53 protein-coding genes, 6 tRNA genes, 1 rRNA gene and 1 pseudogene (1 of these 61 cut by a window edge) are annotated in these 55,837 nt (G+C 58.7%); 16 read left to right on the top strand and 45 right to left on the bottom strand.

All coding sequences use genetic code 11. From position 1 onward, the window contains the following. A protein-coding gene (locus ABE528_RS17610) for a cystathionine gamma-synthase family protein (RefSeq protein WP_346653648.1) crosses the window boundary here: on the bottom strand, positions 1-753 show its 5' portion. It extends 510 nt beyond the left edge of the window; 753 of the gene's 1,263 nt are visible here — the first part of the coding sequence; its start codon is at positions 751-753; its stop codon lies beyond the left edge, outside the window. 206 nt (positions 754-959) lie between these two features. Then, entirely contained in the window at positions 960-1,889 is a 930-nt protein-coding gene (locus ABE528_RS17605; protein WP_346653647.1) for a malate dehydrogenase, read from the bottom strand. Between the two features lie 379 nt (positions 1,890-2,268). Here ABE528_RS17605 and ABE528_RS17600 point away from each other — a divergent pair, with 379 nt between their 5' ends. Continuing rightward, a complete protein-coding gene (locus tag ABE528_RS17600; RefSeq protein ID WP_346653646.1) occupies positions 2,269-3,654 on the top strand; it encodes a gluconate:H+ symporter in 1,386 nt (461 codons plus the stop codon). A 32-nt stretch (positions 3,655-3,686) separates the two neighbouring features. Here ABE528_RS17600 and ABE528_RS17595 read toward each other — a convergent pair whose 3' ends face one another. After that, positions 3,687-4,487 (bottom strand): class I SAM-dependent methyltransferase, encoded by an 801-nt coding sequence (locus tag ABE528_RS17595; protein ID WP_346653645.1) that lies wholly within the window; start codon positions 4,485-4,487, stop codon positions 3,687-3,689. 392 nt (positions 4,488-4,879) lie between these two features. Between ABE528_RS17595 and ABE528_RS17590 the strand changes: the two genes are divergently transcribed. After that, a complete protein-coding gene (locus tag ABE528_RS17590) occupies positions 4,880-5,119 on the top strand; it encodes a hypothetical protein (RefSeq protein WP_346653644.1) in 240 nt (79 codons plus the stop codon). 166 nt (positions 5,120-5,285) lie between these two features. Then, positions 5,286-5,552: a DUF3077 domain-containing protein gene (locus tag ABE528_RS17585; RefSeq protein WP_346653643.1), complete on the top strand. Its 267-nt coding sequence runs from the start codon at positions 5,286-5,288 to the stop codon at positions 5,550-5,552. Positions 5,553-5,705: 153 nt separating this feature from the next. On the opposite strand, the gene ABE528_RS17580 is transcribed toward ABE528_RS17585, so the two are convergent. After that, positions 5,706-6,149: a GFA family protein gene (locus tag ABE528_RS17580; RefSeq protein ID WP_152959259.1), complete on the bottom strand. Its 444-nt coding sequence runs from the start codon at positions 6,147-6,149 to the stop codon at positions 5,706-5,708. A gap of 102 nt (positions 6,150-6,251) precedes the next feature. Continuing rightward, a complete protein-coding gene (locus ABE528_RS17575; RefSeq protein ID WP_346653642.1) occupies positions 6,252-7,094 on the bottom strand; it encodes a LysR family transcriptional regulator in 843 nt (280 codons plus the stop codon). A 103-nt stretch (positions 7,095-7,197) separates the two neighbouring features. On the opposite strand from ABE528_RS17575, the gene ABE528_RS17570 reads away from it, so the two are divergent. Further along, a complete protein-coding gene (locus ABE528_RS17570; protein ID WP_346653641.1) occupies positions 7,198-7,587 on the top strand; it encodes a 4-oxalocrotonate tautomerase in 390 nt (129 codons plus the stop codon). A 21-nt stretch (positions 7,588-7,608) separates the two neighbouring features. Here the strand turns inward: ABE528_RS17570 and ABE528_RS17565 are convergent, their stop codons facing one another. The 10 genes and pseudogenes from ABE528_RS17565 to ABE528_RS17520 form a co-directional block, all read right to left on the bottom strand. Further along, positions 7,609-8,226 carry a LysE family transporter gene (locus tag ABE528_RS17565; protein WP_346653640.1) on the bottom strand — a complete coding sequence of 206 codons (618 nt, stop codon included), beginning with the start codon at positions 8,224-8,226 and terminating at the stop codon, positions 7,609-7,611. Positions 8,227-8,251: 25 nt separating this feature from the next. Further along, positions 8,252-8,884, bottom strand: coding sequence for an alanyl-tRNA editing protein (locus ABE528_RS17560; RefSeq protein WP_346653639.1), 633 nt, complete (start codon positions 8,882-8,884; stop codon positions 8,252-8,254). A gap of 103 nt (positions 8,885-8,987) precedes the next feature. Further along, a complete protein-coding gene (locus ABE528_RS17555; protein ID WP_346653638.1) occupies positions 8,988-9,797 on the bottom strand; it encodes an AraC family transcriptional regulator in 810 nt (269 codons plus the stop codon). Between the two features lie 685 nt (positions 9,798-10,482). Further along, on the bottom strand, positions 10,483-10,806 hold the full coding sequence (locus ABE528_RS17550; protein WP_346653637.1) for an SEC-C metal-binding domain-containing protein: 324 nt from the start codon (positions 10,804-10,806) through the stop codon (positions 10,483-10,485). 2 nt (positions 10,807-10,808) lie between these two features. Further along, entirely contained in the window at positions 10,809-11,654 is an 846-nt protein-coding gene (locus tag ABE528_RS17545; protein WP_346653636.1) for a DUF6602 domain-containing protein, read from the bottom strand. Between the two features lie 345 nt (positions 11,655-11,999). Continuing rightward, positions 12,000-13,313, bottom strand: a complete 1,314-nt coding sequence (locus ABE528_RS17540) for a hypothetical protein (protein ID WP_346653635.1) — start codon at positions 13,311-13,313, stop codon at positions 12,000-12,002. 475 nt (positions 13,314-13,788) lie between these two features. Next, positions 13,789-17,604, bottom strand: a complete 3,816-nt coding sequence (locus tag ABE528_RS17535) for a hypothetical protein (protein ID WP_346653634.1) — start codon at positions 17,602-17,604, stop codon at positions 13,789-13,791. Positions 17,605-17,790: 186 nt separating this feature from the next. Beyond that, positions 17,791-18,585 (bottom strand): DUF4435 domain-containing protein, encoded by a 795-nt coding sequence (locus ABE528_RS17530; RefSeq protein WP_346653633.1) that lies wholly within the window; start codon positions 18,583-18,585, stop codon positions 17,791-17,793. Between the two features lie 47 nt (positions 18,586-18,632). Further along, complete coding sequence (locus tag ABE528_RS17525; protein WP_346653632.1) at positions 18,633-19,931, bottom strand: AAA family ATPase; 1,299 nt, start codon at positions 19,929-19,931, stop codon at positions 18,633-18,635. Positions 19,932-20,022: 91 nt separating this feature from the next. Next, positions 20,023-20,346 (bottom strand): annotated as a pseudogene (locus ABE528_RS17520) (transposase); the annotation flags it as partial. 498 nt (positions 20,347-20,844) lie between these two features. Here ABE528_RS17520 and ABE528_RS17515 point away from each other — a divergent pair. Beyond that, on the top strand, positions 20,845-21,522 hold the full coding sequence (locus tag ABE528_RS17515; RefSeq protein ID WP_346653631.1) for a hypothetical protein: 678 nt from the start codon (positions 20,845-20,847) through the stop codon (positions 21,520-21,522). A 686-nt stretch (positions 21,523-22,208) separates the two neighbouring features. Here the strand turns inward: ABE528_RS17515 and ABE528_RS17510 are convergent. The 4 genes from ABE528_RS17510 to ABE528_RS17495 all read right to left on the bottom strand — a co-directional run bounded on the left by ABE528_RS17510 (position 22,209) and on the right by ABE528_RS17495 (position 26,657). Beyond that, complete coding sequence (locus ABE528_RS17510; RefSeq protein WP_346653630.1) at positions 22,209-23,144, bottom strand: hypothetical protein; 936 nt, start codon at positions 23,142-23,144, stop codon at positions 22,209-22,211. A gap of 1,472 nt (positions 23,145-24,616) precedes the next feature. After that, positions 24,617-25,939, bottom strand: coding sequence for an integrase arm-type DNA-binding domain-containing protein (locus ABE528_RS17505; protein ID WP_346653629.1), 1,323 nt, complete (start codon positions 25,937-25,939; stop codon positions 24,617-24,619). Positions 25,940-26,100: 161 nt separating this feature from the next. After that, positions 26,101-26,176 (bottom strand) — tRNA-Thr (locus tag ABE528_RS17500). 70 nt (positions 26,177-26,246) lie between these two features. Continuing rightward, a complete protein-coding gene (locus tag ABE528_RS17495; RefSeq protein ID WP_346653628.1) occupies positions 26,247-26,657 on the bottom strand; it encodes a pilin in 411 nt (136 codons plus the stop codon). A gap of 215 nt (positions 26,658-26,872) precedes the next feature. Between ABE528_RS17495 and ABE528_RS17490 the strand changes: the two genes are divergently transcribed. Genes ABE528_RS17490 through yacG form a run of 4 tightly spaced genes read left to right on the top strand, consistent with a single transcriptional unit; the run spans position 26,873 to position 29,770 of the window. Next, positions 26,873-28,081 carry a type II secretion system F family protein gene (locus tag ABE528_RS17490; RefSeq protein ID WP_346653627.1) on the top strand — a complete coding sequence of 403 codons (1,209 nt, stop codon included), beginning with the start codon at positions 26,873-26,875 and terminating at the stop codon, positions 28,079-28,081. A gap of 2 nt (positions 28,082-28,083) precedes the next feature. Then, a complete protein-coding gene (locus ABE528_RS17485) occupies positions 28,084-28,950 on the top strand; it encodes an A24 family peptidase (protein WP_346653626.1) in 867 nt (288 codons plus the stop codon). Next, on the top strand, positions 28,950-29,573 hold the full coding sequence (gene coaE, locus ABE528_RS17480) for a dephospho-CoA kinase (protein WP_346653625.1): 624 nt from the start codon (positions 28,950-28,952) through the stop codon (positions 29,571-29,573). Before ABE528_RS17485 ends, coaE begins: the two co-directional genes overlap by 1 nt. After that, positions 29,570-29,770 carry a DNA gyrase inhibitor YacG gene (gene yacG / locus ABE528_RS17475; protein WP_085674056.1) on the top strand — a complete coding sequence of 67 codons (201 nt, stop codon included), beginning with the start codon at positions 29,570-29,572 and terminating at the stop codon, positions 29,768-29,770. Before coaE ends, yacG begins: the two co-directional genes overlap by 4 nt. Positions 29,771-29,845: 75 nt before the next feature. Here yacG and ABE528_RS17470 read toward each other — a convergent pair whose 3' ends face one another. After that, positions 29,846-30,553, bottom strand: coding sequence for an energy-coupling factor ABC transporter permease (locus ABE528_RS17470; protein WP_346653624.1), 708 nt, complete (start codon positions 30,551-30,553; stop codon positions 29,846-29,848). 86 nt (positions 30,554-30,639) lie between these two features. On the opposite strand from ABE528_RS17470, the gene ABE528_RS17465 reads away from it, so the two are divergent. The 3 genes from ABE528_RS17465 to ABE528_RS17455 all read left to right on the top strand — a co-directional run bounded on the left by ABE528_RS17465 (position 30,640) and on the right by ABE528_RS17455 (position 32,955). After that, positions 30,640-31,269 (top strand): DUF1780 domain-containing protein, encoded by a 630-nt coding sequence (locus ABE528_RS17465; protein WP_152959241.1) that lies wholly within the window; start codon positions 30,640-30,642, stop codon positions 31,267-31,269. A gap of 132 nt (positions 31,270-31,401) precedes the next feature. Continuing rightward, positions 31,402-31,575, top strand: coding sequence for a DUF3094 domain-containing protein (locus ABE528_RS17460; protein WP_060512989.1), 174 nt, complete (start codon positions 31,402-31,404; stop codon positions 31,573-31,575). A gap of 84 nt (positions 31,576-31,659) precedes the next feature. Then, positions 31,660-32,955 carry an NAD(P)/FAD-dependent oxidoreductase gene (locus ABE528_RS17455; RefSeq protein ID WP_346653623.1) on the top strand — a complete coding sequence of 432 codons (1,296 nt, stop codon included), beginning with the start codon at positions 31,660-31,662 and terminating at the stop codon, positions 32,953-32,955. Positions 32,956-33,079: 124 nt separating this feature from the next. On the opposite strand, the gene ABE528_RS17450 is transcribed toward ABE528_RS17455, so the two are convergent. The 8 genes from ABE528_RS17450 to rluD all read right to left on the bottom strand — a co-directional run bounded on the left by ABE528_RS17450 (position 33,080) and on the right by rluD (position 38,395). After that, a tRNA-Lys gene (locus tag ABE528_RS17450) sits at positions 33,080-33,155 on the bottom strand. Positions 33,156-33,160: 5 nt separating this feature from the next. After that, positions 33,161-33,237, bottom strand: a tRNA-Pro gene (locus tag ABE528_RS17445). Between the two features lie 49 nt (positions 33,238-33,286). Beyond that, positions 33,287-33,362, bottom strand: a tRNA-Lys gene (locus ABE528_RS17440). 6 nt (positions 33,363-33,368) lie between these two features. Next, a tRNA-Pro gene (locus ABE528_RS17435) sits at positions 33,369-33,445 on the bottom strand. Between the two features lie 4 nt (positions 33,446-33,449). Then, positions 33,450-33,525 (bottom strand) — tRNA-Asn (locus tag ABE528_RS17430). 378 nt (positions 33,526-33,903) lie between these two features. Next, complete coding sequence (gene clpB, locus ABE528_RS17425) at positions 33,904-36,468, bottom strand: ATP-dependent chaperone ClpB (protein ID WP_152957655.1); 2,565 nt, start codon at positions 36,466-36,468, stop codon at positions 33,904-33,906. A 227-nt stretch (positions 36,469-36,695) separates the two neighbouring features. Further along, positions 36,696-37,436 carry a peptidoglycan editing factor PgeF gene (pgeF, locus tag ABE528_RS17420; protein WP_346653622.1) on the bottom strand — a complete coding sequence of 247 codons (741 nt, stop codon included), beginning with the start codon at positions 37,434-37,436 and terminating at the stop codon, positions 36,696-36,698. Further along, positions 37,433-38,395, bottom strand: coding sequence for a 23S rRNA pseudouridine(1911/1915/1917) synthase RluD (rluD, locus tag ABE528_RS17415; protein WP_346653621.1), 963 nt, complete (start codon positions 38,393-38,395; stop codon positions 37,433-37,435). Before rluD ends, pgeF begins: the two co-directional genes overlap by 4 nt. 147 nt (positions 38,396-38,542) lie before the next feature. Between rluD and ABE528_RS17410 the strand changes: the two genes are divergently transcribed. Together ABE528_RS17410 and ABE528_RS17405 are read left to right on the top strand one after the other, a co-directional pair. Continuing rightward, the gene (locus ABE528_RS17410; protein ID WP_152957652.1) at positions 38,543-39,562 is read left to right on the top strand and encodes an outer membrane protein assembly factor BamD; all 1,020 of its coding nucleotides are present in this window, start codon (positions 38,543-38,545) and stop codon (positions 39,560-39,562) included. Positions 39,563-39,655: 93 nt separating this feature from the next. Then, complete coding sequence (locus ABE528_RS17405; RefSeq protein WP_152957651.1) at positions 39,656-39,886, top strand: PP0621 family protein; 231 nt, start codon at positions 39,656-39,658, stop codon at positions 39,884-39,886. A gap of 33 nt (positions 39,887-39,919) precedes the next feature. Here ABE528_RS17405 and ABE528_RS17400 read toward each other — a convergent pair whose 3' ends face one another. The 7 genes from ABE528_RS17400 to ABE528_RS17370 form a co-directional block, all read right to left on the bottom strand. Beyond that, positions 39,920-40,072, bottom strand: a complete 153-nt coding sequence (locus ABE528_RS17400; protein WP_346653671.1) for a type II toxin-antitoxin system YoeB family toxin — start codon at positions 40,070-40,072, stop codon at positions 39,920-39,922. Continuing rightward, positions 40,044-40,328 (bottom strand): type II toxin-antitoxin system prevent-host-death family antitoxin, encoded by a 285-nt coding sequence (locus tag ABE528_RS17395; RefSeq protein WP_346653620.1) that lies wholly within the window; start codon positions 40,326-40,328, stop codon positions 40,044-40,046. The genes ABE528_RS17400 and ABE528_RS17395 overlap by 29 nt, the downstream gene beginning before the upstream one ends. A 227-nt stretch (positions 40,329-40,555) precedes the next feature. Further along, positions 40,556-41,653, bottom strand: a complete 1,098-nt coding sequence (gene thiO / locus ABE528_RS17390) for a glycine oxidase ThiO (protein ID WP_346653619.1) — start codon at positions 41,651-41,653, stop codon at positions 40,556-40,558. A 53-nt stretch (positions 41,654-41,706) separates the two neighbouring features. Next, positions 41,707-42,096 (bottom strand): type IV pilin protein, encoded by a 390-nt coding sequence (locus ABE528_RS17385; RefSeq protein ID WP_346653618.1) that lies wholly within the window; start codon positions 42,094-42,096, stop codon positions 41,707-41,709. A 1-nt stretch (position 42,097) separates the two neighbouring features. Further along, positions 42,098-42,571 (bottom strand): hypothetical protein, encoded by a 474-nt coding sequence (locus tag ABE528_RS17380; RefSeq protein ID WP_152957646.1) that lies wholly within the window; start codon positions 42,569-42,571, stop codon positions 42,098-42,100. Next, the gene (locus tag ABE528_RS17375; RefSeq protein WP_346653617.1) at positions 42,568-43,215 is read right to left on the bottom strand and encodes a pilus assembly protein PilW; all 648 of its coding nucleotides are present in this window, start codon (positions 43,213-43,215) and stop codon (positions 42,568-42,570) included. Before ABE528_RS17375 ends, ABE528_RS17380 begins: the two co-directional genes overlap by 4 nt. Then, on the bottom strand, positions 43,212-43,394 hold the full coding sequence (locus ABE528_RS17370; protein ID WP_346653616.1) for a prepilin-type N-terminal cleavage/methylation domain-containing protein: 183 nt from the start codon (positions 43,392-43,394) through the stop codon (positions 43,212-43,214). The genes ABE528_RS17375 and ABE528_RS17370 overlap by 4 nt, the downstream gene beginning before the upstream one ends. A gap of 108 nt (positions 43,395-43,502) precedes the next feature. Between ABE528_RS17370 and ABE528_RS17365 the strand changes: the two genes are divergently transcribed. Then, the gene (locus tag ABE528_RS17365) at positions 43,503-43,982 is read left to right on the top strand and encodes a GspH/FimT family pseudopilin (RefSeq protein WP_346653614.1); all 480 of its coding nucleotides are present in this window, start codon (positions 43,503-43,505) and stop codon (positions 43,980-43,982) included. A 1-nt stretch (position 43,983) separates the two neighbouring features. Here the strand turns inward: ABE528_RS17365 and ispH are convergent, their stop codons facing one another. The 6 genes from ispH to murJ all read right to left on the bottom strand — a co-directional run bounded on the left by ispH (position 43,984) and on the right by murJ (position 51,319). After that, the gene (gene ispH, locus ABE528_RS17360; RefSeq protein WP_346653612.1) at positions 43,984-44,931 is read right to left on the bottom strand and encodes a 4-hydroxy-3-methylbut-2-enyl diphosphate reductase; all 948 of its coding nucleotides are present in this window, start codon (positions 44,929-44,931) and stop codon (positions 43,984-43,986) included. A 14-nt stretch (positions 44,932-44,945) separates the two neighbouring features. After that, positions 44,946-45,383, bottom strand: coding sequence for an FKBP-type peptidyl-prolyl cis-trans isomerase (gene fkpB, locus ABE528_RS17355; protein ID WP_103445784.1), 438 nt, complete (start codon positions 45,381-45,383; stop codon positions 44,946-44,948). Next, entirely contained in the window at positions 45,376-45,891 is a 516-nt protein-coding gene (gene lspA, locus ABE528_RS17350; RefSeq protein ID WP_054886101.1) for a signal peptidase II, read from the bottom strand. The genes fkpB and lspA overlap by 8 nt, the downstream gene beginning before the upstream one ends. Continuing rightward, the gene (gene ileS / locus ABE528_RS17345; RefSeq protein WP_346653611.1) at positions 45,884-48,715 is read right to left on the bottom strand and encodes an isoleucine--tRNA ligase; all 2,832 of its coding nucleotides are present in this window, start codon (positions 48,713-48,715) and stop codon (positions 45,884-45,886) included. The genes lspA and ileS overlap by 8 nt, the downstream gene beginning before the upstream one ends. After that, positions 48,712-49,662 carry a bifunctional riboflavin kinase/FAD synthetase gene (gene ribF, locus ABE528_RS17340; RefSeq protein ID WP_346653610.1) on the bottom strand — a complete coding sequence of 317 codons (951 nt, stop codon included), beginning with the start codon at positions 49,660-49,662 and terminating at the stop codon, positions 48,712-48,714. The genes ileS and ribF overlap by 4 nt, the downstream gene beginning before the upstream one ends. Positions 49,663-49,780: 118 nt before the next feature. Next, positions 49,781-51,319 carry a murein biosynthesis integral membrane protein MurJ gene (murJ, locus tag ABE528_RS17335; RefSeq protein WP_346653609.1) on the bottom strand — a complete coding sequence of 513 codons (1,539 nt, stop codon included), beginning with the start codon at positions 51,317-51,319 and terminating at the stop codon, positions 49,781-49,783. A 250-nt stretch (positions 51,320-51,569) separates the two neighbouring features. Here murJ and rpsT point away from each other — a divergent pair, with 250 nt between their 5' ends. Next, positions 51,570-51,848 (top strand): 30S ribosomal protein S20, encoded by a 279-nt coding sequence (rpsT, locus tag ABE528_RS17330; RefSeq protein ID WP_003247625.1) that lies wholly within the window; start codon positions 51,570-51,572, stop codon positions 51,846-51,848. Between the two features lie 111 nt (positions 51,849-51,959). On the opposite strand, the gene ABE528_RS17325 is transcribed toward rpsT, so the two are convergent. The 4 genes from ABE528_RS17325 to rrf all read right to left on the bottom strand — a co-directional run bounded on the left by ABE528_RS17325 (position 51,960) and on the right by rrf (position 55,775). Next, positions 51,960-54,260 carry an MlaD family protein gene (locus tag ABE528_RS17325; protein WP_346653608.1) on the bottom strand — a complete coding sequence of 767 codons (2,301 nt, stop codon included), beginning with the start codon at positions 54,258-54,260 and terminating at the stop codon, positions 51,960-51,962. After that, a complete protein-coding gene (locus ABE528_RS17320; RefSeq protein ID WP_152957638.1) occupies positions 54,253-54,876 on the bottom strand; it encodes a paraquat-inducible protein A in 624 nt (207 codons plus the stop codon). The genes ABE528_RS17325 and ABE528_RS17320 overlap by 8 nt, the downstream gene beginning before the upstream one ends. Then, entirely contained in the window at positions 54,863-55,522 is a 660-nt protein-coding gene (locus ABE528_RS17315) for a paraquat-inducible protein A (RefSeq protein WP_152957637.1), read from the bottom strand. Before ABE528_RS17315 ends, ABE528_RS17320 begins: the two co-directional genes overlap by 14 nt. 137 nt (positions 55,523-55,659) lie before the next feature. Beyond that, positions 55,660-55,775 (bottom strand): 5S ribosomal RNA (gene rrf, locus ABE528_RS17310). Positions 55,776-55,837: the final 62 nt, after the last annotated feature.

Genomic DNA, 55,837 nt, shown 5'->3' with positions numbered 1-55,837 from the left:
GTCCAGGGCTGCACCGTTGATCTCGCGGTAGTGGCGTACCTTCGCCATCAACGGCTCGGCCCCGCACACCACCCCGCCCAGTACATCGCCATGCCCGGACAGGAACTTGGTAGCACTGTGCACCACCATATCCACGCCCAGGGCCAGCGGGTTCTGGTTCAGGGGGGTAGCGAACGTGTTGTCGGCCACCACCAGGGCGCCGGCTTGTCGGGCGGCAGCGCTCAGGCGTTGAATGTCCAGTACCTTCAGGGTGGGGTTGGTAGGGGTTTCCAGGTACAGGAGGTCGCAGCCTGCAGCAATCTCTCGCTCTAGCGCCTCGCTATCGAGGGTGTCGCACAGACAGACCTGCACACCCATGCGCGGCAGGAACTCTTCGAAGATCTTGTTGGTGCCGCCGTAACTGTCGCGGGTCGACACCACCCGTTTGCCGCTGGACAGGAAGGTGTGCAGCACGGCACTGATGGCGGCCATGCCGCTACTGAATGCCACGGCCGACTCGGACTGCTCCAGCTCGCACAGTTTCGCTTCCAGCGTGGCGACGGTCGGGTTGCTCATGCGGCTGTAGATGTAACCCGGCAATTTGCCCTGGGCCACGTCATACCAGGCATCGATGTCGTTGTAGCCGTAGGCGGCGCTGACCACGATGGGAGTCTGGGTGGCGTTGTACGGGTGCTGGATCTGTTCCCCGCCCCACACCACCCGCGTACCGACACCGGCCGCTGCAAGGCCCTGGTTTTTTTCGTTGTTGTTCATATACGGTTCCCGCACGGCTGAGTTGTATACGCCGATTGAGCATCGGCTGTCAGCGGACTATAGGGGCATGCCGGGGGGACTGAAAAACGATGGAATCCGGGTCTGAGTGGCGCTTTTTTTAATGGCTGGGGACCGGGCGGGCGCAACAGCCGCCCAGCCCCTCTCGGACCTCGGTCAAGGCCTGCCGAACTAGAGGCTGGCCAAACTTATAGCGCTTTCATTTCGGCGATATCCCGCACCACCTGGTCTGCCGACTGGTCGAACATCGCCTGCTCCTGGGCATCCAGCGGCAACTCGATCACCCTGGTAATCCCCCCCTCGGCCAGCACGCAGGGGACCCCCATGGCAATATCGGTACGCCCATACTCACCGTCGAGTATCGCAACCGCTGGCAAAATGCGATGGCGCCCGTTACCGATCGCATCCACCATCTGCGCAATGGCCACGCCCGGCGCATCGCAGGCGCTGCCGAGCTTCTTCAAGCCCAGAATCTCGCCGCCACCTTTGCGTGTGCGCTGCACAATCTGCTCGATCTGCTCACTGGACAGGAAGTGCGACAGCGGCACCGAGCCGATCTGGCAGTAACGCATCAGCGGCACCATGCTGTCGCCATGCCCGCCCAGCACCAGCGCCGTGATATCCCGGGCCGAAAACCCCGTCTGCTCGGCAATGAAGCACTTCATGCGCGCGGTATCCAGCACACCGGCCTGGCCGAATACCCTGCTGCGCCCCAGCTTGCTGAGCGAGCAGGCGCGATAGGTCAGCACATCGACCGGGTTCGACACCACCAGCACCGTCGCTGTCGGCGCATGACGGTTGATGTCGTGCATGATGCCGTCAAGGATCGGCAGGTTGATGCTCAGCACATCCTGACGCGACTGGCCAGGCTTGCGCGGCACACCCGCGGTAATCACCACCAGGTCAGAACCCTGCAGCATTTCGGCCTTGGACCCGCCGACAACCCGGGTATCAGAACCTGATTCGACCGCCGCCTGCCAGACGTCCAGCGCCTTGCCCTGCGCCAGCTCACCCTGCACATCCATCAACACCAGCTCACGGCACAACTCATCCCGAGCGATGATCTGCGCCGCCGCCTCGCCGACCAGGCCGGCACCCACGATTGTCAGTTTGTTCACCAGACACCTCCCAGCGGCGCGCGCCACCAGGAGCACGCCTGCGTATACAGAGAAGTATTGCCCGCCAAGGCGAAAAGACCATGTGATGCGACCGCATGCTATTGACAGCATCCCACCGCCCCGGAAATACTTTGTAAAGATTCATATAGATGACCAAATAACAAGGTGAATCGCTCCATGACCGCACTGCCCAGCTCTACGCGTTTGCCCGGCGCCACACCGCCGTGCGCCAACCCCATTCCTCCGAAGTTCGAAGTTTGCGCATCCAGTCGGCCATCTGCCCGCGACCGATAACGGCTCGCTACTGCCCGCAGAACCCCCTGTCATGCCTGCAATGCCTGAGTGCCGCTAGCGCGCCAGCCCAACCGAGATTCCCTGAATGACTCCCTTAGATCTACAGCTGTTGCTGACCGCACTGGTCAGTGTCCTGGTGCTGGTAGCGCTGATCGTGTCCCGTCTCAAGATGCACCCGCTGCTGGCCTTGCTGGTGGTGTCCATTGGCGTGGGCGTTGCCACGCGCATGGAGCCCGGCAGCATCGTCGCCCACCTGCTCACTGGCGCCGGCAAGACGCTGGGTGCGGTCGGGGTGGTGATCGCGCTTGGCGCGATGCTGGGCAAAATCCTGGCTGACGCTGGCGTCACTGAACAGGTCGCGGATGTGATCCTCAAGCGCACCTCGGACCGGATGATCCCTTGGGCAATGATGCTGGTCGCCTTTGTCATTGGCATCCCGATGTTCTTTGAAGTGGGCCTGGTGATCATGCTGCCGTTGATCTTCAGCGTGGCGCGAAAGCTGGAAGGCCAGGCCCGCTTCAAGGGCTCGGCGTATGTGTATGTCGGTGTACCGGTGATTGCCGCGCTGGCCGCCATGCACGGCATGGTGCCGCCGCACCCTGGCCCGTTGACCGCCATCGCGGTGCTCAAGGCCTCGGTCGGGCCCACCATGCTCTATGGCTTCCTGGCCGCTATCCCGGCCATGATCCTTGGCGGCCCACTGTATGGCCTGTTCATTGCGCCGCGCATGAGCACCCGGCCCGATCAGGCATTGCTGGACCAGTTCACACTGGCTGAAAAAGCCGACGGCCAACCCCGCCCCGGCGTTGCGGTCGGCATGCTGGCGGCGTTGCTGCCGGCGATCCTGATGCTGGTGCATGCCGTGGCAGAAATGCTGCTGCCCAAAGGCAATGCGCTGCTGGAACTGGCCAGCTTCCTGGGCAACCCGTTGATCGCCATGCTGCTGGGCGTGCTGCTCGCCGGCGCGAGCCTGGTACTGGCGCGCGGCGGCGACGCCGAACAGCTGCGCGATGCGCTGGGCAAAAGCCTCAAGCCGATTGCCTCGATCATCATGATCATTGCCGGGGGCGGGGCCTTCCAGGAGATGCTGACCAGCGCCAAGGTCGGTGATGCCATCGTGCACCTGACCCAGCAATCTGCCTTCCCGCCGTTGATCCTGGGGTGGCTGATCGCGATGCTGTTGTCGGTGTCTACCGGCTCCGCCACGGTCGGTATCGTGGGCGCTGCCGGCTTGCTGGCGCCGCTGGCAGGTGCTGATCCGAGCCTGAACCTGCCATTGCTGGCCCTGTCGATCGGCTGCGGTTCGCTGTTCTTCAACTACGCCAACCATGCGGGCTTCTGGATGGTGAAGGAGTCGTTTGGCATGACCATGGGTGAAGCTACCAAGACCATTTCGGTGGTGCAGTCCATCGTGGCGGTGGTTGGTTTGATCGTGGTGTTGATGCTGAATGCGGCGATTACGGTGAACTGAGCCGGGAAAACCGGCCCAGTTCATCAACTGCCTCAGCGTTTTTCTGCGACCAGGGTGTAGCACATGGGTATCTGTGCCGCGCCCTGCTCATAGACGTCGTACACCTCCTCCCGATTGGAATGCGGGTATTCGTCGAATGCACGAAGGCTCAAGCCTGCGCCAGCAACGCTCATGAGCACCTCGCTTAGCGGGTGGAGATGCCAGTAGGACTGCAACTCGTTTGGCTCGCCCTTGCCTTCGTAAACAATGGCGCCCGTTTCGACCAGCGGTTCGGCCAGGAAATAGGACGTGCTGATGCGCCAAGGGTCGCTGGCGTCGGGGTCGAGCATTTCCAGGAAGGGGTGCGTTTCGTAGATCACCAGGGTGCCGCCCGGTTTCAGCGTTCTGGCGACGTGGCTGAAGAACAGCGCGAGGTTGGGCATCCAGTTCAGGACACCGATGGTGATCAAGGCGACATCGAAGCGCTGCTCGAGATTTGCCGGTAGTTCGTGGATGTCTGACTCGATGAAGACGGGCGAATAGGGGGACCTTTCGGCCAGCTCGTGCGCTTGCTTCAGAAACTCCGAAGACTGATCGACGCCCACCACTTCCGATGCGCCAAGGGCAAACAGCGATATCGCTTCGCGGCCATTGTTGCAGCCCAGCTGGATAACGGCCTTTGCCGTTATGCCTACCTGTTTCAACTGGTCGGTCAAGGTTGAATCCAGGCAGGAAAAGTCCTTGTTCGCCACTGCGGCGATGAGCCGTTTCCATTCAGCGCTGCGCCGGTGATGATCGGCGGACGCATTCCAGGCATCACGGTTTTTGGCAATGACATCCTTGTGCGAAATCATCTTGAACCTCATCTTGGGTTGTTGAGGTTTATGACGTTAGCAGATGTGTCGAACACCAACTGGCGTTACATGCTGTTACTTCTAACGGCAAAATAAATCAGATTTAACCCCTTTCTTGTAGGGCATTTCCCAAAGATACTGGCGCGATCTATTTTCCGTTGCAGCCTGGCTAACTAGCGCTCTAGTCTCGGGGTGTCGTTGCACATCAACGATGCAGCTTTGACAGGCTGGAATGGTAAATAGTCTGCGGCTAGCCCTTATGGTGGCTGTATGTGGAGCACGCTCGCGTGCGCCGGGACTTTTGCTATTTCCACCGGTCTGTCAATCCACGTACAGCTGCCACCAATCTGTTTGACAGCAGGCTGGTGGACGCACCCATTGGGTAAATAGCCATGCTGAAAATAGTCCCCGATCCACCTTACCTACACGCCCTCGAAGACACGCTGATGATGGCTGCTGACTACGCACTCTGTGCCGAAGTCGTTGCCCAGCAGGCGATGTTGATGCAGCCCAAGTCACCCGTGTCATTGTTGATCATGACGTCAATGCGCGAGCTGGATTCCCTGCGCAAATTGCTCGAATCCGCGCTGGCTCAAATCCAGAAGCCAGCGGATCCGCAGACGCTGCATTAATCCGCATCACGACTTGCCTGGCCTGACGCTTTCGCAGGCTTGCTCTCTCACACAGCACCGCCCCTGAGGTTGTAGACGACCCTTAGGTGTGTGGTGAACCTGTGGGCACCCGGCTTGCCGGCGATAGGGCCAGCCCAGGCATCTTCAACTTCAGGGAGATCAAACAATGGCCATCGAAGAAACCCACTTCACTGTCGGCAAAACCACCTTCTACCAAGGTGATAACCAGACCCATCCCCTCTTCCGCATCGAACCCGGCATCCCTTGCCAGAGCGCCCGCGAACAGGCCTCAGAACTGATGGGCTACGTCCGCGACCTGACCATCGACGGCCTGATGGAAGACAAACCCCAGCTGCTCTGGGCCTCGCACTACCTCAGCGCCCTGGCCAAGGCACTGCTCGATGATGCCGAACTGGGCATGATGAAAGATTGAAGTCGAGCCACCCGCCCCTGTGGGAGCCGCGCTTGTCGTGGCGACGAACCGCGGCGATGGGCCGCAAAGCGGCCCCAACAACCCAAGCACCCGCGCAGGCTTGCAAGAGAATTCATCTATGTCGGAAGACGACTTCCCACGCCAGCTGTGCAGTCACTCAAGGTTGCTTTCATACCGCAGCCATCCTGCAACCCCTGCTGCCCCACCTACGCGGTCTTTAGGATGATTGCGTCCTTCACTGACAGGCACTTGCGGGAAGTCGAATGGGCTCATCCCCTCAATACAAGCCACGTTAACCCCGTACTGGTCCGGCACAGAGCGACGCTGATGGAAGGTATAGATCCCACACTTCGAGCAGAAGTAGTGCTTGGCTTCACGTGTGTTGAATTGATAAAGGGTCAGCGCTTGTTCGCCTTGGGTGACGGTGATGTCGTTCAGGTTGGCTGATACCGCCACGGCGCCACGCATGCGGCAGAGCGAGCAGTTGCACCTTCGCGCTGTACGCAGCCCGTCGGTCAAGCGCAGTGAAAATCTCACTGTTCCGCAATGGCAGGCTGCTTGATAAACAGGGCGATCATCGTTTTTTTCATCAGTCATAGCGTTTCTCTAGTCTGAGAAGCCAATCTGGATATTCACGGGGCAAGGCCAAAATGGGTGTCTATTAGCCTGAATGAAACGATGAATGCCTCGTCCCAAACCTTATGCGAGATAACCCTGCAACAAGCGCCGCACATTTTCCACTAGCGCAGACTCCCCCTTACGCGGTGGAAGCAGCGAGAACCTGGCTTGCGCCAATACCGGCAAGCCAGTCCTGTAAGGCTCCACACCATGGGGGACAGCACTCGCGTTAAGGCACGCAACTCCAAGCCCTGCCTTCAATGCCGATTGCAACCCCGCCACCCCTGAAGTCGAGTAAACGATCTCGTATTCGACATGGGCGCGTTCCAGCACCTGGCAGCTGTACTCCGACAATCCGCACCCGCTGATCGCGAGCAATGGCAGCGGCTGCCCAGGCTCTGGAACCCAACCGGCAGCGGCTACCCATTGCAGTGGCTCCTGCCTTACTTCAAACAGGTTGGATGAAGACACGCGCTCGTTGAAACGCATGGCCAAGCCAATGTCCAGGTGGTCATTTGCCCGATCAATTTCCAGGCTCTTTTTCATCACCACATGCAGTCGAAGCCGTGGATGCCATTCACGAAGTTTTTTCAGCAGCCCTGCAATGTCGTCGGGGCGAAAGTAATCAGTGATCGCTAAGCGTATCTCCCCTTCGAACTGTTCGCCTCGAACGTCGGACAGCGCCCGCTCGCCCAGGGTGATGATCTGCCTGGCGTGGCGCAAAAGTCGTTCACCAGCAGGTGTTGGGCGAACGCCTTGCTTGCCGCGAATGAGCAACTCGACACCGATGGCATCTTCCAGCTTGCGCAGCTGTTCGCTGATGGCGGAGGTCGAGCGAAACAATGCCGGGGCGGCTGCCGAGATACTGCCTGCCTCACAGACCGCCAAATAGACGTGGAGCTGAGCAATGTCGAAGTGGTACATGCAGGTTCCGGATAAACAGGAAGATGAGCACTGATTTTCCCGCTTTTTAGGAACATGTTCAAAGGCTAAGTTACAGGCACATTCACTGACGAGGATGACTCAAATGCCTGGTATCACCCTGACCCTGTCCGGCGCGCCGAATACTGCGTTGGCGTCCGACCTCAGCCACGAGCTGACTGAACTGACTGCACGCGTTCTGGACAAGCAGCCATCACAAACGATGGTGATCGTTCGGTTCGTCGACCCTGGCTTGTGGTTTATCGAGAATGAATCGCTTGAGAGCTTGGGGCGCAATAGCTTTCGCCTGGAGGTCACGATCACAGACGAAACGACAACAGTGGAGCAGAAACGGCGGTATCAGCGTGAGGCCTATGATCTGCTTTCGGGACGTATCGGCAATGTGCACCCTCATTCGAACGTCCACATCATAGACGTGCGCGCTACGGCTTATGGCTATGGCGGGGTGCCGCAAAGCGCGAAGCTGTGGAGCTGAAGCAGGTAACTCGGCCTGGCGTTATCGAACCAGCGCTAGCCGCAAGCCAAGCCCCACCAGTACCGCGCCCATTGCGGCATCGATCGGCCGACGCACCTTTGTGTAAAACGCCCGCACCCGAGCCGTGGAAAACATCAATGCCACCGTGGAAAACCAGGCAAACGCAACAAGCGTGACCACCACCACGGCAGCAGCCATCACCCAGCCTGGGGCATGTGCCGGCAGCACGGTGATGAAAAAGCTGCCGAAGAACGCCGCGGCCTTAGGATTCGTGGCAGACACCAGCAACCCGACGCGGGGTGCTGCTGTGGTGGTGTTTTGCGTCGTGCTGATTTCGAGGGCTGCATAAGGCCGCCGCGCGCCAAGCAGCATTTTGATGCCCATGTAGATCAGATACGCCGCGCCCACTACCCGAATCGCGTCATACAACCACGCCACTGTGCTCAGCAAAACACCCAGTCCGACAATCGCCAGCACCGCCCAGATGGCGATGCCTGCGCTGGTGCCCATTGCAACACCCATTCCTCGGCTGCGGCTCACCAAGGCGTTGGAAGTGACGGCGATGAAATCGGGGCCTGGGCTTACGCAGGCCAGGAGCATGACGGCGCCAATGGTCAAAAGCTGGGGAACGTAGTCCACGTGATGTCTCCAGTTACTTCGTTGTCTATCGCGCTACGTCGTAATGCACCGACAGCAGGCCTTTCTTCTCTTTGAGCTTGAGCACCTGGATCGGCCCGACCAAGCCCGTCGAGGCGACATGCGTGCCGCCGCAACCGTGCATCGGCAAGGTGCCAAAACACACTGAGCGGACGCCGTCCTGGTCGCTCAACTGCCGCGGCAGCTCACGCTCGATCAGCGCGTTCACCGCCGCCTCGATGCCTTCGGCCGTCAGCGGCTCGCAACCCGCCTGGCGCTCGAAAACCACCCGGCACTCCCCCGGCCAGTGGTGGCCTTTGCTGGGGAGCCAGCCCAAGCTTTGCCCGACACAAGCAATCAGGTGACCGGCGGAATGCAGGCGAGCATGCAGCGCACGCACCTCGGGCGAGATGGCAATCTCGACGCTGCCCACGGGCACGGGTTGCCCGACGACATGCACCACATCGCCCTCGACATTGAGCACCTCCTCTACCCGGATACCCGCGATGGTTCCCTGATCCGCCAGCTGCCCGCCGCCCTGAGGGTGAAAGAGGGTCTCGGCCAAATAGACCCGGCACCGTCCATCCTCCATCGGCGTGCAACGCACCACGTGCGTGCTCAAGGTCAACTCATCGCTGGTGTAGTACGCCCGTTGCGTCATCGATCAAAATCCTTGTTACTTTCCAGGGCAGCGCCCGCTCAAGACTCAAGGCTAAAGGGCGAGGACTTCGCGCACTTGTAAAAAATTGATGGGGCAACAGCGATCAGTAACGAGACGGTGCAACCCCAAAGGCTTGCTTGAAGGCCCGATTGAAGTGGCTCTGGTCGTAGAAACCCACCTCTTGCGCGACCCTGGTCAATTCCCACTGGGTATGGCTCAGCAGCACACAGGCGCGCTCCAGGCGCAAACGCACCAGCCAGGCATGTGGCGTCATGCCGACTGTTTGCTTGAACAGCTTGAGGAAGTGAAAACGCTCCAGGTCGCACAACGCAGCCAGTTCTTCGAGCGTTATCTTGTCCGCGAAGTGTTCGTTGCAGTAGTCCCGCACACAATGCCACTGCACGATCGAAAGCGTGCCCTTTACGAACTGCGGCTTGACCATCCGCGCTTGGGCGAACAGCCGCCCGAGCAGCATGAGCCATTGAGAATCGACGAACAGCGGGTCTGTAGGCAGGCCTGCTGCGAGCGCGTCGTGCAGCCGAGAAAGCTGGATGGCGAGGCTGGCATCCTGCAACACCGCGCCACCCAGGGCGGAAAACTGGTCACGGCCCGTGAGCTCTTCGGTCACGCTGCGCAACAGGTCGGCGGATACGCGAAAGGTCTTGAGCGTGTAGGCGTCGTCGCCTGCACTGATGCCATCGTGGATTTCGCCGGGTGGCATCAACTGGATGGTGCCCGGCGAGAGCAGCGTCGTCTCGCCATTGAGCACCTGGCGCTGCACGCCATCGGTGATCAGGCCGACGTGGAAATCCAGATGGTAGTGACTGCCGAAACGAAAGCTCGAGAAACGCGCCTCGCTCAGCACCAGCCCGGGGATTTCGCTGTTGCGTTTGTAATGAACGTGGTCTGCCATCGACCGCCTCCTGCCACACCGGAGGGGATCATCTCATACCTGATCTTGTGGGGGCTGGCGTGGTTGTCGGGTTGAAGGCTTGGCAAGGCTGCGTCAGCGCTTGGCTGGAGGGATCGCTGGGACTTTCTTCAAGACACGAAAAAGGCCTGCGTCGCTGCAAGCCTTGATATCTGGTGCGGAGACAGACGGACGGATGTAGAACTGTGATGTGGCCGGTGCAGCGGGTGATGAGTGGATGGCACGGGCTTCGCCCATGTTCGCGGGTGAACCCGCTCCCACAGTGATCGCGTTAACTGCTAGAAAAGAGATCGAGCAGCAACTGGAGCTCAGCGCGCAGCACCACATAGCGAGAAACACCCGGCAACTGTTCTACACGGAAACCCAGCCGAACATTTCTTACCATAGCGGCCAGCAAAGGAGCCGCCGTGGTCACCACCCCATCCCCCATCTTCAAGATGAACCGCATCAGCACTACGCAAAACTACGCGTCCGCACTCGGCGTCGGCCTGGCTTAAGAACAGCCCCAGCAAGGCCCGTTCGGCCTTCGGGTGGCCCACGTAAAACAGCTCGGTGGCTTTCTTCGGGCAAGCCGATCCTGTCAGCGCCAAGGCACCGGTTTTATCGAACATCCTCGGTTTTGAGGATACCCCCCTTTAAGAGAAAGTACGTTAAATTCCAGTGGTGATTAGGTCTCGTTGAAGGACCCACAGTTGTTGCATTTAATTACAATACCCACAATCTGAGTTCTTGCGATTCCTTGGGTGAGATGGGAGCGGCATTTTTCACAGCATAATGCAACTCCAACGTCATACCCTTGGAATAGAACTGTGCCTTCGGTAGTTTTCTCGAAAACCGCCCTGGTATTGGGGTCCGGCTCAGGAATTACTTTAAGTGGTATTTCCTCCTCTATCGGCGGAAGTGCTCTTTGAACAACCGCAGTGACATGACAGTCTCGATAGAGCTTTCCCGATTCGCAAGGACATGGCTCGTCTAGATCGATCTTGGCCATGATTATACCTTCATCACAGTGATTGGCATGTCAGGGTCGATATAACGTCCTAGCTCAGGAGTTTTTAATTTCATCTTGGTAAGCATGACTAAAAGATACGTGAAAAATCTGCCAAACGTAGCATCTTTCGCACCCTCGATCACAATGCGAAGCGTAGATTGAAGTTCGGGCTCGTTGTTTGTGGCACGCTTGTGGGCAGTCAATACCAAATTGACAAACTCGTCCGTATCCAGAAGCATATGCTTCTCACCGGCACTGAAATCAACGTGCTCGTATCTTAGTAGCCCCTCGCCTAAGACGCATATGAGGTTTACAAAGTAATTCACATTATGAACGGCGGCACATTGCGCTTGCCAGTTTTGCTTTAGAGACTCTAACGAGTTCCCTGCTAGCTGATAGCCTAGAACTATTCCGAATGGCCTGGAGGGTCTAACTAAAGTTACGTGCTCTTCGGTCTGTATAACTCCAAGGTCGCGAGGAGCTAGCTCTTTGAAAGATGCGATTTTTTTGGCCGCATCATCAAACTCTGTTTTAGATAGCGATGACTTGACTTCAATGATCCCATAAATTCCTTCCATTGGAAGTATTGATGTCTTACCTGAGTAAAGTATTGGGCAATTAACGGCATCGTAGATTATGATGTCAATAGCGTGGGAGCGTTGGCCGCTTTGTGTTAGCACCTCTCCTTTGGTAACACCATAGCGGGACGGAAGATGCTTCTGAAGGAAGTCCATAAGTAGCTCTTCCCGGTTTTCCCCTTTGTCTCCATTATGCTGAATGAAGCCAGACTCTTTGAACTTGGCAAGCATCGTCATCTCTATGGATGCGAATAAGTCCTTCAACCCCATGATCCCACCCTGACTTTGTCCCTAGATAAGTTTGCGCGCCGGCAATGGCTTCTTGATGGTTGATGAACACCATCGAAAGACTTTTGGCAACTAGCCATGACCATCCTAGCAGGCCACCCGGGACAGTTCCTGGGGTAGGCATCGCAATAGCACCTGCCTGAACGCCAAGGGCCATCCGAAAGCAGCGGGCCCTTGGTGTCCGAAAGGAGAAACGGGGAACGAACGGGGAAAATCGACCGGTCAAAAAATAAAAAAGGCCTGCAGATTGCTGCAAGCCTTTGAATTCATTGGTGGGCCCACACGGACTCGAACCGTGGACCAAAGGATTATGAGTTCTCAATGTTACTAGCCCTTATCACCCTCCGCCGCAGCTGAAGGGATTTCAGAGTTCGCCGCTGGTGGAGTTTTCTTGGGCTTAAGCCTGTCAAGGGAGTCGCTTGCAAACTCCGTCACTTTATCAACAAACCCAGGAATTGTTTTAGCAGCATCTTTAACAACGTCAGAGGATAGTAATTCATGCCAAGGGCTGCCATAGCTTGCAGACTCAACCAATCGCAAAGGCTGCTCATCCAACCTAGACAAAGCTGACTGGAGAAGCTGAGACTCCAGATCAGGGTTGATTCTAGCGGCTTCACGTCTGTAGCCTTCATAAGCTCGGGAGATGGAGGCTTTAAAGGCATAATCCTCTGAAAGCCGGAATCTCTGTCCAATCTGCTTCGTGGCTAGCCAAGCGAACCATACTGGCCCACCGACTGACAGCACTGACAATACCAGATTGACACCGATGCTCAGCCCTTGCGCTTGTGGATTAGCAAGCACATCAGCTAGGTTTCTTAACTGCCATGAACCGAAGCCTCCGCCAATGAGAAGCGAGACGACCAAGCCGCCGACCCAGCCCCACATGGAGTTATCCAATGCTTTGGATCGCTCAGAAAAAGCAGCTGCCAACCCCAAACTAGTAGCTGAAGAGTAGGCAGATTCACAACGCTCCAAAATCTCTTTCGCTTCAGCTGCCCGGCGGATCATCTGTCGGTTGACATCCTCGGCACCACCCAGAATGCTTGCGAGAAGGGCCTTATCGCCTTCTGCCTTGGACAAAAGCTCAGATACTTTTTTCTGTGCCTCAGCTAAAGTTTCCAAATCAGTCGGGAGTTGGTCAGCGGCGTCATGGGCCTTTTCAATCCGCCCAACCATCTCGTCCAGCGTCTTTGTTCGCGGCGTCAACTCCCTGAGTCTCGTTTCTAACGAGCGAACCTGAACTGTTGCTTTCTTTACTGCCTGGGAATTTTTTAACGCCTGAGCCTTGAAGTCAACAAATAGCGGCGACAGAGATTTATCAACCGCATCCAGCGTGATGAGAAAAGCGGGGACAGCACTGGCTGCTTGCGAGACCAACTGCGGAATTGTGTGAGTTCGGAGAAACGTAAGCCGCTCAGCGAGCCCGGTAATTGCCGATGAGGATTCAGACGTAGGTTCAGCAGCATCTGCAACTCGCGCCCTGAGCTCAGTCGCACGGGTGATCAGATCCGCCTTTGACACCCCGGGAAATGACCAGTTGCCACTGCTTATGCTAAGCGGTGCTGCAGTTGTGATTGTGGATTTCAACAACTCTATGATCGCATCGAGTTCATCTACAACAGGATCAAGCAGACCGCTCATAAGCACCATCCTTGTCTAATAACTGCATCCTCCCTGCGCCCATGAAGATATCCATGCGCAAGGAAAACGGTTGGAGCCTACTGAGAATATGGCGTCCCGGGCAGGAATTTAGCCGGCAACCTTCCTCAAAGGAGAGTGAAGACGGCAAACTCGCCTGGAAAATAAGTGATTTTCTGCTGTCACCATGCTGTCACGCAAGGCTGACAAAAAGGCGCTAAATCACTAGGTACGTTGATTTTATTGGTGCGGAGACAGGAATCGTATCAACACGAAAGAGGCTGAATTCAATGGGTATTGTTCTTCAGGGTATGACTCATTATCTCTAAAACTATCCTCAGCCTATTTCCAGGTGGCGAACCATCGTGAAAAAGCCCTGACTTGCGGCAGACCAGTCTGGAAGGAATTCAAAGTGCTACGCCGAGCCACCACCCACCTTCAGCAGGAGGGCGGTCATCAATAGCTGTCATTGCCGAGCTTATGCACTGCGCTGACAGTCGAATACGGTAAGTCCTAGGACGAATGACTCGATGGCTTCGATAGTCTGGGTCCGTTCGCCGTGCAGCAGCCTTGCAGCGGCATTCGCAATCGAGAGCTCGCCTTGAAGAGCGGCATCCACAAGTTGCAGGCCAGCCTCCTTGATGTCATCCGTGAGCGCCAAATTGCTCCAAGCCTCCCTCGCTTCGTCGAGAGTCTCGAAGATCGCCCGATAGATGCGTTCCTCCTCGGGCATCCTGGTTCCCTTGCTGCTCCAATACGCATCAATACCTTGGAGCTCTGCCAACGGGTTGGTGAGACGAGTAAATACGTTTAGCGAATCCAGCGGAGCTGCCTGGAGTCCTGCGGCGGCACACCAGGGTTGCGCCAGTTCATTTGGTAGGACCGGGAACAGACTGTCGAAGCCAGATGTAGCGAGATTCGTCAATCCGAGCTTGTTCATGACCGGCAGGACGCAAATCTTGCGCCCGTCATCAACGAGAGCGCGCCAGGCTGCCCAGCCACTCTCCAGGTCCACGCCTGTTCCATCGGTGTTCACAGGCAAAGTGACCAGCACATCCGCAGGCGGCCACACCTCGTGAATGGTAGCCTCAGACAGCAGATGAACGCCGATGCCAGGGCTTATTGCGGTCAACTCGGCCCTTAGTCTACCTTCCAAGTTATTGAACTCGGCCTCGCGATATCGGCGCGCGGCCAGTGCCGCTTTGCCAAGCGCACTTCCCTTTGGGGCCGTCTGGCAGCGGTGGGTGAGGAACGGGTGCAGCCCTTTTTTTTCAGACTCACCGGCCATCGTCTGAAACATTTCCACAAGGCGTCGTAGCTCATCCAACTCTTTCGGAGCCTCGATTGACAACACATCCCATGACTCCTCGGACGCCGCAATCGTGATGCTTTTCTGGAGGTCTGCAAGCCATCCCATGTAGGCCGGAGCACCCTGCGGCAGCGCAAGAAACCTCCGGACTAGGTCCGTGGAGCAACTGGACAGGATCGATGGCAGCCTCGACCAGCTCTGAACCTCAGCAGTTGGCTGCTCCTCCTGTGGCGCCACCAAGCTGATAGCAGCGTCGTATATGCGCCCCAAAACGTTGAGCGCCGTTGTATTGGTCTTCCCTCTGAATTGCCCGTCAAGCAGGGCTCTGAGGTTCGGGACGAGCAAATTGAGCAGATCCAGGCATTGCGCTAGATATGCGGTGTAGCTCTTAGCAGCCAATTCCGCGTTGAGAATGGCCAGCCACGCACGATTGCGGGCAACCTGTTCGGGCGCGGGAACGTTCGCCCTGGGCATGCGTTTGCAAGCAAGCGGGTAGCCTCCAATTGTGGACGGGACGATGCTCCCGTCAGCTCCGAGCGCGTTGCTGGAGACAATATCTGCTGCAGGTGTCAACGCCAGCAAGGTCTCACAAGTCTGATACACCTCGTGATTAAGGTCGGTTTGCACGGAGGTTGCTACGTACCAGAAGTCTGAGCGAACCTCTTTACCTTCCTCGCATGGGCTCAGGCGCGGTGCCTCAGCCCATGCCACATGGTCGGAGAAGCGCTGGAACAACACCTCTTGCCCTACTGCATCGACCCAACTGATCGCCAGCGCCCTGTCGACCCTTGCTGTAACTCTTAGTAGCGAAACTATGGCTTGAAAGTCCGTGTCGACAAGCGGGGGGGAAAATGTGGCCAGCTCCCTCAAGTGCGAAGCCGGGATGACTTGGCCGAGTAGCGAAGCCATGAGCCGGGTCAAGTCCCCCATGCTGCTCGCCGCCTGGAGCGTGCGGCGCAGATCGCTTGGAGCTAACCGAGCCAAAAAGCGAGCGGTCAAACCTGAAGCGATGACCTCAGTCCTGATTTCAGAAAAGCGTCGAGATACCGAGACTATCGGACCGATATCTGGTGGCTCGACGTCGCCAATTGCAAGTCCAGCAGGCGTCCCCAGCAACGACTTCGCCATCGCTAGTGCTTCGGCGGTCTGGAGCCATCGTCCGATCACCCGATGCGCGTTCGTGTGATCCAGCCCTGTCAGAATCGCGCTGAGGAGCGCCGTTGTAGGTGCTGCCTCCAATCTCAGTGCCAGGCCTTCAATTACCTCGTCATCGCATCCGTCGTGCCTAGAGAGCGTGCGCTCAAGGAACCGAGACATCTCGGATGCCGGCACCAGCCAAACTGCGGTTGCGACCGTAGTCGACAACAAGGGCGACGCGAATTCGTGAGACAGAAGAAGTAGCTCTGCAGATCTCAACTCATGCAGCCCCACGATCCTGCCGTCATGCGTGTCTTGAACCAGGTGCTCATCCTTGAGTCTGGTCAGCGCTAGCGAGACCGTAGTCGCTGGTTTGGACAAGACGCGAGGCAATTCTGACACATCGGCACCGCAACCGGCGGCGTTCACACAAGCCACCATCCTCAAGACATCCAGCTCGTCGTGTCGAGAGACGTCGTTCATCCGCGCAGCAATCTGCGCGTGCAGCGTCTCGCTCAATCGATGCCCCTGAGTAAGCACGTGGGTGTACTCAAGTAGGTGGCCAGCCGCAAGCGCCCAAGGTTCTCGCCATCCTTGCCAAGCGGTTTGCCCTCTATCCCTCAACTCTCGCCACACTCGTTCAGCAAGAGTGTCGTCACCCTGCACTTTGACCTGGGCAGCGCTACGGTTATCTACCAGCGGATAGCGATCCTCTTCTCGTACAGATGCCAAAAGCAGCAGCCCAGGAGTGCGATTTACCTCCGCAGTCAACGCGGTCCAACCCTCCGAGAACCCTCGGCCCACGTCATCGATGATGAAGCCGACGGGCGCATCTGCAGTCGCTCGTCTGGAGCGCGCAAGCTGCACAAGTGACGCAACTGCTGCCGGCGGCAGACGATGAACCTGAAACCAACGCACTGCGTGGCGACTGGCATACGCGGCTTCCCAAAGGACTGCTGACTTTCCTGAGCCGGAAGCACCGTGAATGAGCGCGTTTCTTCGACTTTCCAGTCCTTGGAGAACGGCTGCACGGAGCTCAGGGCGTTCTACAACAAGTCCTGCGGCTACATGTGATGCCTGCGCATCGACACCTAGGTAGAACAGCGGATCCTCATCAGGGGTCAGGAAGTCCACAGCTGAACACAAGCCCTCGATTAGCGCTGCCTCGACTAGCGCCGAGCTCAAAAGCGGCTGTAGCGCGTCGAACCGCTGCTGAACATCAGATACGGCAAGCCCAAGATAAGCATTCTCCGCTCGAGTGCCGTTGTCATCAGAGAGGTGTCCCACCACGCCCAGGAGGTCCGCGAAGTACATCTCGGCTTCGAAGGCGGTACAGGCCTGTCTAGCCGAAATCTGGGCTACTGCGCTTCCGCGAGGGTCAGGCAGCACAAGCACCTTGGTTCGGGCAATGAGGCCAGCCAGCCCCTTGCGTCCCTTCAGCTCGGCTACGACGCTCGGATAGGCGGAAAGCTCTTGCAACTGGCGGAAGGCAGTGCGGCGCTCACCAACATTGCTCTCGAGCACCAGCAAAAATTGGTCGTCAGGATGAAGCCCTTTTCCGTCCCACATTTTCATGACGAAGCCCGCCACGGAGCGAGCTGAAAACGGGCCCATGTGATTGCGTCGTGACTTGACCTGCGCGAGCGTTCTAGCGCGGGCCGTCCGGAGCTCAAGATCGTCCCCCCCTTCAGGGACGACGTTGCCGTATCCAAAACGACCGACAAAGCCTTCTACGGCAAGGCTTGCCGCAACCGCATCCTGATAGCGGAACCCACGTCCCGCATGAGAGCCAGCTCTTGTCGCCAAACCAAACCTCCCTTTTCGATGGCCAAGAAATTCGTCGCGCATTAGCTCCAAGCGTTGACTCGAGGACGATATCTCGTGAAGACATTAGTCCCGGCAATGCTAGTTATGAAACAGGGCTGTGCGAGGGAATATGATCTCGTACAGCCCTGAATCCACACTGTGAGCTGACTCTGCCTACTCATGTCAAGCGTCGAACGGGAGTTTACCCGCTAAAGGTCTGTCACTCTTTTAAACAGCTGCCGGGCATGGATAATCGAGTCCCTGCCGTTCATGCCACGCTTTCGAAGAGCTGTAAATCTCAGTTTTTAAGTAGTCTTGATAACTGAATGACTGTCGCAGGATTGGCTCGATTTGCGCAGCACAGATACCTTTGCTTGGTCCTAAAACCGAGGCTAATCCTCCGCAGAGTACATCCACTGCGTCGTGACCACGCACGTAGTGCCACGGTGGAGCATCGGGTAGGTTTTCGATAACTAATTTTAGATCTTCGACTGTGTTACATACGCCCAGCTGGACTGCTCGGGCTAGAACCGCATCTTCGTCATAAGTCCAATTTTTCTTGAAGAACTGAATTGGCTTGAGCTCTTTAAGCTTTACTTTGGAAGTTAAGCTGTTGGCTGCGCGAATTTTGCCGAATATCATTGCTCGGTTCAATACGGCGTCAATGACTGATCCATTCATCATTTTAAACTGAGCAATGGCATTAACATTGCCATATTCTGCCAGAACGTTTTCTATACAGTTTGCTCGAAGGAGTACACCCTCAAGGTCTCTCGGCTCTGTCGAAATGACGTTATCCGGAAGCAAGTAGCCTGTCAGCCAGTCATAGTCATTGTCAACAATCCCCATAACCCTAATATGCTGGAGTGATTTTATGGAGTTGATCCGCTTAACAATCTCAATAAGCTTATACTTCCCATTACACTCGATGAGGGTTGTATGGCCGCTTACTTTAGGCTTAAAAAACTTAATATCTGTCACGCCTTCCAGCAACCAGAATATTGATTTTGGCTCCGTAGCCATTGTCATATTCATTTCGGATATAATATCCCCAACATCCCTAGCGCAAATCATTCGCCACGATCTCCATCGTCTAGCGCTTGCATGATTTCATAATGATCACCCACAATGAATGGAGAGTGAGTTGCGACCAAAGCGTCAAATCCTACAATGCTAGATACGTACTTCAGGTCTTCGATGAAAGTTTTTTGCCAGGCAACATGAAGAGAAATCTCCGGCTCATCGATAAGCAAGAGAGTATTAGCAGGGGTTTTAAATAGTAACTCGTAGGTTATGACAATCTCATGTTGTTCTCCCGACGATAGCGCATCGATAGGTATTGGCTTCCCATGAAAAGCATCAAGCACGACCAGTCCTTCGTCCTTTCGGATTGCTAGTCTTTTGTTCGTGAATTTACCCCCAATTAACTTTAACAACGCCGAGCAGCGGATTGCCAACTCGTTGAAAGCATCTAGTTTTTTTTCACTGTCTTGGACAAACAAACTAATTGCTTCAAGCTTTGCATCAGATAGTGCATCAATATCTGATGGAAGTATTGGCCCTTCAAGGGTGGCCAGAAGTCCAATGTTACTCAGCTGCGCTTGCCGGGTCTCATAACGCTTTAGTCGATCTTTGACTTCCGGAGTGCTGTATCTGGTTTGGCTTTCCATGATCAAGCGGTGGGGAAAGGTTTGATCTAGCTCTTGAGCGCGCTTAGCATAGTCAGCGTTGACGATCTTAATCTGCTTGACCATGTCGATGGCGCAGTCTAAAACCTTTGCACCATTCTTATCGTCAATACTTAAGCCAGATAGTCGATGAGTATCGATGATTTTTACGCTGAAAGTATTTCGGATATTGTCAAAAAAAGCAGTATTGCTTTTCTTCTTTTTCTTAGTGCCGGGCAGATATTCCGCAATGACATCTTGGGCTTCGACTAGAGTCCCATCACGAAGATCTTGCCACAAGCCTTTTCGTATTTTACTTAGCCACGGCTTACCCTCTGCAATATTTTCAGAAAACTCGAGCATTTTTGGATCGAGCACTTGAGCATGCTCAACTGAACCATCAGGCCGACGAAAAGTTATGTCGACAGGGCCAGAAAAACTCGGCTTACCGTCCTCAGTTGCCCGAGGCGGTCTTTCCGCTGAAATTATGAGCCCATTATCCATTTCTATCCGGCAGAGTCGAAATGGAATTTTCGATAGCCCCTCAAGATCCCAGTCAAAAATAAATTTTAGACATTTAAGGACGGCTGTTTTACCGACTCCATTTGCCCCATGAATAATGGTAAGCCCATCACCATCTAGATAAATACGGTGATTATAAATTCCATAAAGTTTGGAAAGATAAATTTCTTTGACACGCATGAGCCACCATCAGATAACAGTCCCTTGTGCGCGATGATTGCATATTGCCATCGCAAGTGGAAGTGGTGCTCGATGTATTTTGATCATGGTGCCGGAAATTCATGATTGTCGTGTCTTCGGGGATCGGAGCGCTGAGCGTCAGGCGAGCAAACTGGCGCATCGAAGTGATCTCGTACAGCGCCTCTTCCATGGCTGGGTCGCTCAACGAGAACCAGTTCTGCAGCAGATGAACAAGCAGCATGGTTTCCAATGGGTACGGCTTGCGACCACCGCCGGCCTTTGAGTAATGCGGCTCGATCAATGCCACCAAACCGCTACACGGCACCACCTGCTCCATCTCAGCCAGGAAACGCTCGCGACGGGTTTGCTTGCGCTTACCGGCGTACTCAAAATCGGAAAAGCTCATCTGACTCATGGGATAGAGGGCTTGTAGAGGGGTGTTGGACGGAGGGCTATTTCAGCACAGGTCAGACGGCCTGTGCTGACTTGAACGGAGAATCCCTAACGGCCAGGAGAAGACAGTGATCAAGCAGCACTATTCGTTCAGTAAGATAAGATGCGTGAAGGTTGGAAGTGTAGGAGCCTTCCGCCACCCAGCAAAATCATTTGAAAGCCGAATATGTCTATGAAATAAAATTCGGCTTTGACAGAACCGATCCGAATAATACGGTTCCTGTGACATGGATTCCCCAACTTAAAGCGCAGGAGTTACGAACGAGAAAACGAAGAGCAAACAGGGAGTAGTCCCTGACGAGTAACTACCTTACTGCTTGCTCTCTTATTAGGGGCGCTGTCGCCCGACAAGAACTTATACATTTATATACAATATAAACACTCATACATAGAAAATAAACTGCCGCTTAATATTTTATCTTGCGCATTGTAAATTATAATTTTGCCGAGTCTATTGATCATGAATGACGAAGAAATCAGAATCAGAATTAAAGAGCACTTCCGAAGCGCTTGCAAAAACTTAGACAGGAGGCGTTACTTACAGGAAAGTGCGTACGTGGATGCATTTATTGCGAGGCTTGATGGAACGCTATATATTGGAAAAGACAATGGCTTCATACAATTTACGCCTACGATTATTGCTGATCGCGGTGCGGGGTCTGCAGAAAGCAAATATGGCGCCGACTTTGCGATCGTATTTCAGAGTAAAGCAGTGGAGCGCCCGATAAATAAAGCCATTATTTCTCAAGCAAAAAATGGCTCGATAGATAATCTGTCAAAATCTGAAAATACTCGATTAATTGATCAGTGCAAAAAGATGGCCCGCATTACAAATAGCTACATTATACTTGAGGCGCCAAATATCAGTGGCGCAATGCCAACGGTTAAAATTGGCGACCCTGCAACGGAGCTATGGCAAAAAGATAGCATAGATTTTGATGACTATTTTTTAGATCAAATTTTGTCTTGTATTCACGGGGACGTAAGAGATAGCTTCATTGAGGGTGTTGCCTGCAGCAAGCTTTCCGGAATTAAGATTGATGTCAATGGCCTCGAGTACACACCAGAAACAAAACCTAGAAAAAAACGCACTAAAAGCCAAAAAAACAATAATGATAGCAAGGGCATGGAATACTAACACTGATCAATCATGAGTAATTTATTACTCTGATCGTCATTTGAGATCTTTAGACTGGCCTCGGCGCTTATAGAAAGTCCTTTTTATTCGACAGAAAGATCTGCATGTTTTATTTTTAGACCGCCTTTATTAAGTTTAGAGTCAAGCTCAAGAAACCCAAGAAAAATGGAATTTGGCGAAATCTAAAATAATGGTGGTCTAACCTCGAATTTCGCTAAAACAGACCCACCACGTAACAAAAGCCTGAATAACAAATTAAAGCCAGCACCATGACCGGAAATAATTACTTTTAAAAAATGGTGACAGGACACAGGTTAAGCCACAACTTATGGCGGCCGAAAGGTAGTACTGGAACACTTCGCTGACTCCAGTGCTTGTAAAAAACTTGAATATTTAGATGGCATTCACTAGTATCACTCTAAATATCGCAAAGATAAATAGAATTTTTAACAGTGCACGGATTGATTTCAGCAAACTGGCAATAGATTGTAGTGTCGACGCCAATTACATCATTGGAGAGTTCTCCATAGATTCTTTGGAAATATAAATCGACACTTAATAAAACAAGTCGACCTGGTAGGTTCTATCTCTGCGCGCAGAGTGCATTCCCGGCAAACTTTTACAGTTTCCAGATTATACTTTCTCCTTTGACCTATGAAAAATGGAGCCGACTGGCTCCCTCTTCACTACTGAGAGCTCATAGATAACTTTAAGTGGTCGGCCATCCAGCACGCAAGGCCGCCCCTGTGAATGAATTTCAGGTTATAAGGCGAGCGAGCGTGCTTCTCCCAGTATTTTAAGCTTACAGACATATCTCTGTAGTACGTAAGCTGGCCGTTATCTTTGCAAATAAACGGAACGCAATACACACCTATGACCATAACGGTACTGCAATAAACATACTCTTCTCTTATACTTTTAGTGACCTCATCAGATGCATGCTGCAAATAGCCTTTGACCTCATCCATACTCGACTTAATGAGACCACCCTCGAAATGCTGCCAAATCAATCGCGTTATATCAACGGCCACTATACCTACATCGTTCTCGCCACATCTAACTTCGATTTGGTCATATGCTTCCTTTAAATTTGCCTCTAGCTTTTTTGTACTTGTTACTCGCTTACACTCAACGTAGCCGGTTCGACCACCGGGCAACTCGAATTTGAAGTCTGCCGTGGTATCAAACCCAATCTTTGCGCCTGCCCTTGAGAAGACTTCTGCCATTTGCAACTCAAAGATAAAGTTTCGACTATTTTCAGACGCCCCTATTTTCTCATCCTTAAGATATTTCGATCCATTCATAAGTTTTCCGAGGCCAACATTAGAGAGAGAATCATTATCGGAAAACCCTAAATACACGCGATACAGTGTATCCATTTCCGACAAACCCCAAACTGATTCCTTGGAGTATTCACCCTCATCAAACTCGCCTATTTCTCTCATTATGGCTCCATAACGGGAGTTGTTTACATTGAAGCCCAAGTCTTTAAGCCACTGCAAGGCTGGCAAGTAGTCTTTATGAGAAAACTCAGAATAGCGAATTATGTTCTCTGTAACTCTTTCCATGTTTTTTCGCATCGAGTCCAAAATAGCATCATAGTGAATCAGTGCAGAACTCAACAAGCACAATTCAAGTCGCCATACCAGAAGGCATTATATGCGAGCAATTCTCATTTGTGACGTAGTGATATGGAGTGGAGAGTCGTTGAGCTCCACTCCGTCACGGGGTGTGCTTTGGGATCATCAATGTGGTGACGATGGATGGGGTGTTCAGCGACTGTCCACGACAAACCGCTTTTCATAATCGCCGATGGTCGTTGGGAGTAGATAGAAACGACTTGCGAGTGTTCGCTCTTGGCCGGGAGCAGACACTCGCAGCGTGTCTAAGCTACCTGAAGCGATTCAGTCCGTTGAACTCGGCCAGTTGCGAAACTGGCTAATGCCCCCCCTCGCTCGAAACAAATCCCGTCTCCTCTACCTCTTCCGTCAGCATAAACAGTACGTCGAGCGGTAACTCCTGGCCTGCATGCCTTAACTCTGCCTTCAACCGGCACAGCTGGTCGCCGGCCGGCCCAACAATCAAGATATCAAAATCGCTGCCTACACCGATCAGCGATGAGCCAAACATGAAGGACTAGAAGTCTCTCAGTGATTGGCTGGTTTGAAACAAGCCATCGCGTCTACCCACCAATGCCATGTCAGTCACCTCATCTACCGTTCTCCAATCCTCGCCCCACGTCATCCCGCCAAGAATGCTGAGTGTTATCAGGGATCAAGGCCCCTGCGACCTGTGGGGAATGTCCACTACGCGGGACTGGCGGCTCCTTACATCCGGGAGCGAGGGCATCTCATGATCTGGCCTCCTGAACACCGTTACCGGTGGGCGGGTGGAGGCAGCACTGGCCGACGAGACCAGCGCCTGAAGATCCTGAGCCATGTGCAGGCAGCAATGCGATGACCGGGGCATGCCTGACTGTCAATCAGGTGCAGTCCATTCCTTGGTCTGCGGCACCATCATCTACAGCGCTGTTGCTGGTGACATCGGCGTTTGTCACGCCGGTTGTCACGAGGGGGAATGCCGCAAAGCCTTGTGCGATCAGGGCTGGAGCAGTGTTAGAAGTGCCCGTCTCTTTCCAGAAGAAAGAGACGGGCACAGGTTGGCGCAATATTCGGCCAGGCGGATAGGTTGCTGCAGGGCAGTTAGGTACGGGGTATCGGCGCATGAGCGCCATATGTGTAAGAGCATCCATCACATGGGTAGTGACCGGGCGAGCTGCCGGATGCGAATCGCCCTTGGGGAGAGCCACCGCCAGAGCGGCGTGACCTTTAAGGCTCGGGTCACCTGGAGTGCTGTCAACGACAGCCTTTGCACTGTCTTTTCTACGCCCGCAATCCGAGGGGGTCAAGCGACTCGCTTGCAGGATTTTGTGGTTGAAAATGGCATGGGGCGTGTACGGAATCCCGTGGTTTCCAGTGACCGATTTGGTGTTTTTGATTTTTTAGGTGAGGTCCATCCAAACAGGGCGGCTTTGCAGCCCTGTTTGGATGGACCCGCATGGAAAGCAAATCACCGAACTTTCAAAGCCGTGCGCTCACTCGACTGCGCCACGCCTTGCTCTAAGGCTCGATACGTTTGCCCCGGACTGAGTCGCGAACTCATGCGGCGAGATATGCTCCTGCCGGTTCGCTTCGAGGTAACGACTCCACCAACTCATGATCAATCGCCGTTCCTCCAGGAACTCGGCCTTGTGGATATACGCCGCCCGAACGTTATTGCGCTCCCTGTGGCTCATCTGCCGCTCAATAGCCGTCTCTGACCACAGCCCGGATTCGACCAAGGCACTGCACGCCATGGATCGAAAGCCATGCCCGCAGATTTCGGTCTTGGTGTCATAGCCCATGTTCCGCAAAGCGCTGTTGACCGTGTTCTCGGACATAGGCTTCCACGAGCGAGCGTCACTGGTGAACACCAGATCGAAGTACCCCGTGATCGCATGAATCTGTTCGAGCAACACCACCGCTTGCGGTGACAGAGGGACAAGATGGATGTCACCTGCCATCTTCGTCCCTCGTGTCGAATACGGGACGCCGTCCAACGCGGGCCGCGTATCAGGTATCTCCCATATACCGCGCTTCAGGTCGAATTCACTCCAGCGTGCGAAGCGCAATTCGCTGGACCGAACAAACACATGCAGCGACAGCATGACTGTCAGCCGAGTGAGCGTGCGTCCCTTGTAGTTCTCGATGCGGTCCATCAACTCAGGCAAACGAGAGAGCGGGAGTGCAGGCCGGTGAGTAACCCGTGGTGCGCTGATGAAACCCTCAAGGTCATATGCAGGGTTCACCGTGATCAGCCGCAGCCGCTTCGCCTCACGCATGATGCTTTGGAGGTAGTTTTGTACCCTCAAAGCCACATCGATCGTGCCACGTTTCTTGATCGCCTCAAGCGGCTGCATGAGATCGAAGGTATCCAGATCAACGATGGCGCGTGCGCCTAGCAGCGGGAATACGTGAGTCTTCAAACGACTCAGCACGGTCCTGGAATGGCCAGGCGCCCACTTCACGGACATTTCCTTATGCCAGTCCAAGGCAACGCGCTCGAATGTGTGGCCTCTGACAACCGCCTCGGCCTTGGCCTGTTGCTTGGATTCAATCGGATCAATGCCCTCAGCCAGCATCCGCTTGGTCTCCAGACGCTTCTGCCGAGCATCTGCGAGACCAATGACGGGATAGTTGCCAAACGAGGTCAGCCCCTCTCGCCCATCCGGTTTCACATACCGAAAGCGCCAGCCTTTGCGGCCATTGGGGTAAACGAGGAGGTAAAGACCGTCACCGTCGAAAAGCTTGTAGGGGCGGTCAGTAGGCTTGGCCGAGCGGCATGCGGTGTCAGTCAGGGGAGCAGTAGTACGAGCCATAAGGGTAAACCCCTTTATCGAATCGACTTTATCCCAAACGTTACCCCTAAATCGGCTGGCAGCTGTCGGATTCCGACGGAACGCCATAACGAAAAAACCCGCCAGAAGGCGGGTTTTACGGGGGTTCCAGAGATTTTGGTAGCCTTCGCTGGAACCTGAACTGGTGCCGGAGACAGGAATCGAACCTGCGACCTTCGCGTTACGAGTGCGCTGCTCTACCGACTGAGCTACACCGGCGTGTAGCGCAACGTACCACTGCCGCACCCGCCGCGTAAACCCCTGTTTCCCCGGCCTTATTCCCCTTCCCTCAGAGCGCTTTGCAGCCCTTCGGCGCGAGGTCTTCCTCGATATTGGTAGTGCAGGCCCAACCAGCAGGCGAGCGGGTCAGGGTCAGGCTCTTGCCCACCGCATTGGCCGGTGCATCAACCAAGGTGCACACAATCGTTCCAGTTCCGTCCGCCGCCTTGCTGCTGACCGTGATCGCACAGTTCGCCGTAGCCGGCTGGCCACCCAACTCAGCCACACTCCCCACATCCTTGCCTTCATTCAACCGCAGCTCCATCGCCGTCTTCAGCGCGCTGATCTCCAGCAACCCGGCTGCAGCCTTGGTGCGGGACTGGTGGTTGGTGTACATCGGTAAGGCGATGGTCGCCAGAATGCCGATGATCGCGACGACGATCATCAGTTCGATCAGGGTGATACCGCGTTGCCCTTTCATGAACGTTTTCCTTTTTGATACGTGTACTCGTGGAGGTCAGGCTCGCCCCCAACTGGCAGCGGCGCAGTAGGCCTGAACAGACACCTTTTGTCACCCCTGCCCGCCAGGGCGTCATCTTCGCTGAACTACTCTAGTGAGCATCACGGACGCACGCCCGCTCATGGACGCGACAAGCTGTTTCCAGGCTTGTCGCACGAGCCGAAAAGGACCTTTGCATGAACCCATCCACACACCTCTATACCTGGCGCGGCACCGATGCCAGTGGCGCCGCAGTCAGCGGCCAGGTCAGCGGGCGCAGCCCGGCCTATGCGCGGGCCGGCTTGCAGCGCCAGGGCATCCGCGTGGTCAGCCTGCGGGCGGCTGGCGGGTTTGAATGGCGTTTGCCCAAGGCTCGCGAAAAAACCGACCCGGCAGGCTTCAGCCGGCAGCTGGCGACCTTGCTCAAGGCCGGGGTGCCGCTGTTGCAGGCCTTCGAGGTGATGGGGCGCAGCGGCTGCAGTGCGGGGCAGGCAGCTTTGCTGGATAAATTGAAACGGGATGTGGCCTCGGGCCTGGGGCTGGCGGATGCGCTGCAGCGCCATCCGGCGTGGTTCGATGGGTTGTACTGCAACCTGATTCGCGTGGGCGAGCAGTCCGGTACGCTTGATCGGCAGCTGGAACAACTGGCGGGGATGCTGGAGCAGCGCCAGGTGCTGCGTAAACGCGTGCGCAAGGCGATGCTCTATCCGTTACTGCTGTTGCTGACCGGGTTGGGGGTTTCGGCGGTGTTGTTGCTGGAGGTGATTCCGCGTTTCGAGAGCCTGTTTGCCGGTTTCGATGCCGCGCTGCCGGCCTTCACCCAGTGGGTGATCGACTTGTCCACAGGGCTGGGGCGCTATGCGCCGCTGCTGTTGGGCAGCGCGGTTGGCCTGGGGCTCGGCGTGACCCGACTGTATAAAAAGCATGCGCCAGCACGCCTGTGGATAACTGCACAGGCCTTGCGCTTTCCTGTGTTCGGCAAGCTGTTGAGCCAGGCCGCCCTGGCGCGCTTTGCCCGCACCCTGGCCACGTCCTATGCTGCCGGGGTGCCGTTGCTGGATGCGCTGGGCACCGTGGCCAAGGCCTGCGGCGATGGCCTGCACGAGCAGGCGGTGCAGCGCTTGCGCCAGGGAATGGCCAACGGCCAGGCGCTGAATCAGGCGATGGCCAATGAACCGCTGTTTCCGCCATTGTTGGTACAGCTGACCGCCATCGGTGAATCCAGCGGCACGCTGGACCAGATGCTGGAAAAATCCGCCAGCCATTACGAGGAACAGGTCAGCCAGACGCTGGACCAGTTGACCAGCCTGCTGGAGCCGGCCATCGTGCTGATCCTGGGCTTGCTGGTCGGTGGCCTGGTGGTGGCGATGTACCTGCCGATCTTCCAGTTGGGTAGCTTGATCTGAACATGACTTCATGGACTTTGCTGGCCGAGCAGCCGGCGTACTTCATCACCCTGGCGGCGGTGCTCGGCCTGTTGGTGGGCAGTTTCCTCAACGTGGTGGTGCATCGCCTGCCGATCATGCTCGAGCGCCAGTGGCAGCGTGAGGCGCAGGAGGTGCTGGGCCTGCCGACCACCGCGCACGAACGCTTCAACTTGTCCCTCCCCGCCTCCCACTGCCCACATTGCAAACACGCGATTCGCGCCTGGGAGAACATCCCGGTACTGAGTTACCTGGCATTGCGCGGGCGCTGCTCCGCCTGCAAGCAGCCGATCAGTGCGCGATATCCATTGGTCGAGCTGGCCTGTGCACTGTTGTCGATGGTGGTGGCCTGGCATTCCGGCGCAAGTATCGAGGCGCTGGCCCTGCTGCTGCTGAGCTGGGGGCTACTGGCACTGAGCCTGATCGACCATGACCAGCAGATTCTGCCCGATGTCATCGTGCTGCCGACGCTGTGGCTGGGCTTGATCGTCAACGCATTCGACACCGTGGTGCCGTTGCCCGATGCACTGTGGGGCGCGGTGGCCGGTTACCTGAGCCTGTGGTCGGTGTACTGGGTGTTCAAGCTGATCACCGGCAAGGAGGGCATGGGCTATGGCGACTTCAAGCTGCTGGCGCTGATCGGTGCCTGGGGCGGTTGGCAGGTATTGCCGGTGACCTTGCTGCTGTCATCGGTGATCGGGGTGGTGGCGGGCCTGTGCCTGCTGCGCGTGCGCAGGCAATCCGTCGGCACGGCCATACCCTTTGGCCCTTATCTGGCCATTGCAGGGTGGATTGCTGTGCTCTGGGGTGATGAAATATACGCCTTCTACCTGCAACTGTTTGGAATGTGATGACCACCAAGGCCTTCACCCCCTGGATTCTCGGGCTGACCGGCGGTATCGGCAGCGGCAAGAGCGCCGCCGCCGAGCGCTTCGTCGAACTTGGCGTGCACCTGGTCGATGCCGACCAGGCGGCGCGCTGGGTGGTCGAACCCGGCCGCCCGGCACTGGCGAGCATCGTCGAGCGCTTCGGCCCCGGCGTGCTGCAGGACGATGGCCAGCTTGATCGTGCGGCCTTGCGCCAGCTGATCTTCGCCGACCCGGCTCAGCGCAAGTGGCTGGAGCAATTGCTGCACCCGCTGATCGGGCAGGAGATCTTCAGTTACCTGGCCAAGGCCGAGTCGCCCTATGCGGTGTACGTGTCGCCGCTGCTGATCGAGTCGGGCCAGCACCAGAAGGTGCAGCGCGTGCTGGTGATCGATGTGCCGCAAGCGCTGCAGGTGTCGCGCACCCTGGCACGCGACAACACCAGCCCCGAGCAGGTGCAGGCCATTCTCAAGGCCCAGCTGGCCCGTGAGGAGCGCCTGGGCCATGCCGACGATGTGGTGGTCAATGACGGCCACCTCGCCGCACTGTACGAGCAGATTGACCGCCTGCACCACTTTTACCTGACTTTACGAGGAGGCCAGCCATGAGCCAGCCATTGACCGTCGATTGCCCGACCTGTGGCGCACCTGTGGAATGGAACGAGAAAAACGCGTTCCGGCCATTCTGTTCCGATCGCTGCAAGCTGATTGACCTGGGGGCCTGGGCGGCCGAGGAGCACAAGATTCCGGTGGCGCCGGATGCTGAGGATGAGCTGTTCTCGGGAGAGCTGGAGCCTCGGCACTAAACTGAGCCCTAGGCTGCCTGTGCCGGCCTTTTCGCGGGTGAACCCGCGAAGAGGCCGGTACAGCAAATAAAGAAATCAGCGCTCATCCTCCTTCCACGGCGCCTGTAAGTATCGAGTGCGGTTGAATGTCTCCAGCCATTCCGGGCAAAACACCACCAACGCACTGATCACCATGCCGTTGATGAACGCCTCCGGGAACATCATCAACCACAGGTAGCCGATAAAATCGCTGAGCCACTCCGGCATCGCAAAGCGCCCGTCCAGCCATAACACCCCCAACGCCACCGGCACGCAAATCAGCACCGTCAGCGCAGCGGGAAAGAAGCCCGAGCAGAAGATATAAACAAACAGGTTGCGCGGTTGCGCGCGCTCGACCAGGATCGCGCACACTTCGGTAATCAGCACCGGCAAGCCCACCAGCAGCAAGCCGTTGACCCCAAGCGCCGCAAGGTCCTGCCGCCCCAGCGCCAGCAACCCCAATTGGGCGAGGCAACCGCCCAGAACGGCCAGCGGCCAGTCCAGCAGCAAGGTCACCGCCGTCATGCCGATGAAGTGGTAGGACACGCCCGTATCGAAATCACGCCTGACCAGCCACAGGGCAAACAGGCAGAACACCGTGCCAAACAGCAGGTGCTGGCGGCGCCGGTCGGTCACCAGCTCCACCCAGCGCGTGCGGCTGGCAGCCCAGATCAACAAGGGCACATAACCGAGCCAACCCAGGGCAAGGCTGGTTGTGGATAAAACCTGCGCGCTGATCACCTGGAACCTATCCCTTTCGGCCATGCAGACAAACTGAGTCTACACCCTGCCCCGTTTCCCACGCGCAAACAGCATCTTACCGTCATCGATTAGCGGCTAAGCTTGTTCCCATGGATGACTCAGACTACCTGCGCCTGCTTACCATCCAGGCCGAACAAGCCAATGCCTTTCTCTCCAACGCCCGCAAGTGGGAGCGGGAGCGATGGGTGTGCCAGCGCCTGTTGCAAGGGCTGAACATCCCTTACCGCAGCGAGGACTTCACCCCGGCCGGCCAGGAGCCCCCGGACGTGCTGTTCCGCGATGCGGCATTCGAGGTGTTCTTTGTGCTCGACGAAGGCCGCCGCCTCAACGACGAATGGCGTGAAGAGCTGCAACGCCGGCGCAGTGCCTTTTCCCTGGCCCAGCTGGTGCGCCGCGAAGCCCGCCCCCGGCGCATCGCTGCCGCCGAGCTGCTCGGGCGCCTGGCACCGACCCTGCGCAAGAAGGCGCACAACTACCGCGAGCGCGGGCTGGACCTGGGTGAGCTGGACATCATCGCCTTCGCCAGCCTCAAGCGCGAAGTGCTCGACCTCAACACCCACTTCCCGCCGCCCACCGAATACCTGCGCCAGGGCTGGCGCTCGTTGTCGCTGGTCGGGCCGACCTTCGCCCGGGTGCTGTTCGCCCACCCCGACGCGCCGGATTTTTTGCGCGGCAACCTGGGGCGCAGCATCGTCTTCGACGTGGGCATCAGTCTTTGATCCACTGCCGAGAGTCTTTGCGATGGCGTAAACTCGGCGCCAGGGATAGAAAGCATTATCATTTGTTTGAAGCGCTTGCATGAACGCTGTGGCGTTCGTGCAGTCACAAACGTCTACCTGACGAGGCCCACCATGACCAGCCGCCTGAACCCGGAAGATCAGCGTCGTGTCGATGAGTATCTGCGAGCCCCCCAGCACCAAGTCGAGCGCCGGCCTTTTCGGCCCTGGCTGCTCCTTGTGCTGGTACTGGCCGTGACCATCGGGTTGGGTCTGATCAGCCGCCTGCTGAGTGAACTGGTGCTATGAGCTGCTTCGCGCTCGCCCTTCCCTCACGCAGTTTGCGGCCGGCCCCTGCGGCCACGAATTCCGTAAACCTTATGAGATATCCCCATGACTCATCGCATCGTGATTGTCGGCGGCGGCGCCGGCGGCCTGGAACTGGCGACCCGCCTGGGTAAAAGCCTGGGCAAGCGCAAGCAGGCCGAGATCACCCTGGTCGACGCCAACCTTACACACATCTGGAAACCCCTGCTGCACGAAGTGGCCGCCGGCTCGCTGAACTCCTCGGAAGACGAACTGAACTACGTGGCCCAGGCCAAGTGGAACCACTTCAACTTCCAGCTGGGGCGCATGAGCGGCCTGGACCGTGAAGGCAAGCAGATTCAACTGGCTGCCACCCTCGATGAAGAGGGCCGCGAGCTGCTGCCTGCGCGCACCCTGGGCTATGACACCCTGGTCATTGCCGTGGGTTCGAACACCAACGACTTCGGCACCTTGGGCGCAGCGCAGCACTGCCTGTTCCTCGACACCCGCAAGCAGGCCGAGCGCTTCCACCAGCAGTTGCTGAACCACTACCTGCGTGCCCACGCGGGTGACGCGGCCAGCGAGCAGATCAGCGTGGCCATCGTCGGCGCTGGTGCCACCGGTGTTGAACTGGCGGCCGAGCTGCACCACGCAGCCCACGAACTGGCGGCTTATGGCCTGGACCGCATCCAGCCCAAGGACATGCACATCACCCTCATCGAGGCCGGCCCGCGTGTGCTGCCTGCACTGCCAGAGCGCATCAGCGTACCGGTGCACAAGACCCTGGAAAAACTCGGCGTGAAGGTGCTGACCAACGCCGCGGTCAGCGAAGTGACCGAGGATGGCCTGAAGACCAAAGACGGTGAAGTGATCCAGGCTAGCCTCAAGGTGTGGGCGGCGGGTATCCGTGCACCGGGCTTCCTCAAGGACATTGATGGCCTGGAAACCAACCGCATCAACCAGCTGGTGGTGCGCCCTACCCTGCAGACCACCCGCGATGACAACATCTTCGCCTTCGGTGACTGTGCCGCGTGCCCGCAACCGGGTAGCGACCGCAACGTGCCACCACGGGCCCAGGCCGCGCACCAGCAGGCTTCGATGCTGGCACAGAGCCTGAAGGCGCGGCTGGAGAACAAGGCGCTGCCGACTTACGCGTACAAGGACTACGGTTCGCTGGTGTCGCTGTCGCGCTTCTCGGCGGTGGGCAACCTGATGGGTAACCTGATGGGCAGCGTGAAGCTGGAGGGCTGGCTGGCGCGGATGTTCTACGTGTCGCTGTACCGCATGCACCAGATGGCGCTGTATGGGTTCTTCCGCACGGCACTGATGATGCTGGGTAGCAAGATTGGCCGTGGCACTGAGCCACGACTGAAGCTGCACTGAAGATTGCCGGGGCCGCCTTGCGGCCCTTCGCCGGCAAGCGCGGCTCCCACAGGGGGCGCGCAAGCCTCTGATATTTTCGTGAGGCAAAGAAAAAGGGCATCTCATTCGAGATGCCCTTTTTACATGGTGGGTCGTGTAGGATTCGAACCTACGACCAATTGGTTAAAAGCCAACTGCTCTACCAACTGAGCTAACGACCCAAAAATGGTCGGGGTGAGGGGATTCGAACTCCTGACATCCTGCTCCCAAAGCAGGCGCGCTACCGGACTGCGCTACACCCCGAGGTCTTGCTAAAAAAAAGGGCACCTCAATCGAGATGCCCATTTTTACATGGTGGGTCGTGTAGGATTCGAACCTACGACCAATTGGTTAAAAGCCAACTGCTCTACCAACTGAGCTAACGACCCGGAAAATGGTCGGGGTGAGGGGATTCGAACTCCTGACATCCTGCTCCCAAAGCAGGCGCGCTACCGGACTGCGCTACACCCCGAGATTGGCTCCGCGACCTGGACTCGAACCAGGGACCCAATGATTAACAGTCATTTGCTCTACCGACTGAGCTATCGCGGAACTGAACTTCGGCACATCTTTACTACCTCGAAGCCTGTGTTAGCTTCGGACTCTTTGGCTTCTTCGCTTTCGCGTTGTCGCTGCTGAGGCCGGCTATTCTACATTCTTCGTTTTGCTTGTCAACCACTTTTTTTCATTCAACTTACTGATTTGTAAGTTGTTTTGCGGTCACCGATGTTGCTGGTGATTCGCTTAGCGCCTGACAACGCGGCGTATATTAGGGGCACTCGATTTCAGTTGCAAGCAGAAATTTCAAAAATTTCAGCACGTTATCTCAAATATCCGCAAAGCCCCGGTTTTGCTGGGCCTGTGCCGCCTTCTTCGCGGGTAAACGGGTAAAAAAAGCCCCGCAGATGCGGGGCTCATTGGCAGCAGGTGTCAGGCAAAGACGATCTCGTCGCCTTCTACCTTGGCGGTAATCGCCGCCCCTGGGATGAACTTGCCAGCCAGGATCAGCTGCGCCAGCGGGTTCTCGATCCAGCGCTGGATCGCCCGCTTCAGCGGCCGTGCGCCATACACCGGGTCGTAACCCACGGCGATCAGCTTGTCCAACGCCTCTGGGCTCAGGCTCAGCGACAGTTCGCGCTCGAGCAAGCGGCTGCGCAGGCGGCCAAGCTGGATCTCGGTGATGCCGGCGATCTGCTCGCGGCCCAGTGGCTCGAACACCACCACTTCGTCGATGCGGTTGATGAACTCCGGACGGAAGTGCGAACCCACCGCGTCCATCACCGCCGCACGTTGGGCCTCGCGATCGCCCACCAGCTCCTGGATCTGCGCCGAGCCCAGGTTGGAGGTCATCACGATCACCGTGTTGCGGAAGTCCACGGTGCGGCCATGGCTGTCAGTCAGGCGGCCGTCTTCCAGCACTTGCAGCAGCACGTTGAACACATCCGGGTGAGCCTTCTCCACTTCATCCAGCAGCACCACCGAGTACGGCTTGCGGCGCACGGCCTCGGTCAGGTAACCGCCCTCTTCGTAACCGACATAGCCTGGTGGGGCGCCGATCAGGCGAGCCACGGAGTGTTTTTCCATGAACTCGGACATGTCGATGCGCACCATGGCCTCTTCGGTGTCGAACAGGAACTCGGCCAGCGCCTTGCACAGCTCGGTCTTGCCCACGCCGGTAGGGCCGAGGAACATGAACGAACCACTCGGCCGGTTCGGGTCGGACAGCCCGGCACGCGAACGGCGCACGGCGTTGGCAACTGCGGTCACCGCCTCGCCCTGGCCGATCACCCGCTGGTGCAGCAGCTCTTCCATCTTCAGCAGCTTCTCGCGCTCACCTTCGAGCATCTTCGCCACCGGGATGCCGGTCCACTTGGACACCACTTCGGCAATTTCTTCCTCGGTGACCTTGTTGCGCAGCAACTGGTTCTCGGTCTTGCCGTGCTGGTCGACCATCTGCAGGCTGCGCTCCAGGTCCGGGATCACCCCGTACTGCAGCTCGGCCATGCGGCTCAGGTCGCCTTTGCGACGGGCGGCTTCGAGCTCTTGGCGGGCCTGCTCGATCTTTTGCTGGATCTGCGCCGAGCCCTGCACTTCGGCTTTCTCCGACGCCCAGATTTCTTCCAGGTCGGAATACTCGCGCTCCAGCCGCTCGATTTCCTCGGTGAGCTTCTCAAGGCGCTTCTTGGCCGCCTCGTCTTCTTCCTTCTTCAGCGCCTGGGATTCCACCTTCAGCTGGATCAGGCGACGGTCGAGGCGGTCGAGCACTTCCGGCTTGGAGTCGATCTCCATGCGGATACGGCTGGCCGCTTCGTCGATCAGGTCGATGGCCTTGTCCGGCAGCTGGCGGTCGGTGATGTAGCGGTGGCTGAGCTTGGCGGCGGCAATGATCGCACCGTCGGTGATGGCCACCTTGTGGTGCACTTCATAGCGCTCTTTCAGGCCACGCAGGATGGCGATGGTGTCTTCTTCGCTCGGCTCTTCCACCAGCACTTTCTGGAAGCGCCGCTCCAGTGCCGCATCCTTCTCGATGAACTGGCGGTATTCGTTGAGCGTGGTGGCGCCAACGCAGTGCAGCTCGCCACGGGCCAGGGCCGGCTTGAGCATGTTGCCGGCGTCCATGGCGCCCTCGCCTTTACCAGCGCCGACCATGGTGTGCAGCTCGTCGATGAACAGGATGATCTGGCCTTCCTGCTTGGACAGCTCGTTGAGCAGGCCTTTGAGGCGCTCTTCGAACTCGCCGCGGTACTTGGCACCGGCGATCAGCGCCCCCATGTCCAGCGCCAGCAGGCGCTTGCCTTTCAGGCCATCGGGCACTTCGCCGTTGATGATGCGCTGTGCCAGGCCTTCGGCAATGGCGGTTTTACCCACGCCAGGCTCACCGATCAGCACCGGGTTGTTTTTGGTTCGACGTTGCAGCACCTGCACGGTGCGGCGGATTTCGTCGTCACGGCCGATCACCGGGTCAAGCTTGCCTTCTTCGGCGCGCTTGGTCAGGTCGACGGTGTACTTGTCCAGGGCCTGGCGCGACTCTTCGGCGTTGGCGTCATTCACCGCCGCACCGCCGCGCAGGTTGTTGATGGCGTTTTCCAGGGCCTTCTTGGACACACCTTGGCTGAGCAGCAGCTTGCCGAGCTTGCTGTTCTCGTCCATGGCGGCGAGCAGCACCAGTTCGCTGGAAATGAACTGGTCGCCCTTCTGCTGGGCCAGGCGGTCGGCCTGGTTGAGCAGGCGCGCCAGGTCCTGCGACATGTTCACGTCGCCAGTGGGGTTCTGGATTTTCGGCAATTGGTCGAGTTCTTTCACCAACGCCTGGCGCAGGTTGTTGATGTCGAAGCCAACCTGCATCAGCAGCGGCTTGATCGAACCGCCCTGCTGTTCGAGCAGCGCCTGCAACAGGTGCACGGGCTCGATGGCTGGGTGGTCCATGCCAACGGCCAGGGATTGGGCATCGGATATTGCAAGCTGGAGCTTGCTGGTCAAACGGTCTATTCGCATGGGGTACCTTCCTTTAAAGGGCAGGTCGGAGCGATGGACAGCGCCTGTTTATGAAGAAACCTGCCTGAGATGACCTTATAGATAAGGGTGATTCTGGAAGATTCAAGCGTAGCGGGGTTGACCTTGATCAACCTGTTGGATTAACGCTGGGGCGATCGCGGATGAATCCGCACCTCAGGTTTCGCATCCATTGAGGTGCGGATTTATCCGCGAGAGTCCGCTACAGGCTAACGCGGGTCCAGCCAGACCAGCGAGGCGAAGCGCCCACCCTGAGGGGTGCGGCGATAAGAGAAGAAGCGGTCATCACTGACCGTGCAATACCCACCGCCATAAACTGCCGTCACCCCACGCGCCGCCAGGCGAATGCGCGCCAGCTCATAGATGTCAGCCATCAACTTGCCCGGCCGTTCGCCATCGACGAAGGCCCTGGCCGCTTCAGGATGCACGGCGGTAAAGGCATCGCGCACTTCCAGCCCCACTTCGAAGGCCTTGGGGCCAATAGCCGGCCCGAGCCACACCAGCACCTCTTCAGGCGCCAGCGCCAGGCGATCAAGCGTCGCCTCAAGCACGCCGCCCGCCAGCCCGCGCCAGCCAGCATGCGCTGCGGCCACGCGAGTACCGGCGCGGTCACAGAACAGCGCCGGCAGGCAATCGGCGGTCATCACGGTGCAGGCAATACCAGGCTGGTCAGTCCAGCTGGCATCGGCTTCGGCCACCACGGCCGGGTCGGCATCCGCCACCACCAGGCCATGCACCTGCTTGAGCCAGGCTGGCTGGATGGTGAAGGCGTCACTCAGGCGACGGCGGTTCTCGGCGACCGCGACCGGGTCATCGCCCACGTGATCGCCGAGATTGAAAGATTCGTAGGGCGGCAGGCTGATGCCGCCCGCACGGGTAGTGACGCAGGCGCGAACCGAGGCCGGGGCGGGCCAGTCGGGGAACAGCAGCGACTGCGTCAGGCCGTTCATCCGATAAAGCTCTCGCGGTCCTGGTTGAGCAGCGACAGCAACCAGACGAAGTCGTCCGGCAGCGGCGACTCCCACTTCATGATTTCACCGGTGATCGGGTGGGCCAACGCGAGGAAACGCGCATGCAGCGCCTGACGCGGGAAGGTCTTCACCGCCTCGACCATGGTTGCGCTGGCAGCTGGCGGAATGCGGAAGCGCCCGCCGTAGGTCTGATCACCGACCAGCGGGAAACCGACATGGGCCATGTGCACGCGAATCTGGTGGGTACGGCCGGTTTCCAGCTTCACGCGCACGTGGGTGTGCGAACGGAAGCGCTTGAGCACACGGTAGTGGCTGACCGCCGGCTTGCCGCCGTCGGTTACCGCCATGCGCTGGCGCATGCCGCCGTGGCGACCGATCGGGGCATCGATCTTGCCGCCAGCGGTCACTACGCCAATCACGATGCACTCGTAGATGCGGCTGACCTTGCGGGCTTGCATCTGCTCGACCAGCTTGGTCTGCGCCTGCAGGGTCTTGGCCACGACCATCAGACCGGTGGTGTCTTTGTCCAGGCGGTGAACGATACCGGCGCGCGGTACGTTGACGATGTCTGGCACGTGATGCAGCAACGCATTGAGCAGCGTACCACTGGCATGCCCGGCGGCCGGGTGCACAACCAGCCCGGCAGGCTTGTTGATCACCATGATGTGGTCGTCTTCGTAGACGATATCCAGCTCGATGTCTTCTGCAATCCACTCACCCTGGGCCTCTTGTTCGGCCTCCAGGAAGAGCTGAGAGCCACCATGGACGATGTCCCGAGGGCGCACGACCGCGCCATCGACCGTCAGGCGGCCCTCTTTGATCCACGAAGTAAGCCGCGAACGCGAATACTCGGCGAACAATTGGGCGGCGACCTGGTCGAGGCGTTGACCGCCCAGTTCGGACGGGACCTCTGCGCTAAGTTGAATGATCTCGGACATGCTCGATTCGGCGGGCGCACAGCCTTTGGTTTCGGCTGCGAGCTTGTGGTTAAATACGGCTTCTTTTGTCCCGGGGTTGGCCGGGGCGCTCATCATAACAGGACGGCACCGCCCAAGACAGCGGCCGTCAAAGGGACGCAAGCCGCCATGCAAGTGAAACACCTGCTGCTGATCGCCATCCTCGGGCTCACCGCGGCCTGTTCCTCCAATAAGGAAGTCATTGACGAGAACCTCAGTGAGGCCGAGCTGTATCAACAGGCGCAGGCTGACCTGGACAACTCCAGCTACACCAGCGCCGTGAACAAGCTCAAGGCCCTGGAGTCGCGCTACCCGTTCGGCCGCTACGCCGACCAGGCGCAGCTCGAGCTGATCTACGCCAACTACAAGAACTCCGAGCCTGAGGCTGCCAAATCGGCCGCCGAGCGCTTCATCCGCCTGCACCCGCAGCACCCGAACGTCGACTACGCCTACTACCTCAAGGGCCTGACTTCGTTCGACCAGGACCGTGGCCTGCTGGCGCGTTTCCTGCCGCTGGACATGACCAAGCGTGACCCGGGTGCCGCCCGCGACTCGTACAACGAGTTCGCCCAGCTGACCAGCCGCTTCCCCAACAGCCGCTACTCGCCAGACGCCAAGCAGCGCATGATCTACCTGCGCAACCTGCTGGCCGCCTACGAAATCCATGTGGCCGACTACTACCTGGGCCGCCAGGCTTACGTGGCCGCTGCCAACCGTGGCCGCTACGTGGTCGAGAACTTCCAGGAAACCCCATCGGTCGGCGACGGCCTGGCGATCATGGTCGAGTCGTACCAGAAGATGCACCTGGACGACCTGGCTGCCACCAGCCTGGAAACCCTCAAGCTCAACTACCCTGACCACCCGAGCCTGGTCGATGGCCAGTTCGAGCCCAAGCAGACCGAGTCTGACGGCCGCAGCTGGCTGTCCAAGGCCACCCTGGGCCTGATCGAGACCGAAACCCCGCTGCCGCCGGGTGAAACCCGTGCCAACCAGGACGTGGTCAAGCAGTTCCAGGACGCGCGCGACGAGATGCCGCAAGAGCTGCTGCCTAAAGACGAGAACGGCGACCCGATCGTGCCGGCCGGTCCGAAGGAAGCTGAACAGGACCGCTCGTGGTTCAGCTACATGACCTTTGGCCTGTTCGACTGATCCAAGCACGACGAGAAAGGGAGGCCTGAGGCCTCCCTTTTTTTATGGCCGCGTCCTAGACTGTCGGCTTCTACAACCAACAAGCTGGACACCATGGTTCGCCTACTTTTCTGGATCGCCCTGATCGCCGCCGCGCTCTGGCTGTGGCGCAAGTTCAAAGTCAGCCAGCAGTCGCACGCCGAGCCGAAGCTCGACGCGCCACTGAAGATGGTGCGCTGCGCCCACTGCGGCGTGCACCTGCCCGACGACCGGGCGCTGCAGCAGGGCAATGACTGGTATTGCAGCCAGGCGCACTTGCAGCAAGGGCCTGGCCGACAGGGCTGAGCCCTCACCCCATCGATGCGAAGGCGGTGCAGATCAATCGTCGTAGTGATACCGGCACTGCAGGATTGTCATCTGCCCCCCTTCGAAGAGGTAGACCAGCCGGTGTTCGCGGGTGATGCGACGAGACGTGATCGCAACACTTACAGCATTGTGCGCTTCAGTCTTGTTCCGTTGTTTTGACTTCATATTCATCGATGGACAGCTCATGGGTAGCAGCTTTGCCCGACCGCAGCTGATCAATGGATGCACGCATACGCTTGGCATTGGCAGAAGAGCCAAGGAGATACAGCGTCTCCTGCATGCCGTTGTAGTCCTCAAGCGAAATCATGACCACCGGCTCACCGCGCAGGCGCGTAATGATCGCGGGCTCATGGTCCCGGCATACATCATCCATTGTCTGCTTCAGGTCGGCGCGAGCCTGGCTAAAAGTCAGTACATGCATTTCTTCAAATCCTTCCCAGGCAGGGCCTGGATCAGGTTCTTCTTGACCCGCCCAGCACTGCTGAATGGGTAATAGGCTTGGACGCACTTGCGATTGGACGCGGTCGAGGGCGCACGAAGGATAGATTGGATGGCGTACTGATAGGTAGGTGACTGCCTGCTACAAAGCTTGTAGGAAACTTCTACAGCGGCAGTTCGGCTCCCCGACGAACCGCCGCTTAAGGGATCTCAGCCCAGACGCCCCACTGGCGCATACGGCGCCGGGTCGATGATCGGCTCGGCTCCTGTGAGCAAATCGGTGAACAATTGGCACGAAGCCGGCGCCAGCACCAGCCCGTTGCGGTAATGCCCGCAGTTCAGCCACAAACCGTCATGCCCTGGCACCGGCCCGATGTAGGGAATGCCTTCCGGGGAGCCTGGCCGCAGTCCGGCCCAGTGCCCCACCACCGTGGCATCCTTGAGTTCTGGCAGCAGTTCGATGGCCGAAGCCTTGAGGCTGGCCAGCGCGTCCTCGGTCGGGGTCTTGTCGTAGCCGGCATGCTCCAATGTACTGCCCACCAGAATGTGCCCGTCACGACGCGGGATCGCGTAGCGCCCCTTGGCCAGCACCATGCTCGGCAGGAAATCCTCTGCGCACTTGAACAGGATCATCTGGCCCTTCACCGGTTCGACCGGGAGTTCCAGCCCCAGGGTGCGCAGCAGGTCACCGCTCCAGGCGCCGGCACTGAGCACCACTTCATCCGCCTTGAGCACACCGTCAGCTGTCTGTACGCCTGACACGCGCCCGTTCTCATGAACGAAGCCGCTGACCTCGCAGTGCTCGCGCAAGGTCACGTTGGGCAGCGCCAGCAACGCCGCCTTGAGTGACTTCACCAGCCGCGGGTTACGCACGTTGGCCACACCGGCCATGAAGATCGCATGCTTGAAACCCGGGCCAAGCACCGGTATCGCATCGTAGGCGGCGGAGATATCCACAGCGCTGAGTGGCCGCTGTTCGCGCTTGGCCCAGGCCAGCGCCTCGGCTTCATCGTCCAGGTCGAGCCAGTACAGGCCAGTGGTGTGCACCTCTGGGTCGATACCCGTGGTTGCGAACAGGCGCTCGCCCAGCTGGGGATAAAAATCCTGCGACCAATGCGCCAGCGCGGTTACCGCCGGGCTGTAGCGCCAGGGGTACAACGGCGAAACGATGCCGCCACCGGCCCAGGAGGACTCGCGGCCAACTTCGCCCTGGTCACACACCACCACCTGGCCGACCTTCGCCGCCAGGTTGAACGCGGTCAGCAGGCCGATCACCCCGCCGCCAACCACCACTACTTGCTTGCTCATCTGTCGATCCAACACCTGAAGTAATTCCGCGATGCCTGGGCATCATTCAACCTTCAGCTTCCCCAGCAGCGCTCGCTGCTTTCAGCAGCACCCGGATTGCTCTGCACGCCAACGTGGTCGAGCTGAAAGTCGCCACAGCGATCATCGGCCATCAGGCCATCGGGCAGCCGGTGGGCGGTCAGCGTGAAGGTGTCGCTGTCGCGTTGGGCCTGCAGGCGGTAATGGCGGTTGGCGGCGGGCAATTGCGGGTCGCCCTCGGCGTAATGCCCGGTGCGCACGCGGTGGCGCTCCAGGCGCAAGGCGGCGTCATGCAGCAGGCCAACCACTTCGCTGCGTGCGGCTCGCCTGAGCTGGTCGCTGTAACTGGGGTAGGCAATGGCTGCCAGAATGCCGGTCACGGCCACGACAATCAACAACTCGATCAGGGTCATACCTTGCTGCATGTCAGTCTTGCCTCAGTCTTTGCCGCCAGAGGATGCGCTGCGGGGCCTGTGGTTGAGCGATGGGTATGGCGTAGACGGCTTCCAGGACCTGACGGGCTGCCAGTTGCTGGCTGACCGCTGTTATTCGGTACAAGGTGACCTGTTCGCCCTCGGGCATATGGGCCGCACCGGTGGTTGTACCCAGGTTCTGCAGTTTGAAGTAGCCATCCCTGCTGCTTCGCCATTGGCCTTGCAGGTCGTGTGGGCGTGATGGGGGTTTACAGTCGCGGCACTGCCCCGGGGGCGAACGCAGAATTTCACCGACGCCGACCTGCATTACGGCCTCCGCCTCTTCGAATGCCTGCAGACCGTCGCGCATGGCCCCCGTCAATCGCGTTTCGATCAGCGCATCGCGCAGGGCTGAAGCTGCAAGCAATGCCAAAAGCAGGCTTAGTACCAGCGACAACAGGAGAACCATTCCGCGTTGTCGGCTCATCCATCTGAGCCCAGATTGCGTAACCCCACGCTTAGTTCATGGCGCTGCTCAAGTTGCAGCGTCGGCTCGAACAACGTGAGTGCCAGATCGACCCTGGCCCCTTCTGGAGCATCAACCTGTGTCACATTTAACTCGCGTACATGCTCAATCAGCGGCTGGGCGTTTTGTCCCCATATGAACTGCAGGGTGGAGCCGCGCAGTTCATATCGATGACGGCTGATACGCAGGGCCATGAGCGAACCCGTTTGCGAATGGGCACCTTTGCGCACCAAGGCTTCGGTATGGCAATCCGTCAGTAGGGTCCACTCCGGCTTTCCTGTGTACTCCGATGACTCGGCGACCACCAACTCCAAGCTGGATGCCCCAATCACCAGTGGCTGCGCGAATGCCTGCCGAGCAAGCGGGTCCTGGAAGTCACTGGGCTTCAGCCGCAGGCAACCGAACATGCCCGCCATGCGGATATCCTGGGCCATCCGCAACAGCGCCAGGCGTGCATCATCCTGAAGGCGCAGCGCCGCACCCTGAAGCCGCCATGTTTGATGGGCGGATACGAAAAGCTGACTGGCAGCCACCAACACCATCAGCCCAATCGCCAGCGCCAGCATCACCTCCAGCAAACCGAAGCCGACTTGCATGCGCTTCATTGCCGGCTCCGCTCGTTTTCGCTGTGTACTGCAAACGCCGCTTGCGCATCACGGCGCGCATTGTCCGTGGCTTGCAGTGCCTTCAGTTGCATGGCTGCCGCAGCGAATATGCCCACTGCTACCACAACGACCGCCAACAGCACTTCCAGCAGCGTCATGCCGCGCTGTTTCTTGTGCATCCTTGCACCTCCTGCGAATTTTCCCGCAATTGCTTGAACTTGGTCGACTGGACCTCATGTCCAATGACCGTGAAGCTATAGCCAAGCACTTCCAGGGAGGAATGCACGGTGAGGCAACGTGGTGTAACACTGATTCAAATGATGTTTGCACTGGCCATGGCCGCCTTGCTGACACAACTCGGCATGCCGGCTTACGCCAGGTTGCGCGATGACCTACACAGAGCTGCGACAGCCCGAGATCTGGCACAGGCACTGCGCAGCGCGCGCAGCCACGCCATGCTGCAGAGTCAGCCTGTGCTTGTGCGACCGTTGGAAAATGATTGGGGCAAGGGCTGGCTTGTGCAGCTGGAGCACAATCAGCAAGTGCTGCGCGAGCACCGGTTGACGCGCTCGCTGAGAATCGTCGAAAACACCAATGGACAGGTGAGATTCAATGCTCTGGGGATGCCGGTAGGTCGAGTCGGCGCGACTCTGGGCGTTTGTGAGAGTTCTGCTGCGATCAGCAAATACCAAGTAGTGATATCCCGGGCAGGCCGAGTAGACCTGCGCACAGATGAGAAAACAGACTCACTGTGCGCAGGCCGCTGACTCAGATCAGCGAGCGAACCCGCAGCTCTTTGGGCATGGAGAACGTGATGTTCTCCGGCCGCCCGTCCAGCTCTTCGGCGCCGGTAGCGCCCCAGGCCTTGAGCTGTTCGATCACACCCTGCACCAACACTTCGGGGGCCGAAGCACCGGCAGTAATGCCCACCCGTTGCGCCTTTTCAAACCAGACACGCTGCATGTCCTCAGCGCCATCGATCAGATAGGCCGGGGTGCCCATGCGCTCGGCCAGCTCGCGCAGGCGGTTGGAGTTGGAGCTGTTCGGGCTGCCAACCACCAGCAATACATCACTCTCGCCGGCCAGCTGCTTGACGGCATCCTGGCGGTTTTGCGTGGCGTAGCAGATGTCGTCCTTGCGCGGGCCGCCGATGTTCGGGAAGCGTGCGCGCAGGGCATCGATGACACGACTGGTATCGTCCATCGACAGCGTGGTCTGGGTGACGAAAGCCAGGTGGTCCGGGTCTTTCACCTGCAGCTGGGCAACATCGTCCTCGTCTTCGACGAGGTAGATGGCGCCGCCGTTGCTGGCGTCGTATTGCCCCATGGTGCCTTCGACTTCCGGGTGCCCTTCATGGCCGATGAGAATGCACTCACGGCCATCGCGGCTGTACTTGGCCACTTCGATGTGCACCTTGGTGACCAGCGGGCAGGTCGCGTCGAACACCTTCAGGCCACGGCCGGCGGCTTCCTGGCGCACGGCCTGGGACACGCCGTGGGCGCTGAAGATGACGATGACATCATCCGGCACCTGGTCCAGCTCTTCGACGAAGATGGCACCACGGTTGCGCAGGTCTTCCACCACGAACTTGTTGTGCACCACTTCATGGCGCACATAGATCGGCGGGCCGAAGACTTCCAGCGCACGGTTGACGATTTCGATCGCCCGGTCGACCCCCGCGCAGAAGCCGCGCGGGTTGGCGAGTTTGATTTGCATGCTCGGCTCCAGGCCTACAGGGCCTTGACCTCGAGGATCTCCACCTCGAAGGTCAGGGTCTTGCCAGCCAGTGGGTGATTGAAGTCGATGGTCACTTGATTGTCATCGAACGCTTTGACCACACCCGGCAGCTCGGTGTTGGCGGCATCGTTGAAGATGATCAGCAGCCCTTCGGACAACTCCATGCCCTCGAACTGGGACCGCGGCATGACTTGCACGTTCTGTGGGTTGGGCTGGCCGAAGGCGTTCTCCGGGGCCACCACCACGGTGCGCTTGTCGCCGGCCTTGAAGCCGAACAGGGCGCTCTCGAAGCCTGGCAGCAGGTTGCCGTCGCCGACCTTGAACGTGGCCGGGGCCTTGTCGAAGGTGCTGTCGACGGTGTCGCCGTTTTCCAGGTGCAGCGCGAAGTGCAGGGTGACTTCGGTGTTCTGGCCGATACGGGTGTCAGTCATGGACCGGATCCTCGGACTTCTTGCTCTTGAACATATCCAGCGCCAGCATCACCGCACCAACGGTGATGGCGCTGTCGGCCAGGTTGAAGGCCGGGAAGTAATGACGGTTCTGCCAGTGCACCAGAATGAAGTCGACCACATGGCCGAGCACGATGCGGTCGTACAGGTTGCCGATCGCACCGCCCAGCACCAATGCCAGCGCCACCGCCAGCCAGGTCTCGCCGCGCCCCAGGCGCTTGAGCCAAACCACCAGCACCGCACTGACCACCACGGCGATCAGGGCGAACAGCCAGCGCTGCCAGCCGGCGCCATCCGCGAGGAAGCTGAAGGCAGCACCGGTGTTGTAGGCCAGGGTCCAGCTGAAGTAGTCAGGGATGACGACGATCTGCTGGTACATGGTCAGGGCATTGTTGAAGTACAGCTTGGTGGCCTGGTCGAGGACCAGGACCAGCAAGCTCAGCCACAGCCATGCAAGGCGCCCGAAGCGCCCTGCTGCAGGGTTAGGCATAGTGGCGCACCTCGCCCGAGCCGGTCAGGTTGTCGACGCAGCGACCGCAGATTTCCGGGTGCTCCGGGTGGCTGCCGACGTCGGCGCGGAAGTGCCAGCAACGGCCGCACTTGACGTGACCAGACTTGACCACCTGCAGCTTGAGGCCTTCGACTTCGGTGGCCACGGCTTCGGCCGGCGCCTGGGCGAACGGCACCACGCTGGCGGCCGAAGTGATCAGCACGAAGCGCAGCTCGTCGCCCAGCTTGCCCAGGTCGGCGCTCAGGCCCTCGTCGGCGAACAGGGTGACTTCGGCCTGCAGGTTGCCGCCGATGACCTTGGCGGTACGCTGGTTCTCCAGTTCCTTGTTGACCGCGGCCTTCACGGCCATCACGCGGTCCCAGTAGGCGCGGTCCAGCTCGGTGCCTTCCGGCAGCTCGGTCAGGCCCTGGTACCAGCCATTGAGCATCACCGACTCGTTACGCTCGCCCGGCAGGTACTGCCAGATTTCGTCGGCGGTGAACGCCAGGATCGGTGCAATCCAGCGCACCAGTGCCTCGCTGATGTGGTACAGCGCGGTCTGGCAGGAACGGCGGGCGACACTGTTGGCGCCGGTGGTGTACTGGCGGTCCTTGATGATGTCGAGGTAGAAGCCGCCCAGCTCCTGCACGCAGAAGTTGTGGATCTTCGAGTAGACGTTCCAGAAGCGGTATTCGCCGTAGTGCTCTTCCAGCTCGCGCTGCAGCAGCAGGGTACGGTCCACCGCCCAACGGTCCAGGGCGATCATCTCTTCCGGCTTCAGCAGGTCGCGGGCCGGGTCGAAGCCGGACAGGTTGGAGAGCAGGAAGCGTGCGGTGTTGCGGATACGGCGGTAGGCATCGGCGCTGCGCTGCAGGATCTGCTCGGAAACCGCCATCTCGCCCGAATAGTCGGTCGCGGAAACCCACAGGCGCAGGATGTCGGCACCCAGGGTGTTGTTGACCTTTTCCGGCTCGATGGTGTTGCCCAGCGACTTGGACATCTTGCGGCCGTTCTCGTCCACGGTGAAGCCGTGGGTCAGCAGCTCGCGGTACGGCGCGTGGCCGTCGATGGCGCAACCGGTCAGCAAGGACGAGTGGAACCAGCCGCGGTGCTGGTCGGAGCCTTCCAGGTACAGGTCGGCACGCGGGCCGGTGGCGTGGCCGATGTCGTGGGAGCCACGCAGCACGTGCCAGTGGGTGGTACCGGAGTCGAACCACACATCCAGGGTATCGGCGATCTTGTCGTACTGGCCGGCTTCGTCACCCAGCAGTTCGGCAGCGTCCAGCTTGAACCAGGCTTCGATGCCCTCTTGCTCGACGCGCTTGGCCACGGCTTCCATCAGCTCGACGGTGCGCGGGTGCAGCTCGCCGGTCTGCTTGTGCAGGAAGAACGGAATCGGCACGCCCCAGTTGCGCTGACGCGAGATGCACCAGTCCGGGCGGTTGGCGATCATCGAGTGCAGGCGCGCCTGGCCCCAGGCCGGGACGAACTTGGTGTCTTCGATGGCTTTCAGGGCACGTTCGCGCAGCGGCTCGCCGGTGCTCGGTTGCTTGTCCATGCCGACGAACCACTGCGCAGTGGCGCGGTAGATCAGCGGGGTCTTGTGGCGCCAGCAGTGCATGTAGCTGTGGCTGATGGTTTCGGTGTGCATCAGCGCGCCGACTTCGCTCAGCTTGTCGACGATGGCCGGGTTGGCCTTCCAGATGAACTGGCCGCCGAAGAACGGCAACGACTCGACGTACACGCCGTTGCTCTGCACCGGGGTGAGGATGTCGTCGTTGACCATGCCGTAGCGCTTGCAGGTGACGAAGTCGTCTTCACCGTAGGCTGGCGAGGAGTGAACCACGCCGGTACCGGCACCCAGCTCGACGTAGTCGGCCAGGTAGACAGGCGACAGGCGGTCGTAGAACGGGTGGCGGAAGTTGATCAGTTCCAGCGCCGACCCCTGGGCGGTGGCGATCACCGAGCCTTCCAGGTTGTAGCGCTTGAGGCACGACTCGACCAGCTCTTCAGCCAGCACCAGCAGGCGCTCGCCGGTGTCGACCAGGGCGTACTTGAACTCCGGGTGAATGTTCAGCGCCTGGTTGGCCGGGATGGTCCACGGGGTGGTGGTCCAGATCACGATGGCGGCTGGCTTGGCCAGCGAGGCCAGGCCGAAGGCGGCAGCCAGCTTGGCCTCGTCGGCGACCGGGAAGGCCACGTCGATGGTCTGGGACTTCTTGTCGGCGTATTCGACTTCGGCTTCAGCCAGGGCCGAACCGCAGTCGAAGCACCAGTTCACAGGCTTGAGCCCCTTGAACACGAAACCTTGCTTGACCATCTCGGCCAGGGCACGGATTTCACCGGCCTCGTTGGCGAAGTTCATGGTCTTGTACGGGTTGTCCCAGTCACCCAGCACGCCCAGGCGGATGAACTCGGTCTTCTGCCCTTCGATCTGCTCGGCAGCGTACTCGCGGCACAGCTCGCGGGTGCGGTCGGCGGTCAGGTGCTTGCCGTGGGTGACTTCGACCTTGTGCTCGATCGGCAGGCCGTGGCAGTCCCAGCCCGGTACATACGGCGCGTCGAAGCCGGACAGGGTCTTGGAACGGACGATCATGTCCTTGAGGATCTTGTTCAGCGCATGACCGATGTGAATCTTGCCGTTGGCATAGGGCGGGCCGTCGTGCAGGACGAACTTCGGACGATCCTTGCCAATTTCGCGCAGCTTCTGGTACAGGCCAATGCTGTCCCAGCGCTGCAGAATCTGCGGTTCGCGCTGAGGCAGGCCGGCCTTCATGGGGAAGGCGGTGTCCGGAAGGTTTAGCGTGGCTTTGTAGTCGGTCATTTCAGGCTCTTCGTTAGCGGTTGAGCGTGCCAATGTGCACGTGCGGCGGCGATATCCGCATCGATCGCCGACTTCAGCGCCTCCAGGGAGGCGAATCGCTGCTCTTCACGCAGCTTGTGGTGGAATTCCACCGTCAGGCGCCGGCCATACAGATCGCCGGCATAATCCAGTAGATGAATCTCGAGGTGCGGGCGGCCGTCACCGGCCACCGTGGGGCGCACGCCGATGTTGCCGACACCCGGCCAGGCCTTGCCGTCGATCTCGATGCTGGCCAGGTAGACCCCGGACAGCGGCACACGGCGGCGTTTGAGCTGGATGTTGGCGGTTGGCGTGCCCAGCTGGCGAGCCAGCTTCTGGCCATGCAGCACACGGCCACTAATACGGTATGGGCGGCCCAGCAGGTGCTCGGCCAGCTCGAAGTTGCCTTCGGACAGCGCCTTGCGCACCTCGGTGCTGCTGACCCGCAGGCCGTCCTGGATCACCGTGTTGGCGGCTTCGACGGTAAACCCGTACTGCTTGCCGGCAGCGACCAGGAAGGCGAAATCGCCGGCACGATCACAGCCGAAGCGGAAGTCGTCGCCCACTTCGAGGTGGCGCACACCCAGGCCGTCGACCAGGATCGCCTTGACGAACGCATCGGCGCTGAGCTGGCTCAGGCGCTGGTTGAACGCCAGGCACAGCACCCGGTCGATGCCTTCACCGGCCAGCAGCTCGACCTTGTCGCGCAGGCGCGCCAGGCGGGCGGGTGCGGTGTCCGGGGCGAAGTACTCGCGCGGCTGCGGCTCGAAGATCACCACGCAGGTCGGCAGGCCAAGCTCCTGGCCGCGCTCGCGCAGGCGCGCCAGGATTGCCTGGTGGCCGCGGTGAACCCCGTCGAAGTTGCCAATGGTGGCGACACAGCCCCGGTGCTCGGGGCGCAGGTTGTGAAGACCTCGAACCAGCTGCATAACGCGCTTCTTGCTCATAAAGTGGCCGATTATAACCACACCCGGGCGCTGGTGACAGGCAGCAGCGCCAAGGGGTGGCGTGGAATGCGAAAAACCGACGCCTGACCCGCCATCTACATCAATGCAGGGCCTTGCGGGCGAAATGCCGCGGCCGGAAACCACACAGGTACAGGCAACCGAAATAGGTCACCACACCCGCCGCGATCAACGCGCCGAGGCGCAGGAACCGTTCGAGCATGTTGCCCTGTTCCCAGGCTGGCAGGTAGTGCATGCCCACCAGCAGCACCGCTGCCATCAGGGTGACTGCCAGCACCAGCTTGAGCAGGTACATCGCCCAGCCCGGTTGCGGCTGGAACAACTGCTGGCTGCGCAGCTTCCAGAACAGCAGGCCCGCGTTCAGGCAGGCACCGAGGCTGATCGCCAGGGCCAGGCCGGCGTGCTGCAGCGGGCCGATCAGCGCCAGGTTGAACAGCTGGGTGCAGACCAGGGTGAAGATCGCGATCTTCACTGGCGTGCGGATATTCTGCTGCGCATAGAAGCCCGGTGCCAGTACCTTGACCAGAATGATCGCCAGCAGGCCGACCGAATAGGCGATCAGCGCGCGCTGGGTCATCGCGGCGTCGAAGGCGCTGAACTTGCCGTACTGGAACAGCGCCACGGTCAACGGCTCGGCAAGAATCGCCAAGGCCAGGGTGCACGGCAGCACCAGCAGGAAGCACAGGCGCAGGCCCCAGTCCATGATCCGCGAATACTCCTCGCGGTCCTTGTTGGCGTAGGTCTTGGCCAGGGTCGGCAGCAGGATGGTGCCCAGGGCCACGCCGAGCACGCCCGAAGGCAGCTCCATGAGGCGGTCGGCGTAGTACATCCACGACACCGAGCCGGCCACCAGGAAGGAGGCGAAGATGGTGTTGATGATCAACGAGATCTGGCTCACCGACACCCCGAGGATCGCCGGCAGCATCTGCTTGAGCACCCGCCATACTCCCGCGTCGCGCAGGTTCAGGCGCGGCAGCACGAGCATGCCGATCTTCTTCAGCGCTGGCAGCTGGTACAGCAACTGCGCCAGGCCACCGGCCAGCACGCCCCAGGCCAGGGCCATGATCGGCGGGTTGAAGTACGGCGTCAGCAGCACGGCGAAGAAGATCATCGCCACGTTGAGCAGGGTCGGGGTGAACGCCGGGACCGAAAAACGGTTCCAGGTGTTGAGGATCGCGCCGGCCAGGGACGACAGCGAGATCAGCAATATATAGGGAAACGTCACCCGCAGCAGGTCGGTGGTCAGCGCGTACTTCTCGGCGCTGTCGACAAAGCCCGGGGCGGTGGCCCAGACCACCCACGGTGCAGCGAGGATGCCGACGGCCGTGACCAGGGCCAGTACCAGGGTCAGCAGGCCGCTGACGTAGGCGATGAAGGTTCGCGTCGCCTCCTCGCCCTGCTGGGTCTTGTATTCGGCCAGGATCGGCACGAACGCCTGGGAAAATGCCCCTTCGGCAAAGATCCGCCGCAACAGGTTGGGCAGTTTGAAGGCGATGAAGAAGGCGTCGGTGGCGATACCGGCACCGAAGACACGGGCCAGGATGGTGTCGCGCACGAAGCCCAGCACCCGCGAAATCATGGTGATGGAGCTGACTGCAGCCAGGGATTTGAGCAGATTCATCGAAAAGATTCACGCCAAAGACAGAGGGCGCTGCCAGACAGCGTCCGAATGTGCGATACTCCCGCGCCTTCGCAGGGGAGCCAAAAATTCCCGAGTTTACAGGTAGCACGGCAGAAAGGAATATTTCCCGCCTGTTGCTGCACCACTCGGCGGAACCCTGCAGGTGGTCTTGACATCCGGTCGACTCATCGGCATGATTCGCGGCCTATTTTGTTTGCTATTTACCTAAAGTCTTTCGAGGAGCTCGACGGTGGCCAACACACCTTCCGCCAAGAAACGTGCAAAACAGGCTGAGAAGCGTCGCAGCCACAACGCCAGCCTGCGTTCCATGGTCCGCACCTACATCAAGAATGTAGTTAAAGCCATCGACGCAAAAGACGCCGAAAAAGCGCAAGCCGCTTACGTTCTGGCTGTACCTGTAATCGACCGTATGGCCGACAAAGGTATCATCCACAAGAACAAAGCTGCTCGCCACAAAGGCCGTCTGAATGGCCACATCAAGGCGCTGAAAGAAGCTGCAGCTGCCTAAGCGACGCTTGTCGAAAAAACCGACCCTAGGGTCGGTTTTTTTATGCCTGCAATTCAAGCCTCGTGCGACCGCTGTGGGAGCGGGCTTACCCGCCCCCACATTCCTAACTTGTTACTTCGTGATCTGGATCTTCGGTGCCCACTGCAGCCAGGCATCCTCGGGCTTGTCGAACAAGGCGAAGGTCTGCTGCGGCCGTGCCGGGTTGCCCATCTGCTCTCCCTCAGGCGTGGCGAAGGCAATGCCGCCATCAATGAGCGTCTGCAGCGACTCGGTACGCACCGTGGCGCCCTTGAACAGCCCCCAGTCGAAGCCGAAGCCACTGCTGTTCCAGAACCGGCTGCCACCGCGCACCAGGGCGGCGTAACGCGGCTCGATCAGAATGTGGATCAACACGCGGTCTGCACTCTGGCCCAACTCGAAACCTGTCACCTTGCCCACCGCCACTTCGCGATAGGTAACCGGCACTCCCGGCTTGATCGAACCACGGCGTGGCGCACTCAGGGTCAACGGCAGGCCAACTTCTTCCCCTGCGATTTCAGGTGCCTCGCCCAGCGCAATGAAATCACGCTGCGGCCCCTTGTCCTTCACCGCCGGCTGCACTTCGATGTACTGCCCGCCAATCAAGGTATCGAGGTTCTCGGTACGCACCAACCCAAGTGCCGGCTTGACCACCCAGAACTGCGTGCCTGCCCGGGCAATGCGATCCGCCGCCTCGGTGATGCGCGCCCGCAGCACAACAGCCTGCAGGTCCTTGGTCAGGTCCACGCTTTCAATGCTGCCCACATCCAGGCCGCGGAAGCGAATTGGCGTTCCTGGCTTGAGGCCATCAGCCCGGTCCACACGAATGGTCACCAGGGTGCCCGTGCGGTTTACCGCCTCCTGGCTCTCCAGCAGACGGAAGCGTGGAATACGGCGTTTGAGCGCAACATTGGGGGTTGGCGTATCGAAGGCGATACCACCGGCCATGAGCGTCTGCAACGACTCACTCTTGATCTTGATGCCCGACAGGCCGCCGGTCAGGGTAATACCGCTGACGTTCCAGAAGCGTGAGGAGCCGTTGACCAGGTTTTCGAACTCCTTCTCGATGTGCACACCAATCAGGATACGGTTGCTGTTGCGGGCGAACTGATAGCTCTGCACGCTACCGACCTTGACCTGGCGATACATCACCGGGCTGCCGATTTCGAGGGAACCCAGGGTATCGGCAAACAGCACCAGGTGCAGGCCAGGGGCCTTCAGGTCCAGCGGTGGCGCCTTGGGCCTGGCCTCGAACTCGCGCTGCGGCTTGGCACCCTTCTCACCTGGGCGAATGGCAATGTAGTTACCTTTGACCAACGCTTCCAGGCCGGTGATGCCGGCCAGGGAAATGGACGGCTTGACCACCCAGAACTGCGTACCTTCTACCAGATAGTCCTCGGTCAACGGGTCCAGCGTCAGCTCGGCTGTAGCACTGGCCAGGTTGTCTTCCATCTTCAGGGTTTTCAACGAACCGACTTGAATACCTTTGTACATGACTGGCGTACGACCGGCCTGCAGGCCTTCATAGTCACTCAGCTTCACTTTGACGCGGATACCCGCCTGGGCCGCATCGAAGTCTTCATACAGGCGGAATGGCAGACTCGGGTCGGTCGGCGGGCTGTCCTTGCGGTATTCCGGCGTGGCGAATGCGATGCCACCGGCCACGATGCTCGACAGCGACTCGCTGCGCACTTTCACCCCTGACAGGTCAGCGTCGATGCTGATGCCGCTGGCATTCCAGAAGCGCGTGTGCTTGCGCACCAGGCTGGCGTAGGCCGGCTCGATGAAGACCTTGACCTCGACCGTGCTCTGGTCGTCAGACAGACGATAGCTTTTCACCCGGCCAACCTGGATCTGCTTGTAGAACACCGGGCTGTCCCGATTGAGCGAACCCAGGCGCTCGGCCTTGAGGGTCAGGTGCAGGCCAGGTTCGGAGTCGGACAGCGGTGGCGCGACCTTCAGTGCGGTAAAGCGCTTGGTCCGTTCGCCCTCACCGGGGCTGACAGCGATGTAGTTGCCGGATACCAGTGTTTCCAGGCCCGAGATACCGGCCAGGCTGACACTTGGCTTGACCAGCCAGAACCGCGTGCCTTTGGTCAGATGCGGCTCGGCGGCCTTGTTCATCTCGATGGTGGCGATCACCCCCTGGTTCTCGCCCTTGGCATCGAGCACCAGCTTCGTGACCTTGCCGACCGACATGCCCTTGTAGATCACCTCGGTCTTGTTGGCGACGATGCCTTCGCCGGTCTCGAAACGCACCTCGATTTCCACGCCAGCATCGCGATAGGCCTGCCAGGCCAGCCAGCCACCGATCATCAGCGCGATCAGCGGCAGGATCCAGATGGCCGACCAGTTCGAGGCAGGGCGGGTTTTAGCCGTTGGCATGTCACTCATGGTCGTCATCCGACTCCGTGTTATCCCAGATCAGTCGGGGATCGAAAGTTAAAGCAGCAAGCATCGTGAGGATCACCACAGTTGCGAAGGCGACAGCGCCCAGGTTGGCTTCGACACTGGCGATACGACCGAAATTCACCACCGCCACCAGAATGGCAATGACGAAGATGTCCAACATGGACCAGCGCCCTATGAATTCGATGAAGCGGTACATCAGGATCCGTTGCCTTGCCGACAGCGGCTGGCGACGCTGGACCGAATACAGCAACAAACCGATGCCCACCAGCTTGAAGGTAGGCACCAGGATGCTGGCAATGAACACCACGGCAGCGATTGGCAACATACCGTGCTTGAGCAAGGTAATGACGCCGGACATGATGGTGTCGCCACTACCCTGACCCAAGGTGCTGACTGTCATGATCGGCAACAGGTTGGCCGGGATATACAGGATCGAGGCGGTGATCAGCAGCGCCCAGGTACGGATGATGCTGTTGGGTCGCCGCGCATGCACGACGGCACCGCAGCGCGTACAGGTTTGCGCATCGTTCTCGGCATCCTGCCGGTTCAGCTCATGACATTCATTGCAGACCAGGATGCCTGCATCAATCGCCCGCATGGAGATCCTCCCCCGACAAAGCACTCCAGATCTGGTGTGGCGACATCACCACTTCGAGCCAGACCTGGACCAGCAACAGGCTGATGAAACAGAACAGGCCCAGGCCAATGGTCAGCTGGGCCAGGTCCACGAGTTTGACGATCGCCACCAGCACGCCCATGAAGTAGACCTCGAGCATGCCCCAGTCGCGCAGGTGGTGATAAAAGCGGTAGAACACCAGCCCGTAGTCACGCCCCACATTCAGGCGGATGCTCAACAACACGGCCAACTGGCACAGCAGCTTGAGCAGCGGAACGGCCATGCTGCAGAGGAACACCACCACGGCAACGCCGCGCATCTCTGAGTTGTACAGACCCAGCACACCACTCCAGACGGTATCGTCCGAAGTCTGGCCAAGCAGATGCAACTGCATGATGGGCAGGAAGTTGGCCGGTACGAACAGCAGCAAGGCCGTCAGCACCAAGGCCAGGCTGCGGTTGACCACATTGTGTCGGTGGGCGTATAGCTCATAGCCACAGCGTGGGCATTGGGCTTTTTCGTCATGCTGCAGCACTGGCTTGCGCATCAGCAGGTCGCACTCGTGGCAGGCGACCAGCTCGTCCAGCGGCAACTGCTCTAGGGCTTGGGTTTCGACGGGATCGGGCATCTCGAGATTCTGAATAGGTACGTCGGCTCTATTCTAGTGGTCCCAGCTCGAAATGTGGGAGACGACTAACGCCTGCCTGGGCCCCAGAAAGACAAAACCCCTACCTGCATGTGCAGATAGGGGTTTTGCGAAATGAATCTTGACGATGACCTACTCTCACATGGGGAAACCCCACACTACCATCGGCGATGCATCGTTTCACTACTGAGTTCGGGATGGGATCAGGTGGTTCCAATGCTCTATGGTCGTCAAGAAATTCTGTAGCCAGAATGTCCAGATGGACAGCCCAGCGAATTCGGATATGCGATATTTGTG

Source organism: Pseudomonas sp. TWI628 (assembly GCF_039673865.1).
Taxonomy (GTDB): domain Bacteria; phylum Pseudomonadota; class Gammaproteobacteria; order Pseudomonadales; family Pseudomonadaceae; genus Aquipseudomonas.
Note: the sequence above shows the minus strand (reverse complement) of the source record. Positions and strands in the feature narration are given on the sequence as shown.

What these genes read in the sequence shown, in the direction of transcription:
- ABE528_RS17600 (WP_346653646.1), top strand. Translation starts at nt 2,269, where the DNA reads ATGACTCCCTTAGATCTACAGCTGTTGCTGACCGCACTGGTCAGTGTC.
- ABE528_RS17595 (WP_346653645.1), bottom strand. Translation starts at nt 4,487, where the DNA reads ATGATTTCGCACAAGGATGTCATTGCCAAAAACCGTGATGCCTGGAAT.
- ABE528_RS17590 (WP_346653644.1), top strand. Translation starts at nt 4,880, where the DNA reads ATGCTGAAAATAGTCCCCGATCCACCTTACCTACACGCCCTCGAAGAC.
- ABE528_RS17585 (WP_346653643.1), top strand. Translation starts at nt 5,286, where the DNA reads ATGGCCATCGAAGAAACCCACTTCACTGTCGGCAAAACCACCTTCTAC.
- ABE528_RS17580 (WP_152959259.1), bottom strand. Translation starts at nt 6,149, where the DNA reads ATGACTGATGAAAAAAACGATGATCGCCCTGTTTATCAAGCAGCCTGC.
- ABE528_RS17575 (WP_346653642.1), bottom strand. Translation starts at nt 7,094, where the DNA reads ATGTACCACTTCGACATTGCTCAGCTCCACGTCTATTTGGCGGTCTGT.
- ABE528_RS17570 (WP_346653641.1), top strand. Translation starts at nt 7,198, where the DNA reads ATGCCTGGTATCACCCTGACCCTGTCCGGCGCGCCGAATACTGCGTTG.
- ABE528_RS17560 (WP_346653639.1), bottom strand. Translation starts at nt 8,884, where the DNA reads ATGACGCAACGGGCGTACTACACCAGCGATGAGTTGACCTTGAGCACG.
- ABE528_RS17555 (WP_346653638.1), bottom strand. Translation starts at nt 9,797, where the DNA reads ATGGCAGACCACGTTCATTACAAACGCAACAGCGAAATCCCCGGGCTG.
- ABE528_RS17550 (WP_346653637.1), bottom strand. Translation starts at nt 10,806, where the DNA reads ATGGCCAAGATCGATCTAGACGAGCCATGTCCTTGCGAATCGGGAAAG.
- ABE528_RS17545 (WP_346653636.1), bottom strand. Translation starts at nt 11,654, where the DNA reads ATGGGGTTGAAGGACTTATTCGCATCCATAGAGATGACGATGCTTGCC.
- ABE528_RS17540 (WP_346653635.1), bottom strand. Translation starts at nt 13,313, where the DNA reads ATGAGCGGTCTGCTTGATCCTGTTGTAGATGAACTCGATGCGATCATA.
- ABE528_RS17535 (WP_346653634.1), bottom strand. Translation starts at nt 17,604, where the DNA reads ATGCGCGACGAATTTCTTGGCCATCGAAAAGGGAGGTTTGGTTTGGCG.
- ABE528_RS17530 (WP_346653633.1), bottom strand. Translation starts at nt 18,585, where the DNA reads ATGGCTACGGAGCCAAAATCAATATTCTGGTTGCTGGAAGGCGTGACA.
- ABE528_RS17525 (WP_346653632.1), bottom strand. Translation starts at nt 19,931, where the DNA reads ATGCGTGTCAAAGAAATTTATCTTTCCAAACTTTATGGAATTTATAAT.
- ABE528_RS17515 (WP_346653631.1), top strand. Translation starts at nt 20,845, where the DNA reads ATGAATGACGAAGAAATCAGAATCAGAATTAAAGAGCACTTCCGAAGC.
- ABE528_RS17505 (WP_346653629.1), bottom strand. Translation starts at nt 25,939, where the DNA reads ATGGCTCGTACTACTGCTCCCCTGACTGACACCGCATGCCGCTCGGCC.
- ABE528_RS17495 (WP_346653628.1), bottom strand. Translation starts at nt 26,657, where the DNA reads ATGAAAGGGCAACGCGGTATCACCCTGATCGAACTGATGATCGTCGTC.
- ABE528_RS17490 (WP_346653627.1), top strand. Translation starts at nt 26,873, where the DNA reads ATGAACCCATCCACACACCTCTATACCTGGCGCGGCACCGATGCCAGT.
- ABE528_RS17485 (WP_346653626.1), top strand. Translation starts at nt 28,084, where the DNA reads ATGACTTCATGGACTTTGCTGGCCGAGCAGCCGGCGTACTTCATCACC.
- coaE (WP_346653625.1), top strand. Translation starts at nt 28,950, where the DNA reads ATGACCACCAAGGCCTTCACCCCCTGGATTCTCGGGCTGACCGGCGGT.
- yacG (WP_085674056.1), top strand. Translation starts at nt 29,570, where the DNA reads ATGAGCCAGCCATTGACCGTCGATTGCCCGACCTGTGGCGCACCTGTG.
- ABE528_RS17470 (WP_346653624.1), bottom strand. Translation starts at nt 30,553, where the DNA reads ATGGCCGAAAGGGATAGGTTCCAGGTGATCAGCGCGCAGGTTTTATCC.
- ABE528_RS17465 (WP_152959241.1), top strand. Translation starts at nt 30,640, where the DNA reads ATGGATGACTCAGACTACCTGCGCCTGCTTACCATCCAGGCCGAACAA.
- ABE528_RS17460 (WP_060512989.1), top strand. Translation starts at nt 31,402, where the DNA reads ATGACCAGCCGCCTGAACCCGGAAGATCAGCGTCGTGTCGATGAGTAT.
- ABE528_RS17455 (WP_346653623.1), top strand. Translation starts at nt 31,660, where the DNA reads ATGACTCATCGCATCGTGATTGTCGGCGGCGGCGCCGGCGGCCTGGAA.
- clpB (WP_152957655.1), bottom strand. Translation starts at nt 36,468, where the DNA reads ATGCGAATAGACCGTTTGACCAGCAAGCTCCAGCTTGCAATATCCGAT.
- pgeF (WP_346653622.1), bottom strand. Translation starts at nt 37,436, where the DNA reads ATGAACGGCCTGACGCAGTCGCTGCTGTTCCCCGACTGGCCCGCCCCG.
- rluD (WP_346653621.1), bottom strand. Translation starts at nt 38,395, where the DNA reads ATGTCCGAGATCATTCAACTTAGCGCAGAGGTCCCGTCCGAACTGGGC.
- ABE528_RS17410 (WP_152957652.1), top strand. Translation starts at nt 38,543, where the DNA reads ATGCAAGTGAAACACCTGCTGCTGATCGCCATCCTCGGGCTCACCGCG.
- ABE528_RS17405 (WP_152957651.1), top strand. Translation starts at nt 39,656, where the DNA reads ATGGTTCGCCTACTTTTCTGGATCGCCCTGATCGCCGCCGCGCTCTGG.
- ABE528_RS17400 (WP_346653671.1), bottom strand. Translation starts at nt 40,072, where the DNA reads ATGAAGTCAAAACAACGGAACAAGACTGAAGCGCACAATGCTGTAAGT.
- ABE528_RS17395 (WP_346653620.1), bottom strand. Translation starts at nt 40,328, where the DNA reads ATGCATGTACTGACTTTTAGCCAGGCTCGCGCCGACCTGAAGCAGACA.
- thiO (WP_346653619.1), bottom strand. Translation starts at nt 41,653, where the DNA reads ATGAGCAAGCAAGTAGTGGTGGTTGGCGGCGGGGTGATCGGCCTGCTG.
- ABE528_RS17385 (WP_346653618.1), bottom strand. Translation starts at nt 42,096, where the DNA reads ATGCAGCAAGGTATGACCCTGATCGAGTTGTTGATTGTCGTGGCCGTG.
- ABE528_RS17380 (WP_152957646.1), bottom strand. Translation starts at nt 42,571, where the DNA reads ATGAGCCGACAACGCGGAATGGTTCTCCTGTTGTCGCTGGTACTAAGC.
- ABE528_RS17375 (WP_346653617.1), bottom strand. Translation starts at nt 43,215, where the DNA reads ATGAAGCGCATGCAAGTCGGCTTCGGTTTGCTGGAGGTGATGCTGGCG.
- ABE528_RS17370 (WP_346653616.1), bottom strand. Translation starts at nt 43,394, where the DNA reads ATGCACAAGAAACAGCGCGGCATGACGCTGCTGGAAGTGCTGTTGGCG.
- ispH (WP_346653612.1), bottom strand. Translation starts at nt 44,931, where the DNA reads ATGCAAATCAAACTCGCCAACCCGCGCGGCTTCTGCGCGGGGGTCGAC.
- fkpB (WP_103445784.1), bottom strand. Translation starts at nt 45,383, where the DNA reads ATGACTGACACCCGTATCGGCCAGAACACCGAAGTCACCCTGCACTTC.
- lspA (WP_054886101.1), bottom strand. Translation starts at nt 45,891, where the DNA reads ATGCCTAACCCTGCAGCAGGGCGCTTCGGGCGCCTTGCATGGCTGTGG.
- ileS (WP_346653611.1), bottom strand. Translation starts at nt 48,715, where the DNA reads ATGACCGACTACAAAGCCACGCTAAACCTTCCGGACACCGCCTTCCCC.
- ribF (WP_346653610.1), bottom strand. Translation starts at nt 49,662, where the DNA reads ATGCAGCTGGTTCGAGGTCTTCACAACCTGCGCCCCGAGCACCGGGGC.
- murJ (WP_346653609.1), bottom strand. Translation starts at nt 51,319, where the DNA reads ATGAATCTGCTCAAATCCCTGGCTGCAGTCAGCTCCATCACCATGATT.
- ABE528_RS17325 (WP_346653608.1), bottom strand. Translation starts at nt 54,260, where the DNA reads ATGAGTGACATGCCAACGGCTAAAACCCGCCCTGCCTCGAACTGGTCG.
- ABE528_RS17320 (WP_152957638.1), bottom strand. Translation starts at nt 54,876, where the DNA reads ATGCGGGCGATTGATGCAGGCATCCTGGTCTGCAATGAATGTCATGAG.
- ABE528_RS17315 (WP_152957637.1), bottom strand. Translation starts at nt 55,522, where the DNA reads ATGCCCGATCCCGTCGAAACCCAAGCCCTAGAGCAGTTGCCGCTGGAC.